The organism is Pseudomonas sp. 3HC3 (assembly GCF_044904505.1).
GTDB lineage: Bacteria > Pseudomonadota > Gammaproteobacteria > Pseudomonadales > Pseudomonadaceae > Aquipseudomonas > Aquipseudomonas putida_Y.
Genome location: NZ_JADDRH010000009.1, coordinates 1 through 57042, shown reverse-complemented (window position 1 = coordinate 57042; position 57042 = coordinate 1). Strand labels below are relative to the sequence as shown.

The 57042-nt window shown below is 63.0% G+C and carries 48 protein-coding genes and 1 pseudogene (1 of these 49 only partly in view); 17 read left to right on the top strand and 32 right to left on the bottom strand.

The features are described from left to right. The 5 genes in view from INQ47_RS14525 to INQ47_RS14505 are tightly spaced (at most 52 nt apart) and all read right to left on the bottom strand, a layout consistent with a single transcriptional unit that may run on beyond the window. A protein-coding gene (locus INQ47_RS14525; protein ID WP_404702009.1) for a 2,3-butanediol dehydrogenase crosses the window boundary here: on the bottom strand, positions 1-462 show its beginning. 603 nt of this gene lie to the left of the window's left edge; the window shows 462 of its 1065 coding nt (coding positions 1-462); its start codon is at positions 460-462; its stop codon lies off the left edge, out of view. Between the two features lie 52 nt (positions 463-514). Beyond that, complete coding sequence (locus INQ47_RS14520; RefSeq protein WP_404701971.1) at positions 515-1621, bottom strand: acetoin dehydrogenase dihydrolipoyllysine-residue acetyltransferase subunit; 1107 nt, start codon at positions 1619-1621, stop codon at positions 515-517. Further along, a complete protein-coding gene (locus tag INQ47_RS14515; protein ID WP_021783957.1) occupies positions 1618-2640 on the bottom strand; it encodes an alpha-ketoacid dehydrogenase subunit beta in 1023 nt (340 codons plus the stop codon). Before INQ47_RS14515 ends, INQ47_RS14520 begins: the two co-directional genes overlap by 4 nt. A 33-nt stretch (positions 2641-2673) precedes the next feature. Beyond that, on the bottom strand, positions 2674-3651 hold the full coding sequence (locus tag INQ47_RS14510; protein WP_404701970.1) for a thiamine pyrophosphate-dependent dehydrogenase E1 component subunit alpha: 978 nt from the start codon (positions 3649-3651) through the stop codon (positions 2674-2676). A 22-nt stretch (positions 3652-3673) separates the two neighbouring features. Next, positions 3674-4729: an ATP-NAD kinase family protein gene (locus INQ47_RS14505; RefSeq protein ID WP_404701969.1), complete on the bottom strand. Its 1056-nt coding sequence runs from the start codon at positions 4727-4729 to the stop codon at positions 3674-3676. Between the two features lie 283 nt (positions 4730-5012). Here INQ47_RS14505 and INQ47_RS14500 point away from each other — a divergent pair, with 283 nt between their 5' ends. Continuing rightward, positions 5013-6866 carry a sigma-54-dependent Fis family transcriptional regulator gene (locus tag INQ47_RS14500; RefSeq protein ID WP_209968190.1) on the top strand — a complete coding sequence of 618 codons (1854 nt, stop codon included), beginning with the start codon at positions 5013-5015 and terminating at the stop codon, positions 6864-6866. Positions 6867-7084: 218 nt separating this feature from the next. Here INQ47_RS14500 and accC read toward each other — a convergent pair whose 3' ends face one another. From accC to INQ47_RS14470, 6 genes are all read right to left on the bottom strand, one after another. Then, complete coding sequence (gene accC, locus INQ47_RS14495; RefSeq protein ID WP_003255333.1) at positions 7085-8440, bottom strand: acetyl-CoA carboxylase biotin carboxylase subunit; 1356 nt, start codon at positions 8438-8440, stop codon at positions 7085-7087. Between the two features lie 17 nt (positions 8441-8457). After that, positions 8458-8919, bottom strand: a complete 462-nt coding sequence (gene accB / locus INQ47_RS14490; protein WP_176684382.1) for an acetyl-CoA carboxylase biotin carboxyl carrier protein — start codon at positions 8917-8919, stop codon at positions 8458-8460. A 98-nt stretch (positions 8920-9017) separates the two neighbouring features. Further along, positions 9018-9473 (bottom strand): type II 3-dehydroquinate dehydratase, encoded by a 456-nt coding sequence (gene aroQ / locus INQ47_RS14485; protein ID WP_003255330.1) that lies wholly within the window; start codon positions 9471-9473, stop codon positions 9018-9020. 179 nt (positions 9474-9652) lie between these two features. After that, complete coding sequence (locus INQ47_RS14480) at positions 9653-11425, bottom strand: protein-disulfide reductase DsbD (protein WP_404701968.1); 1773 nt, start codon at positions 11423-11425, stop codon at positions 9653-9655. 189 nt (positions 11426-11614) lie between these two features. Beyond that, complete coding sequence (locus INQ47_RS14475) at positions 11615-13168, bottom strand: methyl-accepting chemotaxis protein (protein WP_404702008.1); 1554 nt, start codon at positions 13166-13168, stop codon at positions 11615-11617. A 552-nt stretch (positions 13169-13720) separates the two neighbouring features. Beyond that, entirely contained in the window at positions 13721-15076 is a 1356-nt protein-coding gene (locus INQ47_RS14470) for a diguanylate cyclase (protein ID WP_367251155.1), read from the bottom strand. Between the two features lie 248 nt (positions 15077-15324). On the opposite strand from INQ47_RS14470, the gene INQ47_RS14465 reads away from it, so the two are divergent. The 6 genes from INQ47_RS14465 to INQ47_RS14440 all read left to right on the top strand — a co-directional run bounded on the left by INQ47_RS14465 (position 15325) and on the right by INQ47_RS14440 (position 21085). Next, positions 15325-16392 (top strand): DUF2333 family protein, encoded by a 1068-nt coding sequence (locus tag INQ47_RS14465; protein WP_252461238.1) that lies wholly within the window; start codon positions 15325-15327, stop codon positions 16390-16392. A 2-nt stretch (positions 16393-16394) separates the two neighbouring features. Continuing rightward, positions 16395-16928, top strand: coding sequence for an NUDIX hydrolase (locus INQ47_RS14460; protein ID WP_176684387.1), 534 nt, complete (start codon positions 16395-16397; stop codon positions 16926-16928). 239 nt (positions 16929-17167) lie between these two features. Next, entirely contained in the window at positions 17168-17539 is a 372-nt protein-coding gene (locus INQ47_RS14455; protein WP_252461237.1) for a translation initiation factor Sui1, read from the top strand. 151 nt (positions 17540-17690) lie between these two features. Then, entirely contained in the window at positions 17691-19604 is a 1914-nt protein-coding gene (speA, locus tag INQ47_RS14450; protein ID WP_252461236.1) for an arginine decarboxylase, read from the top strand. 168 nt (positions 19605-19772) lie between these two features. After that, the gene (locus INQ47_RS14445; RefSeq protein WP_404701967.1) at positions 19773-19895 is read left to right on the top strand and encodes a hypothetical protein; all 123 of its coding nucleotides are present in this window, start codon (positions 19773-19775) and stop codon (positions 19893-19895) included. Then, on the top strand, positions 19892-21085 hold the full coding sequence (locus tag INQ47_RS14440) for a hypothetical protein (protein WP_392521254.1): 1194 nt from the start codon (positions 19892-19894) through the stop codon (positions 21083-21085). The genes INQ47_RS14445 and INQ47_RS14440 overlap by 4 nt, the downstream gene beginning before the upstream one ends. A 24-nt stretch (positions 21086-21109) precedes the next feature. On the opposite strand, the gene INQ47_RS14435 is transcribed toward INQ47_RS14440, so the two are convergent. After that, positions 21110-22447, bottom strand: coding sequence for an MATE family efflux transporter (locus tag INQ47_RS14435; RefSeq protein WP_404701966.1), 1338 nt, complete (start codon positions 22445-22447; stop codon positions 21110-21112). Between the two features lie 281 nt (positions 22448-22728). Between INQ47_RS14435 and INQ47_RS14430 the strand changes: the two genes are divergently transcribed. Then, positions 22729-27630 carry an alpha-2-macroglobulin family protein gene (locus tag INQ47_RS14430; RefSeq protein ID WP_404701965.1) on the top strand — a complete coding sequence of 1634 codons (4902 nt, stop codon included), beginning with the start codon at positions 22729-22731 and terminating at the stop codon, positions 27628-27630. 63 nt (positions 27631-27693) lie between these two features. On the opposite strand, the gene INQ47_RS14425 is transcribed toward INQ47_RS14430, so the two are convergent. Then, positions 27694-27987 carry a hypothetical protein gene (locus tag INQ47_RS14425; RefSeq protein WP_004577004.1) on the bottom strand — a complete coding sequence of 98 codons (294 nt, stop codon included), beginning with the start codon at positions 27985-27987 and terminating at the stop codon, positions 27694-27696. 77 nt (positions 27988-28064) lie between these two features. Here INQ47_RS14425 and pbpC point away from each other — a divergent pair, with 77 nt between their 5' ends. Beyond that, positions 28065-30419, top strand: coding sequence for a peptidoglycan glycosyltransferase PbpC (pbpC, locus tag INQ47_RS14420; protein WP_404701964.1), 2355 nt, complete (start codon positions 28065-28067; stop codon positions 30417-30419). A 92-nt stretch (positions 30420-30511) separates the two neighbouring features. Beyond that, positions 30512-32176, top strand: coding sequence for a ShlB/FhaC/HecB family hemolysin secretion/activation protein (locus INQ47_RS14415; protein WP_404701963.1), 1665 nt, complete (start codon positions 30512-30514; stop codon positions 32174-32176). 74 nt (positions 32177-32250) lie between these two features. Here the strand turns inward: INQ47_RS14415 and INQ47_RS14410 are convergent, their stop codons facing one another. The 8 genes from INQ47_RS14410 to INQ47_RS14375 form a co-directional block, all read right to left on the bottom strand. Further along, the gene (locus INQ47_RS14410) at positions 32251-33027 is read right to left on the bottom strand and encodes a response regulator transcription factor (RefSeq protein ID WP_252461230.1); all 777 of its coding nucleotides are present in this window, start codon (positions 33025-33027) and stop codon (positions 32251-32253) included. Positions 33028-33146: 119 nt separating this feature from the next. Beyond that, positions 33147-33617 carry a prepilin peptidase gene (locus tag INQ47_RS14405; protein ID WP_252461229.1) on the bottom strand — a complete coding sequence of 157 codons (471 nt, stop codon included), beginning with the start codon at positions 33615-33617 and terminating at the stop codon, positions 33147-33149. Between the two features lie 247 nt (positions 33618-33864). Beyond that, a complete protein-coding gene (locus INQ47_RS14400; protein WP_252461228.1) occupies positions 33865-34434 on the bottom strand; it encodes a DUF4136 domain-containing protein in 570 nt (189 codons plus the stop codon). A gap of 19 nt (positions 34435-34453) precedes the next feature. After that, on the bottom strand, positions 34454-35089 hold the full coding sequence (locus INQ47_RS14395) for a DUF4136 domain-containing protein (RefSeq protein WP_404701962.1): 636 nt from the start codon (positions 35087-35089) through the stop codon (positions 34454-34456). 22 nt (positions 35090-35111) lie between these two features. Then, positions 35112-35861, bottom strand: coding sequence for a methyltransferase domain-containing protein (locus INQ47_RS14390; protein WP_021783975.1), 750 nt, complete (start codon positions 35859-35861; stop codon positions 35112-35114). After that, the gene (locus INQ47_RS14385; RefSeq protein WP_252461226.1) at positions 35858-36163 is read right to left on the bottom strand and encodes a MazG-like family protein; all 306 of its coding nucleotides are present in this window, start codon (positions 36161-36163) and stop codon (positions 35858-35860) included. Before INQ47_RS14385 ends, INQ47_RS14390 begins: the two co-directional genes overlap by 4 nt. 77 nt (positions 36164-36240) lie before the next feature. Then, on the bottom strand, positions 36241-37092 hold the full coding sequence (locus tag INQ47_RS14380; protein WP_404701961.1) for a MaoC family dehydratase: 852 nt from the start codon (positions 37090-37092) through the stop codon (positions 36241-36243). A gap of 2 nt (positions 37093-37094) precedes the next feature. Next, positions 37095-38447 (bottom strand): 3-oxoacyl-ACP reductase, encoded by a 1353-nt coding sequence (locus INQ47_RS14375; protein ID WP_404701960.1) that lies wholly within the window; start codon positions 38445-38447, stop codon positions 37095-37097. Between the two features lie 117 nt (positions 38448-38564). Between INQ47_RS14375 and INQ47_RS14370 the strand changes: the two genes are divergently transcribed. Further along, complete coding sequence (locus INQ47_RS14370) at positions 38565-39842, top strand: acetyl-CoA C-acetyltransferase (protein ID WP_404701959.1); 1278 nt, start codon at positions 38565-38567, stop codon at positions 39840-39842. 89 nt (positions 39843-39931) lie between these two features. Continuing rightward, on the top strand, positions 39932-40711 hold the full coding sequence (locus INQ47_RS14365) for a helix-turn-helix transcriptional regulator (RefSeq protein WP_021783980.1): 780 nt from the start codon (positions 39932-39934) through the stop codon (positions 40709-40711). Between the two features lie 95 nt (positions 40712-40806). Here the strand turns inward: INQ47_RS14365 and INQ47_RS14360 are convergent, their stop codons facing one another. From INQ47_RS14360 to INQ47_RS14340, 5 genes and pseudogenes are all read right to left on the bottom strand, one after another. Beyond that, entirely contained in the window at positions 40807-41535 is a 729-nt protein-coding gene (locus INQ47_RS14360) for a methyl-accepting chemotaxis protein (RefSeq protein ID WP_404702007.1), read from the bottom strand. Positions 41536-41664: 129 nt separating this feature from the next. Then, positions 41665-42552: pseudogene (locus tag INQ47_RS14355) on the bottom strand (sensor histidine kinase); the annotation flags it as partial. A gap of 365 nt (positions 42553-42917) precedes the next feature. Then, positions 42918-43328, bottom strand: a complete 411-nt coding sequence (gene cueR / locus INQ47_RS14350; RefSeq protein ID WP_404701958.1) for a Cu(I)-responsive transcriptional regulator — start codon at positions 43326-43328, stop codon at positions 42918-42920. After that, positions 43325-45724, bottom strand: a complete 2400-nt coding sequence (locus INQ47_RS14345) for a heavy metal translocating P-type ATPase (RefSeq protein WP_404701957.1) — start codon at positions 45722-45724, stop codon at positions 43325-43327. Before INQ47_RS14345 ends, cueR begins: the two co-directional genes overlap by 4 nt. Before the next feature lie 52 nt (positions 45725-45776). Then, the gene (locus INQ47_RS14340) at positions 45777-46163 is read right to left on the bottom strand and encodes a hypothetical protein (protein WP_252461220.1); all 387 of its coding nucleotides are present in this window, start codon (positions 46161-46163) and stop codon (positions 45777-45779) included. Between the two features lie 145 nt (positions 46164-46308). Between INQ47_RS14340 and INQ47_RS14335 the strand changes: the two genes are divergently transcribed. Further along, a complete protein-coding gene (locus tag INQ47_RS14335; RefSeq protein ID WP_014589568.1) occupies positions 46309-46506 on the top strand; it encodes a heavy-metal-associated domain-containing protein in 198 nt (65 codons plus the stop codon). 107 nt (positions 46507-46613) lie between these two features. Next, positions 46614-47795, top strand: coding sequence for a multidrug effflux MFS transporter (locus INQ47_RS14330; RefSeq protein ID WP_003255285.1), 1182 nt, complete (start codon positions 46614-46616; stop codon positions 47793-47795). Here the strand turns inward: INQ47_RS14330 and INQ47_RS14325 are convergent. Further along, entirely contained in the window at positions 47746-47943 is a 198-nt protein-coding gene (locus INQ47_RS14325; protein ID WP_103463468.1) for a hypothetical protein, read from the bottom strand. The genes INQ47_RS14330 and INQ47_RS14325 overlap by 50 nt on opposite strands. 491 nt (positions 47944-48434) lie before the next feature. On the opposite strand from INQ47_RS14325, the gene INQ47_RS14320 reads away from it, so the two are divergent. Further along, positions 48435-49148 (top strand): helix-turn-helix transcriptional regulator, encoded by a 714-nt coding sequence (locus tag INQ47_RS14320; protein WP_021783985.1) that lies wholly within the window; start codon positions 48435-48437, stop codon positions 49146-49148. A gap of 20 nt (positions 49149-49168) precedes the next feature. On the opposite strand, the gene INQ47_RS14315 is transcribed toward INQ47_RS14320, so the two are convergent. The 5 genes from INQ47_RS14315 to INQ47_RS14295 form a co-directional block, all read right to left on the bottom strand. Next, positions 49169-50116 (bottom strand): adenosine deaminase, encoded by a 948-nt coding sequence (locus tag INQ47_RS14315; RefSeq protein WP_010951862.1) that lies wholly within the window; start codon positions 50114-50116, stop codon positions 49169-49171. An 86-nt stretch (positions 50117-50202) separates the two neighbouring features. Then, complete coding sequence (locus tag INQ47_RS14310) at positions 50203-50889, bottom strand: SDR family oxidoreductase (RefSeq protein WP_252461219.1); 687 nt, start codon at positions 50887-50889, stop codon at positions 50203-50205. Positions 50890-51257: 368 nt separating this feature from the next. Then, positions 51258-51842 carry a YigZ family protein gene (locus INQ47_RS14305; protein ID WP_103443431.1) on the bottom strand — a complete coding sequence of 195 codons (585 nt, stop codon included), beginning with the start codon at positions 51840-51842 and terminating at the stop codon, positions 51258-51260. Between the two features lie 9 nt (positions 51843-51851). After that, the gene (locus INQ47_RS14300; protein WP_003255279.1) at positions 51852-52514 is read right to left on the bottom strand and encodes a TetR/AcrR family transcriptional regulator; all 663 of its coding nucleotides are present in this window, start codon (positions 52512-52514) and stop codon (positions 51852-51854) included. A gap of 90 nt (positions 52515-52604) precedes the next feature. Next, positions 52605-53522: a LysR family transcriptional regulator gene (locus INQ47_RS14295; protein WP_021783989.1), complete on the bottom strand. Its 918-nt coding sequence runs from the start codon at positions 53520-53522 to the stop codon at positions 52605-52607. A gap of 118 nt (positions 53523-53640) precedes the next feature. Here INQ47_RS14295 and INQ47_RS14290 point away from each other — a divergent pair, with 118 nt between their 5' ends. Then, positions 53641-54987, top strand: coding sequence for an aspartate aminotransferase family protein (locus INQ47_RS14290; protein ID WP_021783990.1), 1347 nt, complete (start codon positions 53641-53643; stop codon positions 54985-54987). A 73-nt stretch (positions 54988-55060) separates the two neighbouring features. Further along, positions 55061-56554: a CoA-acylating methylmalonate-semialdehyde dehydrogenase gene (locus INQ47_RS14285; RefSeq protein WP_404701956.1), complete on the top strand. Its 1494-nt coding sequence runs from the start codon at positions 55061-55063 to the stop codon at positions 56552-56554. Positions 56555-57042: the final 488 nt, after the last annotated feature.

Here is a 57042-nt window from a genome sequence, read left to right as displayed (position 1 = left end):
CAGTGCCCCGGCTTCGGCAGGGAAGCCCTGCGGCAGCCGGTAGAGCAGGTTGGCGGGCACGTTGACCAGCTCGGCGAAGGCACCGTTGTTCATCAGGCCGGTAAAGGCCAGGCGTTCGCAGATGTTGTACAGGCCATGGGTGCAGTAATAGCAGGTGCCGCAATGCTGGCAGGCGTCTGCCGCCACCGGGTCGCCTACGGCATAGCCTTCCACGCCTTCGCCAAGCTTGGCGATGTGGCCGCAGAATTCGTGGCCGAGGATGCACTGGCCCTGAATGCCGGTCAGCGGGTGCGGGGCCTCTACCGGGATAAACACCGGGCCGGCAACATACTCGTGCAGGTCGGAGCCGCAGATGCCGCACCAGTCCACCTTGATCTGCACCCAGCCCGGCGCAGGGTCGGCCGGCAAAGGTACCTGTTCGACACGGATATCGTTGCGGCCATGCCAGACGGCCGCGCGCATGTGGGTGTGGCTCAGGTCATTCATTGTTGTTCTCCAGGCTCACGAAAAGGGCTTAGTGCTTGCGCAGGAACGCGAGCAGTTGCTGGTTGACCTGTTCGGCCGCCTCCATCTGCACCATGTGGCCGGCCTCTGGCAGCACCAGTACTTCGGCTTCCAGGCCCTCGGCATGGCTGGCCGGGATGATCGCATCCTTGCCACCCCACACCACCAGTGCCGGGTGATTGCCCAGTACCCCGCGCAAGTCGTGGCGCTGCCGGTTGCCGTCGGCGAGTGCGCCTGCCAGCTGCTGCAGGGCCTGGTCCACACCTTCCAGGCGCTTGAACTTGAGCATGTCCTCCAGCATTTGCCGGGTGACCAGCGCCGGGTCGGCAAACAACTGCACCATCTGCGGTTTGAGTGCGTTGCGGTTGGCCGCGGTGACGAAACCTTGCAAGTACTGCCCATTGATCGCTTCGCCCAGCCCGGCGCTGGCCACCAGGCTCAGGCTGGCCACACGCTGCGGGGCCAGGCGCGCCACCTTGAGGCTGACGGCGCCGCCCATGGAATGGCCGGCCAGGTGGGCCTTGGCGATGTCCAGGTGGTCGAGCAAGGCGAGCACGGTTTCGCTCAGCTCATCCAGGTCGCCCCGTTGCAGGCCCTTGGCCGACTCGCCGTGGCCCGGCAAGTCGAGGGCAATGACCCGGCGTTCTGCAGCCAGTGCCGGGTGGTTGAACAGCCAGTTATTCAGGTCACCGCCAAAACCGTGTACCAGCACCAGCGGTGTGCCGCCTTCACCCAGCTCGAACCAGCGCAGCAGGCGCCCGCCTACTTCCGCCTTCTGTGGGGCCGGCCCCTGGCTCTGGTCGGCCGCACCTTCGGCGACGAACTCGGCCTGGAAGCGCTGTACCACAGCATCGATCTCGGCCTCTTCTGCTTCGCCTTCGACGACCACCGCCAGCAGCGCGCCAACGGGCAGGGTTTCATCCGGTTTGGCCACCTGGCGGCGCAGCACGCCGTTGAACGGCGCTTCGACGCTGCTGCTGATCTTGTCGGTCTCGACGTCCAGCACCTCGTCGCCCTTGCAGATTTCGTCACCTTCCTGCTTGAGCCAGGTGTCCACCCGGCCCTCGGTCATCGACAGGCCCCACTTGGGCATGGTCAGGGTATGGATCTGGCTCATGCGGCACTCCTTGCGGCTTCGATCACCTTGCGCACGGCGGCTTCGATCTTCGCCGCGTCAGGGATGTACAGGTCTTCCAGGGCATCGGAGAACGGCACCGGGGTATGCGGCGCGGTGACCATTTCGATCGGGCCCTTGAGTGCGGCAAAAGCCTTCTGCGCCACCAGCGCGCTGATGTCGGTGGCCATCGAGCAGCGTGGGTTGGCTTCATCGATCACCACCAGGCGGCCGGTCTTCTCCACACTTTCCAGAATGCTGTCTTCGTCCAGTGGGCTGGTAGTGCGTAAATCCAGCACCTCGCAGTCGATGCCCTGGCGAGCCAGGTTGTTGGCGGCCTCCAGCGCCACATGCACCATGCGCCCGTAGGTAACGAGGGTCACATCGTCGCCATCGCGCACGAAGTTGGCTTCGCCGAACGGTACGGTGTACACCTCTTCCGGCACCTCGCCCTGCATGCTGTACAGCAGCTTGTGTTCGCAGAAGATCACCGGGTCGTTGTCGCGGATCGCCTGGATCAACAGGCCCTTGGCATCGTAAGGCGAGGATGGGCACACCACCTTCAGGCCGGGGATGTGCGTCCATAGCGAGGTGAGCATCTGCGAGTGCTGGGCCGCCGCGCGCAGGCCGGCGCCATACATGGTGCGCATCACCAGCGGGGTCACTGCCTTGCCGCCGAACATGTAGCGGAACTTGGCGGCCTGGTTGAGGATCTGGTCCAGGCAGCAGCCGGCGAAGTCGACGAACATCAGTTCGCACACCGGGCGCAGGCCCTGGGTAGCGGCGCCGACGGCCGCGCCGACGTAGCCGATTTCCGATAGCGGCGCGTCAAGCACGCGGCCGGGGAATTGGTGGTACAGGCCTTTGGTCACGCCCAACACGCCACCCCAGGCGTCATCCTCGCCGGGCGCACCGGCACCGCCAGCGACGTCTTCGCCAATGATGAACACCGTGTTGTCGCGGCGCATTTCCTGGGCCAGGGCTTCGTTGATGGCCTGCTGGTAGCTGATCTTTCTTGCCATGGTGGTTCTCCTGTTGTTCTTGTAATCCGCGGCTCAGGGGTAGGCGACGTAGACGTCGGTGAGCAGGTCGGCGGGCTGTGGCTTGGGATCGGACTTGGCGCGGCGAACGGCGTCTTCGATCAGGTCCTCGACGCGGGCGTCGATGGCGTCCAGTTGCTCGGCCGTGAGCAGGCCGGCGCGGGTGGTCTTGTTGCGAAATTGCATGAGGCAGTCGCGGGATTCGCGCAGGTTCTTCACTTCATCAGGGGCGCGGTAGGTTTGCGCATCGCCTTCGAAATGGCCGTAGTAACGGCTGAGCTTGACCTCGATCAGCGACGGCCCTTGCCCGGTACGGGCGCGCTCGATGGCGGCGCCGGCGGCCTCGTATACGGCAAAGAAGTCGAAGCCGTCGATGGTGACGCCTGGCATGCCGAAGCCGGCAGCGCGGTCGGCAATATGGTCGCAGGCGACGGACCAGTTGGAGGCAGTGGCCTCGGCGTAGCCGTTGTTCTCGGCCACGAAGATGCAGGGCAGGTTCATGATCGACGCCATGTTCATGGCTTCGAACACGGCGCCCTCGTTGGATGCCCCATCGCCGAAGAAGGCTACCGACACGTCATCGCGGCCCTTGAGTTTGGCCGCCAGCGCCGCCCCGGCCACCAGTGGTGCGCCGGCGCCGACGATACCGTTGGCACCGAGCATGCCTTTTTCCAGGTCGGCAATGTGCATCGAGCCGCCCTTGCCGCCGCACACGCCGGTCTTCTTGCCGTAGATCTCGGCCATCATGCCGTACACGTCCACGCCTTTGGCGATGCAGTGGCCATGGCCGCGGTGGGTCGAGGCGATGCAGTCGCTGTCGCGCAGGTGGGCCATGACCCCGGCGGCAGAGGCTTCTTCGCCTGCATACAGGTGGACGAAGCCGGGAATTTCGCCGGTGGCGAACTCCACATGCAGGCGTTCTTCGAAGGCGCGGATGGTCCGCATGACTTCATAGGCATGCAGCAGTTGTTCAGTACTGAGTTGATTGGACATCTTGTTGTTCTCCGGGGTTGTCTCAACACGGGTTTGCAGGGTGCAGGCGGTGGCCGCGCGGGACGGCCAGCAAGTGGTGGCGGGCGGCATGCGCCAGTACGGCCTCGACGTCCACGCTGAGTGGGCCTTGGTGGTCGAGGGTGATGGTGGGCGTGTCATGCTCGGCAAATTCGATTTCGCGTTCGCCGTCCAGGGCCAGGGTGCCGCTGGCCAGGCTCAGGCGATGGGCGACGCCGGGCGTCAGCGGACCGCAGGCGGAGATGCCGCAGGCTTGTAGCAGGCCGGGCGCCAACGGTGCCAACAACGCCTGTTCGGCACCGGGGGCCAGGCGTACCCAGGCGCCGTGCGGATCTTGCCGTGACACCGGGCACCACAGGCCGCACAGGGCCGACAGGCCGATGGCGTGGGGTTCGGCGAAGCAGGCGAAGACTTCGCAGAGGTCCTCGCTGCGGCTGAGCGCACGGGCACCGATGAAGCGCTGTGGCGACACGGCCACCTCGACCAAGGCCCATTCGGCCAACTGTTGTTCGGGCACTTTCACCAGTAAGCGCTTGTTACGGCGCAAGCCGATGCTGGCCGCTACCCGGCCACTGGCAAGCAGGCCACCGGCCAGGCCCGCGCTGGTGGCTTCACGAAGTTCGGGGAAGGCGTTGTTGGTGCCGGTGGACAGGGTCAGCAGCGGCACGTCACCGGCCTCGGCGGCGACCGCCTTGTGGGTGCCATCACCGCCCAGCACGGCGATCATCGTCACGCCGCGCTCGACCATGCGCCGGGTTGCCAGGCGGGTATCGGCCACGGTCTGGGTCAGTGGCAGGTCGAGTATCTCGATGGCCGGCCAGTGCTGGTCACGGGCCCCCGGGCCCTGGCTGGCCTTGAGCACTGCGGCAGCGATGCCGGTCATGTCGCTGGGCAGCAACACCCGGCCAATGCCAGTGGCACCGAAAGCGGCCAGCAGGCGCTGGATGGCCGAGGCCTTGTCGGTGCTCGAATAGAGCCCGGCATTGGCGGTCAGGCGGCGCAGGTCGCGGCCAGAGGCAGGGTTGGCAATGATCCCGACATTCGGGGCGGGTAGCGGCATGGCGCACCTCGTATTTTTGTTTGCAAGGGCAGGAGCAAGCGGGGTGCCAGCTTTCTTCGCGATGGCTGAAGTGGCCGGGCTAGAGGGCTCTGGTCGTGATCGGGCAGGTCTTACGGGGGGCGGCGGCGAGACGCCGGGTGCCAGCTCCGGGCCTCTGTTGCCGAGACGCTGAGACGCTGCGTCTCAAGCCAGCCGGTAATCACACAGTGCTTGTCGGGGCATGCCCAGAGGCGCTTAATGGCCGGACAACGATAAAAACAGCAACGAGAACCGGAGGGCCTGAATGCTTGCCGCGAACTCCCGAGCCCATGTGGACTGCGTCAGCAGGGTGTTGAAGAATGCCGACCGCCTGCCGCAGGCGCCGGTACCACCGCTGATTCTCGATTCATGGCGCCGCTCCATGGATGTGTACCGCCTCGACCCCGCTTCCCAGCAGGGGCCGCGTATCCTTTCCCAAAGCCTGCTCAACGAATGCCGCGAACGCGCCGAGCTGTTCCTGCGCATCGCCAGCGATGCCGTGGCGCGCTTGCACGAACGGGTGCGCGGCGCTGACTACTGCGTGCTGCTTACCGATGCCCAGGGGCGCACCATCGATTACCGGGTCGAGTCGGCCATCCGCAACGACTGTCGCAAGGCCGGGCTGTATCTGGGGACCTGCTGGTCGGAGGGCGAGGAGGGCACATGCGGCGTGGCGGCGGTACTGACCAGCAAGGCCCCGGTCACGGTGCACAAGCGCGATCACTTTCGCGCCGCCTTCATTGGCCTGACCTGCACAGCGGCGCCGGTGTTCGACCCGTTGGGCGAGCTGCTGGGCGTGGTTGATGTGTCGGCCTTGCAGTCGCCGGACGATCGGCGCAGCCAGCACCTGATCCGCCAACTGGTCGAGCAGACGGCCCGCGAGATTGAAAATGCCTTCTTCATGCACAGCGCCCAGGGCCACTGGGTGATGCGCGCCCACGGCACGCCGGGCTATGTGGAGAGCCAGCCCGATTACCTGCTGGCCTGGGATGCCGATGGCCGCTTGCAGGCAATCAACAGCCTGGCGCGGCAACGGCTGGTGGAACGCCTGGGGCGCTTGCCCGAGCACATTGGCGAACTGTTCGACATCGACCAGCTGCGCCGGGTGAGCGCGTCGTCCGCCCAACGCCTGCCCGGTCTGGGCGGTTTGTATGGCCGGGTCAGCGCACCGCAGCAACGCCAGCGTGCGCAGCCTGTGCGCCAGGCACAGGACACCCGTATCGAGCAGCACCTGCGGCTGGCCACGCGGGTCAAGGACTGCAACCTGGCGGTGCTGGTACTGGGTGAGACCGGGGCCGGCAAGGAGGTATTCGCCCGCCAACTGCACCAGCAAAGCCAGCGCTGTGATGGCCCGTTCGTTACCCTGAACTGCGCGGCCATTCCGGAAACCCTGATCGAGAGCGAGTTGTTCGGCTATGTGGCCGGGGCCTTCACCGGGGCTTCCAGCAAAGGCATGCAAGGGCTGTTGCAGCAGGCCGATGGCGGCACGTTGTTTCTCGACGAGATCGGGGACATGCCGCTGAACCTGCAGACCCGCCTGCTGCGGGTGCTGGCGGAGGGGGAGGTGGCGCCGCTGGGTGCGGCACGGCGGGAGCGGGTGGATATTCAGGTGATCTGTGCGACCCATCGCGATCTGGCGTCGATGGTGGAGGACGGGCGATTTCGTGAAGACTTGTACTTCCGCCTGGCCAATGCCCGCTTTGAGCTACCCCCCTTGCGTGAACGTGATGACCGGCTGGGGCTGATTCACCAGTTGCTGGCCGAGGAGGCTGCGGCCTGCGGGGTGGAGGTGGTGTTGGCGGATGACGCGTTGCAGGCGCTGCTGGTTTATCGCTGGCCGGGCAATTTGCGCCAGCTGCGGCAGGTGTTGCGGTATGCCTGTGCGGTGAGTGAGGGCGGGCAGGTGCGGCTGCAGGATCTGCCGCAGGAGGTGCGTGGTGAAGCGGTTGGCTCGGCTGAAAGCGGGGTGTCGTGCCCGGCCCGGCAGCTGTTGCTGGACGCGCTGATCCGCCATCGCTGGAAGCCGGCGGATGCGGCGCGCGCTTTGGGTATTTCGCGGGCGACGCTTTATCGGCGAGTGCATGAGCATCGTATCGACATGCCGCGGATGAAGAGCTAGTGTGGTGTTTTGCAAATACGGCCAATAACTCGCGAGCGATTTTTGCGTTCAGGCAAGGCGTCGCGACGAGTCGTAGCCCAGCTACGGCGAGGAGCGACAACGCCGCATGAGTGCAAAAAGCGCCGCGAGTTATGGTCGTTATTTGTGAAACACCACACTAGGCAGGCAATAAAAAACCCCGGCACAGGGCCGGGGTTCTGGTACATCACACTACACGATCACTCCTGGTTGGCCAGTTTGTGCTCGAGGTAGTGAATGTTGACGCCGCCTTTGCAGAAGCCTTCATCACGCACCAGGTCGCGGTGCAGCGGGATGTTGGTCTTGATGCCGTCGACGACGATCTCGTCCAGGGCATTGCGCATGCGCGCCATGGCTTCGTCGCGGTCCTTGCCGTAGGTGATCAGCTTGCCGATCAGCGAGTCGTAGTTCGGCGGAACCGAATAACCGCTGTACAGGTGCGAATCGACGCGTACGCCGTTGCCGCCTGGGGCGTGGAAGTGCTTCACCTTGCCTGGGCTCGGGATGAACTTCTTCGGGTCTTCGGCGTTGATCCGGCACTCCAGCGAGTGGCCACGGATCACCACGTCTTCCTGGCGGAACGACAGTTTGTTGCCAGCGGCGATGCTCAGCATCTCCTTGACGATGTCGATGCCAGTGACCATCTCCGATACCGGGTGCTCAACCTGCACGCGGGTGTTCATCTCGATGAAGTAGAAGCGGCCGTTTTCGTACAGGAACTCGAAAGTACCCGCACCACGGTAGCCGATCTCGATGCACGCATCGACGCAGCGCTTGAACACTTCCTGGCGGGCTTTCTCATCGATGCCCGGGGCTGGTGCTTCTTCCAGTACTTTCTGGTGACGGCGCTGCAGCGAGCAGTCGCGGTCGCCCAGGTGAATGGCGTTGCCCTGGCCGTCGGACAGTACCTGTACTTCCACGTGGCGTGGGTTGGTCAGGAACTTCTCCAGGTAAACCATCGGGTTACCAAAGGCTGCACCGGCTTCGGTACGGGTGAGCTTGGCCGAGGAAATCAGGTCCTCTTCCTTGTGCACCACGCGCATGCCGCGACCACCACCGCCACCGGCGGCCTTGATGATCACCGGGTAGCCGACGTCACGGGCAATCGCCAGGGCAACTTCTTCGTCTTCTGGCAGTGGGCCATCGGAGCCCGGTACGGTCGGTACGCCCGACTTGATCATCGCGTCCTTGGCCGAAACCTTGTCGCCCATCAGGCGAATGGTGTCGGCTTTCGGGCCGATGAAGGCGAAACCGGATTTTTCCACCTGTTCGGCGAAGTCGGCGTTTTCTGCCAGGAAGCCGTAACCCGGGTGAATCGCAGTGGCGCCAGTCACTTCGGCGGCAGCGATGATCGCCGGGATATGCAGGTAGGAATCCTTGGACGATGCAGGGCCGATGCAGACCGACTCGTCTGCCAGGCCCAGATGCATCAGTTCACGGTCGGCAGTGGAGTGCACGGCGACGGTCTTGATACCCAGCTCTTTGCAGGCACGCAGGATCCGCAGGGCAATTTCCCCGCGGTTGGCGATCAGGACTTTTTCGAGCTTCCCAGACATCGTTGGCTCTCCGCGATTCAAACGACGGTGAACAGCGGCTGGTCGAACTCAACCGGCTGGCCGTCTTCTACCAGGATGGCGTCGATGACACCGCCAATATCGGCTTCGATGTGGTTCATCATCTTCATGGCTTCGACGATGCACAGGGTGTCGCCTTTCTTCACGGACTGGCCAACTTCAGCGAAGTTAGGCGAGGTCGGCGAAGGCTTGCGGTAGAAGGTACCTACCATTGGCGAACGGATCACAGTGCCTTTCAGGGCCGGGGCAGCAGCAGCGGCTTCGGCGGCTGGGGCAGCAGCGGCAACCGGGGCAGCGGCAGGGGCGGCAGCCATAGGCGCCGGTGCGTAGAACTGCTGGGCTGCTGGAGTCTTGCTGTGACGGCTGATACGGACCGACTCTTCGCCTTCCTTGATCTCCAGTTCGTCGATGCCAGACTCTTCCAGCAGCTCGATCAGTTTCTTGACTTTACGGATATCCATTAATCATCAACTCCCAAAGGTTCGGTCAGGGGGCGAAATACAAAAAACGTATCTGAAACGTTTCTCTCGAACCCCGGCCACTTAGGCCAGGGTTTTCATCATTTGGGCTGTGCGTTGGCAGCCAGTTGTTCCAGTGCGGACTCCAGGGCCAGGCGATAACCGCTGGCGCCCAGACCGCAGATCACCCCTACGGCAACATCGGAAAAGTAGGAGTGGTGACGGAACGGTTCGCGTTTGTGCACGTTGGACAGGTGCACTTCGATGAATGGGATGCTCACCGCAAGCAATGCGTCACGTAATGCGACGCTTGTGTGGGTGAAAGCAGCCGGATTGATCAGGATGAAGTCCACACCCTCGTTGCGTGCGGCGTGAATGCGGTCGATCAGTTCGTATTCGGCATTGCTCTGCAGGTACTGCAGATGGTGGCCTGCGGCGCGGGCACGTTGCTCCAGGTCCTGGTTGATCTGAGCCAGGGTCACGGCGCCATAGTGGCCTGGCTCGCGAGTACCGAGCAGGTTGAGGTTGGGGCCGTGGAGCACCAGTAGCGTTGCCATCTGCGGATTCCTTGGATTTGTAGGGCAATTCGACACAGCGCGGCGAGTGTGCCGTAAAGCAACGGCAAGTGTCCAGTTCCCGGCAATAGCCAGCACGATGTCCGAGGTTCGCGCGAAGTATGTGACCGGATAATTAAATCCGGTCATTCATTTCAGGATTTTTCCCGGCTCGCGGGAAGTTATAGACCGACTTTGCCGCGTACGCGCGTCAGAATCTGCGCAAATTCACCGGCATTTATCTCGCCAATCACCCGATCAGCGGTAATTTCGCTGCCGTTCGCAGCAAAAAACAGCAGGGCGGGTGGGCCGAACAGCTGGTAGCGGTCGAGCAGCTTGCGTTGCTCGGCATTACTTTCGGTGATGTCGAAACGCAGCAGTTTGAAGCCGGACAGCTGTGTTTGCACCTGCGGTGCATTGAGCACCTCATGCTCGATCACCTTGCAACTGATGCACCAGTCGGCGTACCAGTCCAGCAGCACTGGCTGGCCGGCGGCCTTGGCTTGCGCCAGGGCTGCGTCCATGGCATCAGGTGTGGTGATGGTCTGCCAGGCATCGGCTTTTGCTGCCGGCAGACCGCCGCTGGCGGCCAGTGACGCAACCGGCAGTGGGCGCAGTGGGTCGCCCTGGCCAGTGAGGGCGCCGTACCAGCAAGCCAGCGCGTACACCAGCAAGGCCAGACCGAGCAGTTGCGCCAGGCGCTGGGGCGTCGTCTTGACGACGAATTCCAGGGCGCCGAGGAACAGAGCCACACCCGCAGCAAGGAAACCGACCAGCAGCAAGGTCACAGGGCCTGGCAGTACACGGCTGAGCAAGCCGATGGCCAGCCCCAGCAACAGTACGCCGATGGCGTTTTTCACCGTGTTCATCCATGGGCCGCTTTTGGGCAACCAGGCCGCGCCCCCGGTGGCCACCAGCAGCAACGGCGCCCCCATGCCCAAACCCAGGGCGAACAGCTTGAGCGCACCACCCAGGGCATCGCCACTGGCACTGATATAGAGCAAGGCACCGGCCAAGGGCGCCGATACACACGGAGAAACCAGCAAGCTGGAGAGCACACCGAGCACTGCTGCGCCCAGCAGCGAGCCGCCCCGGGTGTGGTTGGCGACGTTGTTCAGGCGGTTACTCAGGGCCTGGGGCAGCTTCAGCTCGAAGAGGCCGAACATGGCCAGGGCGAACACCACGAAGAACAGCGCGAAGGGAACCAGCACCCAGGCCGACTGCAGGCGCGCCTGCAGGTTCAGGCTTGCACCGAACAGGCCCATCAGTGCACCGAGTACCGCGAAGCTGGCCGCCATTGGCAGCACGTAGGCCAGCGACAGCGCCAGGCCGCGCACGCCGCCAACCTGGCCGCGCAGCACCACACCGGAGAGGATCGGCAACATCGGCAGGACACAGGGGGTGAAGGTCAGGCCGACCCCGGCGAGGAAGAACAGCAGTAGCGACTTCCAGTTCCAGCCGTGTTCGCGGGTGGCCGGTGCGTTTGCAACGCCTTCGCCATCGATACTCAGGCGTGCGGTTTCCGGTGGGTAGCACAAGCCCTTGTCGGCGCAACCCTGGTAGCCCACCAGCAGGGTGAAGGCGCGTGGGTCTTTGCGTGGCAACTCGATATCGAGCACGCCGTGGTAAACCTCGACGTCGCCGAAAAATTCATCGTGCTTGGGCTCACCCTTGGGGATGTTCGGCGTGCCCAGGGTGATATCGGCCGGTTCCGTGTGGAACTGGAAGCGGTGCCGGTAGAGGTAGTAGCCATCGGTGGCGACGAAGCGCAGCTTGATGGTTTGCGCATCGGCCTGGACAAGGTTGAGCTTGAAGGCCTCGTGTACCGGCAGGAAGTCGGCGTTGTTGGCCAGCGAAGCGGCGCCGAGGGTGGCGCTGGGGCGGTTGTCGAGCAGGCCTGCGGCGAAGGCAGGGCTGGCCAGCAGCAGGAACAGCATGAAAAACAGGCGGCGCATGGCGGACTCGCGAGGTGGAACTTGCTCGGCATGATAACGGATGCGCAGGAATAATTGGCCCGAAACAAACGTAGGAGCGGTTTTACCCGCGAAGCACCGCGCGGGCGGCGCTCGATCTCCCAGGCGCAGCACATGTCCCGTCGAACACCACCCAACTGCTACACCTGTCCTGGCCACCACCCCGCTGACTCAGACCCTGAACGCTCGCACCGCCCGGTTCAGCTCACCGCCCAGGCTCAGCAACTGTTCGCCTTGCTCACGCCCCTCGCCAATGCGCTGCAGGTTGTCTTCACCCAATTCGTGAATCCGCTCGCTATGGTCACGAATCTCGCTCACTGCGCCACTCTGCTGCGCCGTGACATCGGCAATCCGCACCGCCGTATCGGAAATGGTACGAATGGCACAGACAATCTCATCCAGTGCCCCATCCGCCGCCTGGGCTTGACCGGCCGTGGCCTCGGCGTGTTCCAGTTGCGCGCGCATCCCCGCCACCGAACTTCTGGCCGCCTGCTGCAAGCGGTCGATCAATGCCTGAATCTCGCCGGTAGCGCCCGTGGTGCGCTGGGCCAGTGAGCGCACCTCATCGGCAACCACGGCAAAGCCACGGCCCATCTCGCCGGCACGGGCCGCTTCGATCGCGGCGTTCAGTGCCAGCAGGTTGGTCTGCTCGGCAATCGAGCGGATCACCGTCAGCACCCCGCCAATGGTTGCCGACTCTTCCGCCAGTTGCTCGATCATTCGGGCGTTGCCTTGCACTTCATCGACCAGTTCCCGCAAGCCCGACAGGCTCTGGCCAATTACCGCCTGGCCTTGTTCCACGGCACGCCCGGCATCGCGACTGGCCTCGGCGGCTGCGCTGGCATCGCCGGCCACTTGTTGAATGGTCGCTTCCAGTTCGCCCAAGGCATCGCGGATCTGCCCGGTATCGCCGGCCTGGCGCTCGGCGCCGCCGTGCAGCGCGGCGCTCATGCCGGCCAGGGCGTGGCTGCTGCCGGCCACCTGCTCGGCGTTATGGCGAATGGTGCCTACCAGCTCCACCAGGTACTGACGCAGGCGGTTGAGCGACGCCTGGATGTCGTGCAGTTCGCGGTTGGTCTTGCCTAGGGCGATGGCCTGGGCGAAGTCGCCCTCGGCCCAGCGTGACAGGGCCGGGGCCAGGCCGGTCAGGGTGCGTGCCAGGCGCCGTTGCAGTGCGTCGATCAGAAGGGCGATCAGCAGGATCAGGCCGATCATCAGGCCTTGGATGATGCGCACCTCGGCAGCAATTTTTGCATGCTGGCCGCGTACTTCGGGCTCCAGCGCGGCGATGGCCTGTTGTACTGCTTCCAGGCGCTGGCCGGTGCTGGTGGCCAGCTCGGCGCGGCGCTCGATCTGTTCGCGGGTGCGTTGCAGTTCGGCCGGGTAGCGATTGAGCAGGCTTTGCAATTCACGCTTAAGGCCCACGGCAATGTCTTCCTGTTGGGCGCTGGCCTGGGATTCCAGGCCCATCATCGCAGCGAAGTCGTCTGCACCGGATTCGGCCGTGCGGGTTACGCCGAGCAGTGGCAGGCCGTCGATTGTCTGGGCCTGGGCGCGGATCAGTTGTAGCTCGCGCTCCACCTCATCGGCCAGCTCCGGGCGGCCGCTGCTGACCAGCTTGTCGCGAGCCAACGACAGCCGGCTCAGGTGCACGGTGGCGTCGAGCAAGGGCAGCAAGTAGCGATTGGCCTCGGCGTTGCCACTGTCGCGGGCGTAGCTGGCCATTTGCTCGAAGTTCGCCCCTAGCTCCCGTTCGGCTTGCAGCAACAGGGCTTGCGGGTCGCCGGCCAGCTTGCCGGCGGCCAGCAGTTCGTTGGCGGTGAAGGCCTGCAGGCTATCCAGGCTGGGGCGCAACTTCTCGGCCAGCTCAACGGGCCAGTCCGCCAGTGCGGCCTGCAACTGCTGGTTCGCCTCCATGGCGGCGGCCTGGCGCAGGGCGTCGCCGCTGCCCAGGTAGGCCTGGATATTGCGCGCCGCCTGGTTCTGAAACTGCTGGGACAGGCCCAGATAGCGCTCCATCATCTGGTAGGGGCGCTCGAGGGCGCGCTGCGACCACCACAGGGTGGCGCCCAAGGCGATACACACGGTCACCAGCAACAGGGTGTTGAAATTGGTCAGCCACTTCAGGCGCATAGCCACGAACTTCCTGCGCAGGGGAGAGGTAGGCGCCTGAAGTTATTGCGATTTTGTGACGGGGTGATGACGCCAGGGGGCTTGGAGTCAGAAAAAAGTGGCACAGTGCCTCTATTGGTATGGCCGGCACGGTGAGTGCGAATCTCAGGGCTCTACACGAACGACGCAATTACGCCCCGCATGCTTGGCCCGGTACAGCGCCTCGTCCGCTGCGCTGGCCATGGTCAGTGCATCCAGCCCCTCATCCAGTTGCACCACGCCGGCGCTGAAGGTGCACTGCAAGTCTCGTGGCTGCGCCGGGTAGAGAATTTCGGCAAAGCGCCGGCGAATTTCGTCCAGCACTTTGTGTGCGGCGTCCAGCGCGGTGTTGGGCATGACGATGGCGAATTCCTCGCCACCGTAGCGGCCAATGAAATCGGTCTTGCGCAAGCGCTGCTTGAGGAATAGAGCAAGGCTCTTGATCACTCGGTCGCCCATGGGGTGGCCATGGCGGTCGTTGATCTTCTTGAAGTGGTCGATGTCGAGCATGGCAAAGCTCAACGGCTGCTGTTCACGGCGGGCGCGGAAGCTGCAGTCTTCCAGCAGCTGCAGGATATGAGTGTGGTTGTACAGCCCGGTCAGGCTGTCGCGAACCATGCGCGCCTTCAAATGGCGGGCGCGGGCGGCGCGGTTGCGCACGGTAGTGATCAGGTGGCGTGAGCGAAACGGCTTGGTCAAAAAGTCATCACCGCCTTCGCTCATGGCATCCAGTTGCTTGTCCAGGTCGTCCTCGGCAGACAGGTAGATGATCGGCACACTCACATAACGGTCGCTGTGGCGGATTACCTTGGCCAGCTCCGGGCCGGTGCAAGCCGGCATGTACAGGTCAAGGATGATCAGGTCGGGCTGGAAGTCGGCAAGCTCTGCCATCGTGCGGATCGGGTCGGTCAGGCTGCGGGTGAGCATGCCGGCGCCGGCCAGTACACGCTCGGTGTACAGGGCCTGGGTGCGCGAGTCGTCGATGATCAGCACGCGCAACGGGTCGTGCGGGGCGGTGTTGGTCAGCAGTTCGACCTTTTCCAGCAAGCTGGAAGCTTCCAGGCTGCCGGTGAGAAAGTCCTGACCACCGGCGCGTACTGCGGCAAGGCGGGTTGGGGTGTCGGCTTCGTGATGGCTGAAGAACAGCAACGGAATGGAGCGTGCCAGGCCCTGCTGCACCTGGGCGGCCAGCAGCAAGCCCAGGCCGGCGCCGGTGAAGTCGACGTCCATGATGATGGCCGAAGGCGGGTACTCGCTGATCGAGGCGAGAAACGCCGCGGTGCTCGGCAACGCTTGCACCACCAGGCCAAAGAATTCCAGTTGCTGGGCCAGGCGCTGGGCACGCTCGTGGTCCTGCAGCAGGATGTACACCGGTTTGCGCACGGGCAGCAGCAGCTGGTCGAGCGGGTCATCCTTGCGCAGGCCGTTACGCGTCAGCGGTTGGACGGGGCACTGCGGGCTTGGCTCGACTGCTTGGCTCATGTCCTGGCTACTTATAGGTTGGGATGTGCAGGGGCAATGATGGCTCTATGCTAGCAGCTCTTTTCAAGTGCGTGAGTGCCCTGCGTCAACAAAGCGGGCAGAACGAATATTCAGTTGCTGACTGAATGGTCGCTTATGCGTACGGTGGTGTCTGCTTTATAGTGCTGGCATTCGGGCTTACCGTGGCACCCTAGCGCAGGCCTGTGGTCAAAGCCCCTGAACCGTCGTGACTGATTAAGGACAAAGCCATGCTGGACTGGAAAAACCGAGAGGCCAAAGCCGAGCCCCGTGAGCGTGTCGACGGGCGCAGCGCAGCCGCCCGTAGCTACCTTGGCGGCCTTTGGAGCCGTGCCCTGGGGACCCTGATCGGGTTGTACCTGCTGGTGTGTATCGGCCTGGGCTGGTACTGGAGCCAGGAGCCTGCTCTGTTCCCTGTGCAGCAAAACGCCCAGGCCGCAGCCGAACGTGCTGGCCAGCAGATGGTGGTGGGCTATACCACCGTCGAAACCCTCAAGACCGTGGCCAACACTTTGCTGAACAAGCCGGGCGGCTATATTTCCAACGACCGCTTCCCGCCAGGGCTGTGGATGGACAACATGCCAAGTTGGGAATATGGCGTGCTGGTCCAGGTCCGCGACCTGTCCCGTGCTCTGCGCAAAGACTTCGCCCGTTCGCAGTCGCAGTCCACCGAAGACGCCGACCTGGCCAAGGCCGAGCCACGCTTCAACTTCGACAACAAGAGCTGGATCCTGCCGTCGAGCGAGTCGGAGTTCGAAGAAGGCATCAAGTCGCTGACCCGTTACCAGACCCGTCTGGCTGCTGGCGACAAGGGCGCGATCTTCTATACCCGCGCCGACAACCTGAACAACTGGCTGGGTGACGTGGCAACCCGTCTGGGCTCGCTGTCGCAGCGTCTCTCGGCCAGCGTTGGCCGGGTCAAGCTCAACTCCACGCTGAAGACCGAGTCGGTCGTTGCCGGCCAGGCGCCGCAGGTGGACGAGGAGCTGGTGGAAACCCCATGGCTGCAGATCGACAACGTGTTCTACGAAGCCCGCGGCCAAGCCTGGGCGTTGTCGCATCTGCTGCGTGCCATTGAGGTGGACTTCGCCGACGTGCTGGCGAAGAAGAATGCCACGGTCAGCGTGCGTCAGATCATCCGTGAGCTGGAAGCCTCGCAAGAGCCGCTGTGGAGCCCGATGGTGCTCAACGGCAGTGGCTTCGGTATGTGGGCCAACCACTCGTTGGTCATGGCCAATTACATTTCCCGGGCCAACGCCGCGGTTATCGACCTGCGTCAGCTGCTGTCGCAGGGTTGATGATGGCTATCAGCCCCGCCGAGGCCGCCCATCGGGCGGCTTCCGACCGCGAGCTGGTCACCTGGGTGGACGAGACCGACCAGGTACTGGGCGCCTTGCCCCGTGCCGAGCTGCGCGAGCGTGGCCTGATCGGGCGCTGCACGTTCATTCTGCTGTTCAACAGTGCCGGTGAATTGTGTGTACATCGGCGTACGCTGAGCAAGGCGCTGTACCCAGGGTATTGGGATGTGGCGGCGGGCGGCATGGTCACGGCTGGGGAGGCGTATGCCGAATCGGCAGCGCGCGAGCTGGCCGAAGAGCTGGGCATCGAAGGCGCCGAGTTGCGCTTCCACGAGCGGTTCTACTTTGACCAGCCGGATAACCGCTTGTGGTGTGCGGTGTATTCGGCTGTGTCGGATGCGCCGTTGCGGTTGCAGCCGGAAGAGGTGATCGAGGCGCGCTTCATCGGTCTGGAACAGGCTGAGCAGGAAAGCCTGAGCAAGCCTTATTGCCCGGACTCGTTGGCGGCGTTGCAGCGCTACAAGGCCACTTTGTAGGCTCGGGTTTGCCCGCGAAATACCGGCCCAGACACCCGTTTCGCAGGGCAAGGGCTTTGCCCTTGTTCGCGGGTAAACCCGCTCCTACACAACCGGCGTATTTATCGTTACACTGCGCGCCCTTTTCGGGCTGCCGCAATTCTTGCAGCAGTAGCGCCGCCCCTGCCAGAGTGGGGCTTCGCGGTCGGCCTCAACCCCAAGGCACGACCAGTTTTTGTCCTCAGCACCGAGGAACAAAAGTGGCCAAGAAAGCTTCTTCCTTTTCCGCCCTTGGCGGTCTCGTGTACTCCACCGACGCCGGTCGGCACTGCTCCGACTGTGGCCAGCCGGTGGATGCCTGCACTTGCAAGCAGCAAATCATCCCCGAAGGCGACGGTATTGCCCGCGTGCGCCGCGAAAGCAAAGGCCGTGGCGGCAAGACCGTGACCACCGTCACCGGCGTGCCGCTGCCGCCCGACCAGCTCAAAGAACTGGCGACCACGCTCAAGCGCCGCTGCGGCACCGGCGGCGCCTTGAAGGATGGGGTTATCGAGATCCAGGGCGACCATGTCGAGCTGTTGATCGGCGAGCTGACCAAACAGGGTTTCAAGGCGAAAAAGTCCGGCGGCTGAGGCCATCGCGCGATTTTTTGCCCAGCGCTTTCTAAACTCGTTCTCGTGGTCAGGGTCTATGCCTGAGCACGGATGAATCGTCATTTTCAGCTTTTACACTCGCTCCGCTGCCTGCGGGGCAGTGTCTTCGACTTATCTATAGGGGACTTGAATGTCCGTACGACGCACACGCAAAGACGATGGTAGCCAATGGACCGTGGCCGACAGCCGCAGTGTTTATGGCATCCGCCATTGGGGCGCTGGTTATTTCGCCATCAATGAAGCCGGGCGCGTCGAAGTGCGCCCCAACGGCCCCGACAGCGCACCGATCGACCTCTACGAGCAGGTGGACGAACTGCGCCAGAGCGGCCTTTCGCTGCCCTTGCTGGTGCGCTTCCCCGACATTCTGCAGGACCGCGTACGCCAGCTGACGGGTGCGTTCGACGCCAACATCGCGCGCCTGGAGTACCAGAGCCAGTACACCGCACTGTATCCGATCAAGGTCAACCAACAGGAAGCGGTGGTGGAAAACATCATCGCTACGCAAAACGTTTCCATCGGCCTGGAAGCCGGCTCCAAACCCGAGTTGCTGGCAGTGCTGGCGCTGGCGCCGAAGGGCGGCACCATCGTCTGCAACGGCTACAAGGACCGTGAGTTCATTCGCCTGGCGCTGATGGGCCAGAAGCTCGGCCACAACGTGTTCATCGTCATCGAGAAAGAGTCGGAAGTGGCTCTGGTGATCGAAGAGGCCGCCGAGCTCAAGGTGAAACCGCAGGTTGGCCTGCGTGTTCGCCTGTCGTCGCTGGCCTCGAGCAAGTGGGCCGACACCGGTGGCGAAAAGTCCAAGTTCGGTTTGTCCGCCGCCCAGCTGCTCTCGGTGGTGCAGCGCTTCCGCGATGCGGGCCTGGATCAGGGCATCCGCCTGCTGCACTTCCACATGGGTTCGCAGATCGCCAACCTGGCCGACTACCAGCACGGCTTCAAGGAAGCCATCCGCTACTACGGCGAACTGCGTGCGCTGGGCCTGCCGGTCGATCACATCGACGTAGGTGGCGGCCTGGGTGTGGACTACGACGGCACCCACTCGCGCAATGCCAGCTCGATCAACTACGACATGGACGACTACGCCGGCGTGGTGGTGGGCATGCTCAAGGAGTTCTGCGACGCGCAGGGCCTGCCGCACCCGCACATCTTCTCCGAGAGTGGCCGTTCGCTGACCGCGCACCACGCCATGCTGGTGATCCAGGTCACTGACGTCGAGAAGCATAACGACGACGTACCCACCATCGAGAACAAGGAAGCCCTGCCCGAGACCGTGCAGTGGCTGGCCGACCTGCTTGGCCCGACCGACATCGAGATGGTCACCGAGACCTACTGGCGCGCCACCCACTACATGGGTGATGTGGCCGCGCAGTACGCTGACGGCAAGATCAGCCTGGGCGAGAAAGCCTTGGCCGAGCAGTGCTATTTTGCCGTGTGCCGTCGCCTGCATAACTCGCTGAAAGCCCGCCAGCGCTCGCACCGCCAGGTGCTGGACGAGCTGAACGACAAGCTGGCCGACAAATACATCTGCAACTTCTCGGTGTTCCAGAGCCTGCCGGACACCTGGGCCATCGGCCAGGTACTGCCGATCATCCCGTTGCACCGCCTGGACGAAGAGCCGATGCGGCGTGCGGTATTGCAGGACCTGACTTGCGACTCCGACGGCAAGATCAACCAGTACGTTGACGAGCAAAGTATCGAAACCAGCATGCCGGTGCATGCGGTGAAGGAGGGCGAGGATTACCTGCTGGGCGTGTTCCTGGTGGGTGCCTATCAGGAAATCCTGGGTGACATGCACAACCTGTTCGGTGACACCGACTCGGTGAACATCTACCAGAATGCCGACGGCAGCGTGTACCACGCCGGTATCGAAACCCACGACACCATCGAAGACATGCTGCGCTACGTGCACCTGTCGCCGGAGGAGTTGATGACGCATTACCGCGACAAGGTTGCCAGCGCCAAGATCACTGCGCGTGAGCGGACCCAGTATCTGGATGCCTTGCGCCTGGGCTTGACCCGGTCTTCGTACCTGTCGTCGTAGTTGTTGTCGGGCCCGCTCCCGCAAAAGTGGACTGCCCCAGGAAGTTGGACACCAATCCAATTTCCTGGGGGCAGGTAAGCAAGTATTCAGATCGATTCAAACTCACTTGGCAGAGGCTGGCCGATGGGACTTGAAGGTGTCCGTGAAGCCGCGCGGAGGAAATCGACAATGCTTGCAATCGAACTGGAGTATGCCGTCAGCCCTGCATATGATTATCTGTTGGCCCTTCATCGCGATCAGTTCTGGCACCATCAATTGTTCATGATGGGTATTCTGGAGCACCGCGTGTGATCAGTAACGCCGGCCTTCTGCTCGCCTCAATCCTGGCCGCCTGTATTTTCTTCCATCCGAGAGTGCTCGGTTCTCGGCTTTGGCGCGCCACGGTGACGCCACTGGCCTCTATTATTGGATCTGGCTTCCTGGTCGCCGGACCGATCTTGGCGGGAACGTTCAGTGGTGCAGCGTGGCTTGCCATGTTGGCTCTTTGCCTCGTCGGTTACCTATACGGCGCAGTGATGCGTCACAACATTCGTTATGTGGAGCCCAATTTGGGGGCGCTGCCACCTACGGCCGCGCTTATTGAACGTGCCTGCGACTTAGTGCTGTCGCTCGCCTATTTCGTGTCTGTTGCCTACTACCTCAACCTGTTCGCAGCTTTCGGCCTGCGGATTGTGGGTGTAGAAGACCGGTTTTCCGTGCGCATTGTCGCCTCCGTCGCGATTGCCACCGTTGGCCTGATTGGACTATCGGGTGGCCTGCGTGCACTTGAGCGTATCGAGGTCAATGCGGTCGGTCTCAAACTTTCCGTCATTTTCGGAATTATCGTGGCGCTTATTTTGTTTGCATCAACCTATCATCCTGTTTCGGCTCAGGTTGAGTCGCAGGCCGGGTTTGGCAAGTTCCAGATTTTATTAGGTCTCATCGTACTGGTGCAGGGCTTCGAGACATCCCGGTATTTAGGCGCCGAATACAATCTGGAGACACGTATCCGAACGATGCGCTATGCGCAGTTGATATCAACGTTTGTCTATGTCGGGTTCGTTTTTCTTGTGACGCATTTGTTTTGTGACCGCCCGCAGGCCATAGGGGGCGAGACGGCGATTATAGACATGCTTCGCCCGGTTGGCGCCGCAGTCGCACCACTGCTGATTGCGGCAGCCCTTGCTTCCCAGTCGTCGGCGGCGATCGCCGACATGAATGGCGCAAGCGGCTTGCTTGCTGAGGCAACGCATAGCCGCATATCCGTAAATGCGGGAAGCCTGGTGACGGCGCTCGTTGCGATCGGCATAACCTGGGGCGCTAGCATTTACGAGATCATCACCTACGCATCAAAGGCGTTCGTCGCCTATTACGCTTTGCAGTCGCTACAAGCGATCCTGTCATCGCTGCGCCGCAATCAATTCGCCAAAGCCGCGATGTTTGCTGCTGGGCTTTTGATTGCCGTCTGCGTCATGCTGCTCGGAAAACCGGTCGCAAGCTAGGAGGGCAAAGTACTACCCCCAGCGTCACTGAACCCAGAGCCCTTTTTCCTGCAACCGCCACCCCACCCACCCCAACGTCAACGCCCGCAATCCCATGAACCCGAGAAACGCCAACCATAATCCATGGTTGCCAAACCCGCTCATGGCCACCGCCACGGGCAATGCCACCAGCACCGACGCCAGCATCGCATTACGCATTTCCCGCGCCCGGGTCGCGCCGATGAACAACCCATCCAGCAAGTAACTCCACACCGCGATCAACGGCAGTAACGCCAGGTAGGGCAAATACGGATAAGCCGCCGCCCGCACACTTTCGATGTCGGTCTGCAAGTCGATGAACAGGTGCCCACCCAGCAGGAACAGCCCGGCAAAGCCCAGGCTGGTGATCAGCGACCAGCCGCAGGCCACCACCAGCGAGCGACGTAGGGTGTCGCGGTCACGGGCGCCAATGGCATGGCCGCACAAGGCCTCTACAGCGTGGGCCAGGCCATCGAGTGCATAAGCAGTCAGCAGCAGGCCGTTGAGCAGCAGGGCGTTGGCTGCCACCGTGGCCTCACCCAAGCGCGCGCCCTGCACGGTGATCAGCAGGAACACCAGTTGCAGCGCCAGGCTGCGCAGGAAGATGTCGCGGTTCACCGCCAGCAGTGGCCTCCAGGCCTGCCAGCGCTTGAGCGCTGCCCACACGATCTGCCCCGGGTAGGCCCGCAGGGCCGGACGGGTCAAGGCCAGGCCGAGCAGGGCGGCACTCCATTCGGCAATCACCGACGCCCGCGCCGAGCCCAGTACGCCCCAGTCCAGGCCCAGCACGAACCACAGGTTCAAGGCGATGTTCAGCAGGTTGGTGGTCAGCAGGATTGCCAGTGGAGCCCTGGCGTTCTGGGTGCCGAGGAACCAGCCGACCAGCGCGTAACTGGCCAGCGCCGCAGGCAGGCCAAGCAGGCGGGTATGGAAGAAGTCTTCGGTGGATTGCTGCAGGGCTGCGCTGGGTTGCATCGCATGAAGTGCCAGCTGGCTGAAGGGCAAGGCTAGCAGGCCGATCAACAGGGCGAAGCCGACCGCCAGCAGCAGCCCTTGCACCAGTACCTGGCGTAACGCTGCACCGTCGCCACGGCCGGCAGCCTGAGCAGCGAAGCCGGTGGAGCCCATGCGCAGGAAGCCCATCAGGCCGACCATGAAGGTGAACAAGGTGGCGCCCACGGCCACGGCGCCCAGCTGGTGGGCGTGCGGAAGATGGCCGATGACCGTGCTGTCGACCAGCGCCACCAGCGGTACCGAGATGTTGGACAGGATCATCGGCGCGGCCAGCACCCAGACCTTGCGGTGGGTGGGGCGGTGGCGCCAGTCGGCAGCGAGTTGGGGCATGTGCATTCCATGAGATTTTGGGGCCGCTGTGTGCCCCTTCGCGAGCTTGCTCGCCCCCACAGGAAAGTGTTGCTCTTGCGGCCGACGCCAAACCTGTGGGAGCGGGCAAGCCCGCGAAGGGGCGCAACGCGGCCCCCTTTTAACGAATGGCCACAGTGTACCGACCAGGCAACCATTTAGCGCGACCATGGTCTGACCTGGCGCGCAACGCCGGGTGCTGTACCTGACGTTGCGCTATAGTTGCTGCCCTCACGTACACGCTGCCCAAGAGTTCCTATCTCATGTTCAACAAAGGATTGTTGCTGGCCTGCGCGCTGGCGTTGCTCAGTGCCTGTGACTCTTCCACGCCAGGCAAACCGGCGCCGGTCGAGAAAACCGTGGCGCCCGCGCCCGCCGAAGCTTCCGCCCCCAAGCGTGAGGACCCGGCCTTGCTCGCCAAGCGCTATGAGGGCCGCGAACTCACGGTGTTGGACGTATCGGAAGTGCAGCTCGATGGCGCGGCAACGCTGTCAGTCAGCTTTTCCGTACCGCTGGATGCCAAGCAGGACTTCACCAACAAAGTTCACCTGGTAGATACCGTCAAAGGCAAGCTCGACGGAGCCTGGGAACTCTCCGACAACCAGATGGAGCTGCGCTTGCGCCACCTGGAGCCGCAGCGCAAGCTGGTGCTGACCGTCGACAAGGGGCTGCTGGCAGTCAATGGCAAGCAGCTGGACAGCGAGTCGATCACCCGCCTGGAAACCCGCGACATGCAGCCGACCATCGGCTTTGCCAGCCGCGGCTCGCTGCTGCCTACGCGTCTGGCCGAAGGCCTGCCGGTGATTGCCCTGAACGTCGACAAGGTGGATGTCGAGTTCTTTCGCGTCAAGCCAGACATGCTCTCGACCTTCCTGGCCAACTGGGGGCGCAACAGCAGCCTGTACTACTACCAGTCCAAGGAAACCCTGGACATGGCCGAGCTGGTCTACAGCGGCCGCTTCGATCTCAACCCGGCACGCAACACGCGTGAGACCGTGTTGTTGCCGATTGCCGGCATCAAGCCGTTGCAGGCGCCAGGCGTGTACCTGGCTGTGATGCGCGCCTCGGGTACCTACGATTATTCTCAGCCGGCAACCCTGTTCACCCTTAGCGACATCGGCGTGTCGGCCCACCGCTACCGCGACCGGATCGACGTGTTTGCGCAAGCCCTGGAAGGCGGTAAAGCGCTGAGCGGCGTCAACCTGGAAATCCATGATGAAAAGGGCAAGCTGCTGGCCCAGGCCACTACCGATGGCAAGGGGCATGCCCAGCTGCCGATCACGCCCAAGGCCGATACCCTGATCGCCACCCAGGGCGTGCATACCACGTTGCTGCGCCTGAACACCGCAGCCCTGGACCTGGCCGAATTCGACATCACCGGGCCTCAGGCCAACCCGCTGCAGTTCTTCATCTTCGGCCCGCGTGACCTGTACCGCCCGGGTGAGACGGTGCTGCTCAACGGCCTGCTGCGCGACCAGGACGGCAAGCCGGTCAAAGCCCAACCGGTGAGCGTGGAAGTGCGTCGCCCGGATGAACAGGTGAGCCGCAAGTTCGTCTGGGAAGCCGACAGCAATGGCTTGTACCAGTACCAGTTGCAATTGGCCACCGAGGCCCCGACGGGCCGTTGGCAACTGCTGCTCGACCTGGGGGGCGGGCGCAAGCAGGTCTATGAATTTCTTGTCGAAGACTTCCTGCCCGAGCGCCTCGCGCTGGAACTCAAGGGCAGCAGCAAACCGCTTTCGCCGGATGAAGATGCGCGCATCCAGGTCAATGGCCGTTACCTCTATGGCGCCCCGGCCGCCGGCAACCGCCTGAGCGGTCAGGCCTATGTACGCCCGTTGCGCGAGGCGGTACCGGCGTTGCCTGGTTACCAGTTCGGTTCGGTCACCGAAACCGATCTGAACCAGGACCTGGAACTGGACGAAGTCACCCTTGACCAGGCCGGCAAGGCGGTGGTCGATATCGAAAGCCGTTGGGCCGAAGCCCGCTCTCCGCTGCAACTTACCGTGCAGGCCAGCCTGCAGGAGTCGGGTGGCCGGCCGATCACCAGGCGCCTGGAGCAGCCTATCTGGCCGGCTGAGCGCCTGCCGGGCCTGCGAGGCCTGTTCGAAGGTGAGGAAACTGATAGCAACGGGCCGGTGGAATTTGAATTTCTGGTGGCCGACCGCGACGGTCACAAACTGGCGGCCGATGCGCTCAAGGTGCGCCTTGTTCGTGAACGCCGCGATTACTACTGGAATTACTCGCAAAGCGACGGCTGGAGTTATGCCTACAACGAGAAATTCCTGACCCAGAACGAAGAGACGATCAGCGTCAAGGCAGGTTCCACTGCCAAGCTCAGCTTCCAGGTTGAATGGGGCCCTTACCGCGTCGAGGTGGAAGACCCGCAGACCGGTCTGGTATCCAGTGAGCGCTTCTGGGCCGGCTATCGTGCCCAGGACAACGCTGAGGGCGGCGCGGTGCGACCGGACCAGGTCAAGCTGGCGCTGGACAAACCCTCCTACGCCGATGGCGCTACCGCCAAGGTCACCGTCACCCCGCCCGCTGCGGGCAGCGGCTACCTGATGATCGAGTCCAGCGATGGCCCGCTGTGGTGGCAGGAAATCGATGTGCCCGCCGAAGGCAAGACCTTTGACGTGCAACTGGACAAGGCCTGGGCCCGTCACGATCTGTACATCAGCGCGTTGGTTATCCGCCCTGGTGAGCGCAAGGCCAATGCCACGCCCAAGCGCGCCGTGGGCGTGCTGCACCTGCCGCTGGACCGCGCCGAGCGCAAGCTTGCGCTGAGCCTGCAGGCACCGGAGAAAATGCGCCCGAAACAGCCGTTGACGGTGAAGATCAAGGCCGCCAACGCCGATGGCAGCGTGCCCAGGCAGGTGCATGTGCTGTTGTCGGCGGTGGACGTGGGCATCCTCAACATCACCGATTTCAAAACCCCCGACCCGTTCGCCAGCCTGTTCGGGCGCAAGGCCTATGGTGCCGATCAACTGGACATCTACGGCCAACTGATCGAGGCCGGGCAGGGCCGCCTGGCCAGCCTGGCATTCGGTGGTGACGCAGCGATGGCCAAGGGGGGCAAGCGACCCAACACTACGGTAACCATCGTTGCCCAGCAGAGCCTGCCGGTGACGCTGGACGACAAGGGTGAGGGCCAAGCCACAGTCGATATCCCCGACTTCAACGGCGAACTGCGGTTGATGGCCCAGGCCTGGACCGAAGAGCACTTCGGCATGGCTGAAGGCAAGACCGTGGTCGCCGCACCGTTGATTGCCGAGCTTTCGGCCCCGCGCTTCCTGGCCGGTGGCGACCGTACCAGCCTGGCACTGGACCTGGCCAACCTGTCTGGCCGCGCCCAGCAACTGAACGTCGAAATCACCACAGAAGGGCAACTGAGCTTGGCGGCCAACGCCGTGCAGAGCGTTAACCTGGCCGAAGGGCAGCGCTCGACGCTGATGATTCCGGTGCAGGCCCAGGGTGGTCTGGGGCAGGGCAAGGTGCATGTCCGGGTGACTGGCCTGAAACTGCCGAACGAGCCGATCACAGCGTTCGAGCGTGAGTGGACGCTGGGCGTGCGCCCGGCCTACCCGGCAATGCTCAAGCACTACCGTGTGGCTCTGAAGGACCAGCCGTGGACCCTGCCCGAAGCAGACCTGGCCGCCTTCGAACCCGCTGGCCTTGAAGCCAGCCTGGCCTTGTCGAGCCGACCGCCGCTAAACCTTGCCGAGCAGATTCGCGCGCTGCAAGCCTACCCCTACGGCTGCCTCGAACAGACCACCAGTGGCCTGTACCCCTCGCTGTACGCCGATGCCGACAGCCTCAAGCGCCTGGGCATCAAGGGCGAGCCGGCGGATGTGCGCAAGCGCAAGATCGAAATGGGCATCGAGCACTTGCTGGGGATGCAGCGCTACAACGGCAGCTTTGGCCTGTGGAGTTCGGACAGCGAAGAAGAGTACTGGCTCACCGCCTATGTTACCGACTTCCTGCTGCGTGCCCGTGACCAAGGTTACGGCGTGCCTGCCGAGGCACTGAAGAAGGCCAGTGAGCGCCTGCTGCGTTACCTGCAGGAACGCAACCTGATCGAAGTCGACTACAGCGAAAATGCCGACCACACGCGCTTTGCCGTGCAGGCCTATGCGGCGCTGGTGCTGTCGCGCAGCCAGCAGGCGCCGTTGGGTGCCCTGCGCGGCCTGTTCGAACGTCGCGCCGATGCACGTTCCGGTCTGCCGCTGGTACAACTGGCGGTGGCGCTGGACAAAATGGGCGACAAACCGCGTGCCGAGCAAGCCTTGCAGGCGGGCCTAGGCATCAGCCGGGGCAAAGGCTGGCTGGCCGATTACGGCAGCGCCCTGCGTGACCAGGCGCTGATCCTGGCGCTGCTACAGGAAAGCAACCTGGCCAGCAGCCAGGTCGATCAGCGCCTGTTCGCCTTGTCGGATGAACTGGCGGCCAACCGTTGGCTGTCGACCCAAGAGCGCAATGCACTGTTCCTCGCTGGCCGTGGCCTGCTGGGCAAGCCGGAAGGCCAGTGGCAGGCACGCCTGGACAGCGCGGGTGAAGTGCGCGAGTTGAACAATGCCGAGGCCGGCATGAAGCTGGAAGGTCCGTTACTGGCCTCGCCACTGAGCGTGCAGAACGAGGGCAGTGAGACGTTGTACCAGCAGCTGACTCTGTCGGGCTACCCACGACAGGCGCCTGCTGCTGGCGGCAACGGCCTGCAGATTCGCAGAGAGTACCTGGGCATGAATGGCCAGCCGCTGGACGTGCACAACCTGCGCAGTGGCGACCTTGTGCTCGTGCACCTGGCGCTGAAAGCCGAGGACCGCGTGCCGGACGCGCTGGTGGTGGACCTGCTGCCGGCAGGCCTGGAGCTGGAAAACCAGAACCTGGCTCAAAGCGCGGCCAGCCTGGACAACGCCAGCACTGCAGTGAAGGCGTGGCGCGAGTCGATGCAGAACGCCAGCGTGGTGCATCAGGAGTACCGTGATGACCGTTATGTTGCCGCGCTCAAGCTTGACGGCTATGGCACCACCCACCTGCTGTACCTGGCGCGAGCGGTGACACCGGGCACTTACCGCGTGCCGCCGCCGCAGGTCGAGTCTATGTATCGGCCGAACTTGCAGGCCGTGGGGGATGGGCAAGGGGAGATGACCGTGAAAGCCCGCTGACGCAGCACGCTTATCTGCAGGAGCAGCCGTGTGCTGCTCCTGCAAGGGTATGCCATTGTGCGTTCAGTGAATCACCCAGCTCATCACCCACAACCCCAGCACCAGCCAGATGATCCCGAGGATGATCGAGGCGCGCATGAATGCGCGGATTGCCGAGTACAGCAGCATCAGGCCGATGATCAGGGCCAGGATACTCAGCAGCGAGGTGTCCATGCCCAAGGTGCGCGACAGACCATCGATGAAGTTGCCACCGGCATTGGCCAGCAGGTTGAACAGCCCGCTCAATGCGTCGACGATGAAGCGGATCAACGACCCCAGTGCCTGGCCCAGCCATTCGAAAAAACCTTCTACATGCATAGTTGCTTCCTGATGAAAAACTCGGCGAGGTTGTCGTCCCAAAGCCTTTGGCCATTACCTGGCCAGGTCGGTTCCCGATGCCAAGCTTAACGCGACCATGCAGCCGTGCGGGCAGGTTGTTGCGTGCTGCTTTGATCGGTTTGCTGGTGCTGGGCGGCCTGTTCTGGCTGGCTGATCGTATCTGGCCGTTGCCGATGCCGGGTGACGACCTGGCCCGGGTAGTGCTGGCCGAAGACGGCACGCCGTTGTGGCGCTTTGCTGATGCTGATGGCGTGTGGCGCTACCCCGTAAGCCCCGAAGAGGTTTCGCCGCTTTACCTGCAGGCCTTGCTGACTTACGAGGACCGTTGGTTCTACAACCACCCAGGGGTCAACCCGCTGGCCTTGGCCCGCGCGGCCTGGCTGAACCTGCGCGGCGGGCGTGTCGTGTCGGGCGGCAGCACATTGTCGATGCAGGTTGCACGCCTGCTCGACCCGCACGACCGTACCCTGGTTGGTAAACTGCGCCAGCTATGGCGCACGTTGCAGCTGGAATGGCACTTGTCCAAGCGCGACATCCTGCAGATCTACCTGAACCGCGCACCTTTCGGCGGCACGCTTCAGGGCGTGGCGGCAGCCAGCTGGGCGTACCTGGGCAAGTCCCCCTTGCACCTGACACCTGCTGAAGCGGCACTGCTGGCCGTGCTGCCCCAGGCACCCAGCCGGCTGCGCCCGGACCGCCACCCCGAGCGTGCCCAACGTGCCCGGGACAAGGTGCTGCAGCGCCTGGCTGAATACCAGGTATGGCCGGCCCAGCAAATCCGCGAGGCGGCCGAGGAGCCGCTGGTGCTGGCGCCGCGGCAGGAGCCGGCCCTGGCGCCATTGCTGGCCCGGCGCCTGAACCGCGCGGACAGCCCGCCGCTGATCCGCACCACGCTTGACGCTGCGCTTCAGCGGCGCCTCGAAGACTTGCTGCTGGGCTGGCGCGCACGGCTGCCGGAGCGTACCTCGGCCGCCATTCTGGTGGTTGAAGCGCAGACCATGGCGGTGCGCGCGTACCTGGGCTCGGTAGATTTGTCTGATGAGCGCCGCTTTGGCCATGTCGACATGGTGCGCTCGCTACGTTCGCCCGGCTCCACCCTCAAGCCTTTTCTCTACGGCATGGCGCTGGACGATGGCCTGATCCATTCCGAATCGCTGTTGCAGGATGTTCCGCGACGCTACGGCGACTACCGCCCCGGCAACTTCTCCATGGGTTTCAGCGGGCCGGTGTCGGCCAGCTCGGCGCTGGCCCTGTCGCTCAACCTGCCCGCCGTGCAATTGCTGGAAGCCTACGGCCCGAAACGCTTTGCCGCGCAACTGCGCATGGCGGGCATGCCGCTGATACTGCCGCCCCTTGCCGAGCCCAACCTGTCGTTGATCCTGGGCGGTGCCGGCAGCCGGCTGGAAGACTTGGTTGGTGGCTACGCGGCGCTGGCGCGGGGGGGTAACAGTGCGCAGGTGCGCTTACAGCCACAGGCCCCCTTGGTGGAGCACCGGTTGCTGTCGCCAGGGGCGGCGTGGATCATCCGGCGTATCCTCAGTGGCCAGGCGCGCCCGGACCGTGACCCGCACGCCGAACTGGTGCAGCGCCCGAAATTGGCCTGGAAAACCGGCACCAGCTACGGCTTTCGCGATGCCTGGTCGATTGGCGTGGGGCCGCGCTACCTGATCGGCGTATGGATTGGCCGCCCCGACGGTACGCCGGTACCCGGGCAGTTCGGCCTGGCGTCGGCAGCGCCGCTGATGTTGCAGGTGCACGATCTGTTGAGCAATCGCGACAGCCAACGCGGCATCAGCGTACCGGTAGAGCGGGTACCTGCGAATATCGGCGTTGCGGCGATCTGTTGGCCGCTGGGCCAACCGATGAGCAAGCAGGACACCAACTGTCGGCGTCAGCGCTTTGCATGGACCCTGGACGGCACCACGCCGCCAACCTTGCAGGCAGCCGACCAGCCGCTGGGCCTGGGCTTGCGCGAAACAGTGTGGGTCAACGAGCAGGGCCTGCGGGTCGATGGTAGCTGCCCGGGCGCCAGGGCTCGTGACATCGCCCTGTGGCCGGCGCCGCTGGAGCCGTGGCTACCCCGTGTCGAGCGGCGCACGGCACGTTTGCCGGCCATCGACCCGACCTGCCCGCCGCAGGCGCCGGCCAGTGCACCACCGCTGTCGATTGTCGGCGTGCGCCCAGGCGACAATCTGCGCCGCCCGGCCACCAGCACTGAGCCGTTGCAATTGCAGGTATCTGCCTTGGGGGGTGGCGGACGGCGCTGGTGGTTCCTCAACGGCCGACCGTTGGGCGAAACCCAAGGGCAGGACAGCCTGTTGCTGCGTTTGCCACAGGTCGGACAGGCCGAACTCAGCGCGCTGGACGAAAGCGGTCAGACGGCGCGGGTGGCGTTCCAGGTCAGCGAGTAGGTGTTCGACGGCAGCCGGGCCAGCACCTACGCTTGCAAGTGACGGGTGTGACCAGCTGGTGCCCCGCAACCCATGGGAACATGGAGTGCCCTATGCGTCCTCTGGTCGTGCCCCTGATGTTGCTGCTTTGGGCACTTGCTGCCCACGCCGAGCCGTTGCCGGCGTTTCTCGACAGCCATGAATACGACCGGCGTCTGCCCAGCGCCAACCTGCCGATGACGGACTACTACCCTGTGCGCCCCAGCATACGGCTGGCAGGGACGGCTATCGACAACCCTGGCTGGGCCCCGGCCAACACCCGGCTGGTACTGCATAAAGTGCGCTTCGAGGGCGGCACGGTGTTCCCCTTGGGCGACCTGCGCGAACACTATCAGCCGCTGATCGGGCGCGACACCACGCTGGGTGAATTGCAGCAATACACCCAGCGCCTGACCCAACGCTACCGGCAGGAGGGCTACTTGCTGTCATATGCCTACCTGCCGCCTCAGGATGTGGCTGATGGCAGGGTCAACGTGGTGCTGGTCGAAGGTTACGTACGTGATTACCGCGTGGATGGCGATATTGGACCGGCCAATGAGTATTTGCAGCAGTTGCTGGCGCGCATTGAGGCCGAGCGCCCACTGACCCGCGAAACGCTGGAGCGCTATCTGGGCCTGGCTACGCGCATGCCAGGGGTCGTGGTAGAGGCCGAACTGGCAATGGCGCGGGCTGCCGATGGTGTCGCCCAACTGACCGTGCATGCACGGCGCAAGCCGCTCAGCGCCGCTGTGACCGTGGCCGACTCCAGCCGTGATGCTGCACAGGCCCTGATCACCGTAGCCAGCAATGCCCAGACCCGCCATGGCGAACGCGTAACGGCCAGCTGGCTGCTGCCCCCTGGCAATGACCGGGTCTACTACCAGCGTCTAGATTACAGCCAGTACCTGGACGCCGCCGGAAGCCAACTGCTGCTGTCGGCGTCGCGCTACCGCAGCGAGCCCGGCACGCGCATACGTTTGGACGATGGCCGCGATATCACCCGCAAGCACGACAGTGAGCGCTATGCGATCGGCCTGCGTCAGCCGGTGGTTGTAGGGCCCAATGAGTGGCTGGCGGTGCAGGGCCACGTGTATTCAGTCAGTGAGCATGGTGAAGACCGGATGGCCGAACAGCCACCGTCCCGCAAGTACGACACCTATGTGCGGGCGCTGTCATTCGAAGGTGACTGGCGCAAGGTGGAGCAGGGGCGTTTGCGTATCGTCAGTGCCGGGGTCCATCAGGGGCTGGACTACCTGGGAGCACGCAGCGATGCTGACTACGATCTCGATTTCCTGCGCTTGCGGCTTTCCGGTCTGCAGAGCGACAGGCTGTTGGATAACTGGCAGGGGGTGGTATCCGGTGCGTTGTACTGGAGTGACGATCGCTTGCCCGACAGTGAGCGTGCGGGGTTTGGCGGGCAGAATTTCGGGCGTGGCTACCCGCGCGATCAGGCGGACGGTGACAAGGGCTGGGGTGTGGCTTACGAGCTTAACTACAGCATGCGAAGTAGCTGGCTTGCGCGGGTTCAGCCCTATGCGGTGGTGGATACCGCACAGGCCTGGCATAACCGGGGACCGGTGGAGGACGCCCATCTGGCTTCGGTGGCGCTGGGTGTGCGGTTAGGGGGTGGGCATATGTTCAATGTGGCGCTGGAAGTGGCCAAGCCGTTGGCGGATGTGGCACTGGATAGCCTGGACCGTGGGCCTCGGCTGTCGTTGAACCTGGCGATCCAGTTGTAGCAGGCAACTATGGGCTTGCAGGAGCAGCCTTTCGCAGCGCTAGGCCGCTCCAGAATGGTGTGCCGAGCCTTCACTCAATGGGTCGTGAACCGCTGGTGCACGGGCGACGAGCTAGGGGTCAGCGCCAGAGCCAATTGGGTGCGGTTGTGCATATGCGTCAAACGCAATACCTGAGATACATACAGCTTCACGGTGTTTTCGGTAATGCCCAGTTCGCAGGCGATCTGGTAATTGGTCTTGCCCTTGCTAACCAGGCGCGCCACTTCCAGTTGGCGTGGTGACAGTTTCTCGAACGCTGCTGGTAGCTCGCTTTCGCTTTCTTCTGCATCACTGGCACGCCGGTGGGTGCCTTGGCCACGGGCTTTTTCCAGGTCCTGATACAGTTCGTCCACCGACTCGGCCAGTTCCTGCAAGCGCTGGTTCAATCCACCCAGATCACTGAGGTTGCGCCGCCGCTCCAGCAAGGCCTCTTCCTGCCGGCGGACGCCTGCCAGCAGTTCATCGAGGTCCATCGGCTTCTGGTAGTAATCGGCAAAACCTTCGCGTATCGCCCGGATCAAGTCCTGTTTCTCGGCACGCCCTGTCAACATGATGGCTTCGAACGTGCGCTGGCTGCCGTTGATTTCCTTCAAGGCGCGCACCAGCTCGATGCCATCCCGATCTGGCATGTGCAGGTCACAGATGAGCAAGCCGATGGTCGGGTCTGCCACATAGTGCTCGATGGCTTCGTCGGTTGAGAGGGCTGTAACGCAGGCATAGCCCTTGGTTTGGAGGAATTCACTCAGTTGCTCGACAATGACCGGTTGGTCATCAACTACCAACACCTTTACTTCACTCACTGATCTGGACACGATCAACTCCCTGTTCTTATACGGCCCTGCTCCCGTGCCAGACGCTCTGGCAGTTTAAAAGTAGTCGCACCAGGCGAAAATGTACAAGGCGTGTACAAGTAACCGGATCACTGGAAGGCTTATTGGATCCATACGGCCGTCAGAAGAAAACCTGATAACACATAGGGGACGAATGCCTGCTTATCACCCATTTCCTCGGTCAGTTCCTGCAAACGTTTTTTCACTTTGGGGTTGAGCAGAGTCCACAGACGCCGGCGGGTCAGTAGCCAGACCAGCACACTGACACCCGCGCCAATGAAGGTGCCGAGCACATACTGCGGGCTGGTGGCCAGGGCCAGGGCCCCCATCAGCTTGACGTCGTCGGCGCCGAAGCGGCCGAGCATGTAGCCTGGCAAGGTCAGCAGCATGACGATGGCCAGCGCCCAGCCGGCCTCGCTGGCATCGGCGCCTATCCAGCTGTGACCGGTGCTGAACAGCCAGGCCAAGGCGCAGCTAGCCACCCCCAGGGTCAGCACGTTGGAGATCTGGCGTTGACGCACATCCTGTTCGGAGCACAAGGCAAGCCACAGCAGGAGAACAATGCTTTGCATTGGCAGGTCGCCTTTCCCAAATGTTGAACACTTCTACCCGGTCAGTCAGGTTTCCTTAAATGAAGATAGACGGGAACGTGCGGGGGAGTGCAGTTGGCAATAGAAAAAGGCGCTGTCGAAATGGATTTTGTCGCAGCTGACACAGGCCTGGCAGGGGTTGCAGTCGTACTTGGAATCGCGATCCCTGTGGGCGCGGGTTCAGCCGCTCCCACAGTGCCATGGTGCATGCAAAAGCCGCGTTCTAGCGCTATTTTTTGCTCCCCGGTGGGTAGTTTCCCAGCACCTTGGCCACGGTATTCTGGATAGCGCTGTTACGTTCTTCCGGGCTTGGCGGGTAGTTGTTCATGATCTGCTCGGCACTGCCGCGCCATACCAGCTTGCCGTCACGCCCATCGAAAAGGTCGACCTGAATGGTGGCGACCTTGTAGTCGACACTGCGGGTTTCGTTGTACATCGGGCCACCCCAGTAGCCGCCCCAGTAGCCACCCCAGCCACCGCCGTAGTTGGTGGTGATCTGTTGTTGGCGCTGTTCCACGATCAGGTACGTGCGTACTGTCAGGTCCGGCCGCGCTCCGCCTTGTACCGGACGCAGGCCACGCTGGTCGAGTTGCTCTGCCACCGCCTGGCGAATGCGTTGCTCGGTAAGGTCGCTTTTGATCCGTGGGTCATCCGGGCGGTACTGCAGGCCTGGCTCCTGCCATGCCCAGCTACGGTAGGCGGCAAAATCGCGGCTGGCATCGAAATCCTGCTGGACGTTGTTGCTCGAGCAGGCAGCGAGCAACAACGCGAATGACAGTAGAACGAGACGGCGCAACATGATGGTTCTCCGTTAGCTATTAACTGGGAGGATAGCCGCTGAGCGCCTTGTGCACAGAATCGCGCAAGGCACTTTCGCGCTCGCGGGGCGAGTCCTTGTTGCTGCTGCTTTCGGCGCTTGAGCTCCAGACCGGCTGACCGCTGCGGGCGTCGTACAGGTCGATGCGCACCACCAGGACTTCGACCTCGTAGGTACGCACGATGGGCACGCTGGCATAGCCCCCATAGCCATGGCGATAGCCGCCATAGCCCACGCCACCATAAGGGTACGGCCCGTAGTAGGGGTCGTAGCTGTCGTAGTCACGCACTTGGCGCAAGCGTTTTTCCAGGCGCATACCGGCGCTCACCAGCAAGTCGCCAGGGCCTGCGCGAGAGGGGCGTAGGCCATGCTGGTCGAGCGCACCGCTGACGGCATCGGCCAGTTGCGCCGGGTCGGCACCCACAGCGCCGCTGGGCAACTGGCCGTTACGCCAGCTCCAGCTGCGGTAGTGCCCATAATCACGAGCGGGCGCAGGGTATGCACTGGCGTCGAAGGTGTTGGCCGCCTGGGCAGGGGCCGGTGGTAACGGGCGGCTGCTGGCCACATACGGGTTGCTGCCCTGGCAGGCAGCCAGGGCTATGGGCAGCAGGGCCAGGCACAACAGACGGTACGGCATGTGTTCCTCACGGCGCGGCGGATTAGCGGGGGCGGCAAACCCAGTGCAGGTAGCGGCCAAGCCCGGCGAAGCTGGGGTGGCGACGGTGGGCCAGTTCCATTTCCAGCAGGTCGAGCAGCTCGGCCTTGCCCTGGAATTCCTTGGGCATATAGTCGTGAAACACCCGCACGCCGCTTTCGCTTTCAACCTGCCACATAGGCTCAAGTTGCGCCTTGAGTTCGCGTGGATCAAGCGGTTTCTGTGGGGTCAGGCTCTGTTTTTCACCTTCCAGCCGGTTGCTGCGCAACTTGCGGAAATGGCCCTTGAGCAGGTTGCGATAGACCAGGGCGTCGCGGTTGTAGAAGGCCAGCGATAACCAACCGCCGGGGGCCGTGAGCTGGTGCAGCACCGGCAGGATGCTCTCGGGTTCGGCCAGCCATTCGAGCACGGCGTGGCAGAGCACCAGGTCGTAGCGCTCGGTCAGTTGGCCGAGCAGGTCTTGCCAGGGCGCCTGGATGAAAGTCGCGGTCTGGCCGGCTTCGGCAAAGCGCGCTCTGGCGCCGTCGAGCATGGGCGCCGCGGGTTCGGCCAGGGTCAGCTGGTGGCCGCGCTCGGCCAGCCACAAGGCCATGTGGCCCAACCCGGCGCCGATGTCGAGGATGCGTAGCGGGCGGTCGGGTAGCGCTTCGGCCAGGTCGGCCTGCAACACCGCCAGGCGTATCGCACCCTTGGCGCCGCCATAGATCTTTTCGGCAAAGCGGGTGGCCAGCTCATCGAAATGACGATCGTTCATCGGGCGAAGCGCCTCTCGCTGTCGGCCAGCTTGGCACGCACCACCTGGTCCATGTCCAGACCCAGTTCGCTGCACAGCAGCAACAGGTAGAGCACCACGTCACCGACTTCCTGGCCGGCGTGGGCCAGTTTGTCGGCAGGCAGTTGGCGCGATTCGTCCTCGCTCAGCCACTGGAAGATTTCTACCAGCTCGGCCATTTCGACGCTGGCGGCCATGGCCAGGTTCTTCGGGCTGTGGAAGCCGCGCCAGTCGTTGGTATCGCGGATCTGATGCAGGCGTTGGGTGATTTCTTGCACGTTCATCGGGGGTCTCCTATGGCTGCATAGCTTCTGCCCAGGCCCGATGCAAAGCAAGCGTATACCGCCAGGACAGGCCCGGCCTACAGGCACTCCCAACGGCCGACCATATGCAGCACGCCCCCGTGCCCATCCAGGCGCAGTTGGCCCGAAGGGCCCGCTTCACTGGCACTGAGCACCACCTCCGAAGGCAACCTTACCGGCTTGCGGAAGTCCACCTCAAAGGCATAGCCACTGTGCGGCAGGTGCCCGCGCAGCGCGGCCAAGGCCATGGCCTTGGTCCACATGCCATGGGCAATGGCCCTTGGGAAGCCGAACAACCGCGCACTGACCGCGCTGAGGTGGATAGGGTTGTAATCCCCGCACACCTTGGCATAACGCCGGCCGATATCACTGTCGGCATACCAGCGGGTTGCCTCGGGCAATGGATCAGGCTCAGTGTCGGCGGGCTCACTTGCCTCGCCTTCCAGCGCCAAGCCACGCACCAACATGCGGCTGGTCTCTCGCCAGAGCAGGCCGATGCCATCTTCAGCCTCGGTGACCAGGTCGAAGGTGCCGCCTTTGGCATGGCGCTGCAGGTTGTGCGCGTACACCGCAAAGTGCAGCCCTTCGACAGCACCAAGGGGGCGCAGCACTTCGATGCGGTTGTGCAGGTGTACCAGGCCAAGCAGCGGGAAGGGGAAATCATCGGCAGTCATCAGCTGCAATTGCAGGGCAAATGCCATCACATGGGGATAAGTCCCTGGCAGGCGGCCATCATCGGGAAAGTGGCAAAGCCTTCGATACGCCCCCAGGTTGCCTGGCTGAACCCGAATGAAACAGCGCAGGCCATCTTCCGGCAGCCGGTCGCCGCTGATGGTGCGTTTGCTGGCTGCGCGCAGGTACAGGCTGGCGCGGGCGGCCGGGTTGTGCAGATCGTGCCATTGTCGGCTCATGCTCAAGCTCCCATCAGTGCCTGACCGCACACCCGCAGCACCTGGCCGTTGACCGACCCGGAGCCTGGCTGGCTGAGCCACGCAACGGCTTCGGCGACGTCCTGCGCGCGCCCACCCTGGCCCAACGAACTCAAGCGCCGCCCTGCCTCGCGCAGGCCCATGGGCATGGCTGCAGTCATGTGGGTTTCGATGAAACCGGGGGCGATGGCGTTGATGCTGCCACCGCGCTCGGCGAGTCGTGGTGCCCAGGCCTGGGCCAGGCCGATCAGCCCGGCCTTGCTCGCGGCATAGTTGGCCTGCCCGCGGTTGCCGGCAATGCCGCTGACCGAGGCCAGCAGGGTGATGCGCGCGTCTTCCCCCAGTGCGCCATTGTCATACAGCGCCTGGGTGAGCACCTGCGGTGCCTTGAGGTTAACGGCCAGCACGGCGTCCCAGTATTCCGGAGTCATGTTGGCCAGTGTCTTGTCGCGAGTGATACCGGCGTTGTGCACCACGATATCGATGCCGTCGGGCAGGGCTGCGAGCAGTTGCGTTGCCGCATCGCTAGCGCATATATCCAGTGGCAGTGCCTTGCCGCCGAGGCGTGCAGCGAGGGCGTCGAGGTCCTGGCTGGCCTGCGGTACATCCAGCAGCAGTACATCGGCGCCGTCCCGTGCCAAGGTTTCCGCAATGGCGGCGCCGATACCGCGCGCAGCCCCCGTGACCAGCGCACGGCGACCGCCCAGTGGGCGGGTCCAGTCTTCCACCTGGCTGGTGCAGGCTTGCAGGCGCAGAACCTGGCCAGAGATGAAGGCACTCTTTGGCGATAGGAAGAAGCGCAAGGCGCCTTCCAGCTGATCTTCGGCACCGGGGGCGACATACAACAGCTGGGCAGTAGCGCCATTGCGCAGTTCCTTGGCCAGTGAGCGGCTGAAGCCCTCAAGGGCACGCTGTGCAACGCTGGCCAGTGGGTTGTCGAGGCCTTCCGGTGCAAGGCCTAATACCAATACATGGGCGCATGGGGCCAGACTGCGTAGCAGCGGCTGGAAAAATTCACGCAACTGCTTCAGTGCATCGCTGTCGGACAAGTGACTGGCATCGAATACCACGGCCTTGATTTTCGGCCCCAGGCCGGCCACCCAGGCTTCAGCCTGCAGGTTGTCGGCATTGAAGCTGTATACCTCGTCAGTGAGGCGCGGGGCGATGGCTTCGACCTGCTTCGCCAGTGGCCCGCCACCCAGTACCAGGGCACCTTCTACCGGGCGCAGGCGGCCAGCCTGCCAGCGCTCCAGTGGCGCCGGGCGTGGCAGGCCAAGGGCATCCACGAGGCGGCGGCCGAGATTGGAGTTGGCAAAACCGAGGTAGCGATCGCTCATGAGGGGTCTCCCGAAAGGCAAGCTTGAAAGTGTGGACCAACTTTGCGGCAGGGTCGTTCGAATGCGGTAAAAACACCTAGGCTGTACCGATTAAATTGTTTCAGGAGGAACCAGCGCATGCGTTCAACTCGCCGGGTCGCGATCCTGGGCGGCAACCGGATCCCTTTCGCCCGCTCCAATGGCGCCTACGCCACGGCCAGCAACCAGGCGATGCTAACGGCCGCGCTTGAAGGCTTGATCGAACGCTATTGCCTGCACGGGCTGCGGTTGGGCGAGGTGGTGGCCGGTGCCGTGCTCAAGCACTCGCGCGACATGAACCTGACCCGCGAGTGCGTGTTGGGTTCGCGCCTGTCTGCGCAGACCCCGGCCTACGACATCCAGCAGGCCTGCGGTACCGGGCTGGAGGCTGCGCTGCTGGTGGCCAACAAGATTGCCCTGGGGCAGATCGACTGCGGTATTGCTGGCGGTGTCGATAGCACCTCCGATGCGCCCATCGCCGTCAACGAAGGCTTGCGCCATATATTGCTGCAGGCCAACCGTGGCAAAAGCCTTGGCGAACGGTTAAAGCCCTTCCTCAAGCTGCGGCCTCATCACCTGAAACCCGAACTACCACGCAATAGCGAGCCGCGCACCGGGTTGTCGATGGGCGAGCATTGCGAACGCATGGCCCATACTTGGCGCGTTGGCCGCGCCGAGCAGGACGAATTGGCGCTGCTTAGCCACCAGAAGCTGGCCGCTGCCTATGCCGAGGGTTGGCAGGACGACCTGTTGACGCCGTTTCTTTCGCTGACACGGGACAACAACCTGCGCCCCGATCTGAGCCTTGAGCAGTTGGCCAGACTCAAACCAGCCTTTGACCGCAGCGGGCAGGGCTCATTGACGGCGGGTAATTCCACGCCGTTGACCGATGGTGCATCGCTGGTGCTGCTGGGCAGCGAGGCGTGGGCGCAGCAGCAGGGGTTGCAGGTGCTTGCCTATCTGGTCGATGGCGAAACGGCTGCGGTGGATTTTGTCACGGGGCGCGAAGGGTTGTTGATGGCGCCTGTGTATGCCGTGCCGCGCTTGCTGGCACGCAATGGCCTGACGCTGCAGGACTTTGACTATTACGAAATCCACGAAGCCTTTGCTGCCCAGGTGCTGTGCACGCTCAAGGCCTGGGAGGATGCCGACTACTGCCGTGAGCGGTTGGGCCTGGAGGCGCCGCTTGGCGCGATCGACCGTAGCAAACTCAATGTCAAGGGCAGTTCGCTGGCGGCCGGGCACCCGTTTGCGGCAACCGGTGGGCGGATATTGGCCAGCCTGGCCAAGCTGCTGGCGACGGCGGGTAAGGGGCGCGGGCTGATTTCGATCTGTGCGGCAGGCGGGCAGGGGGTGACCGTTATCGTCGAGCGCTGAAGCACCTCCAGGGTAACTGCAGAGGCGGCGAGTGCCTCAATCATGATCCAGCTGTTAGGCTTGTCTGGTCAGAACTAAAAGAAGAAACCATGCCGATCATCGGACACCCCCGCGCTATCCCCGCGCTGGAACACCTGCCCAGACCGCTCTACGCCCGTGCCGAAAGCCTCGGCGCCGGCTCCTGGACCACTCGCCACCAGCACGACTGGGTACAGTTTTCCTATGCCATCAGCGGCGTACTTGGCGTGTACACACGCGACGGCAGTTACTTTGCCCCTCCGCAGTGGGGGGTATGGATCCCTGCCGATGCCGAGCATGAAGTGGTCACCTCGATGCAAGCCGAGATGCGCAGCCTGTATGTGCGCCGCGATGCCTGCCCATGGGCGCCGGAACAATGCCGGGTGCTGGAAGTGACGCCGCTGGCGCGCGAGCTGATCAAGCAGTTTTGCCTGTTCCCGGCTGATTACCCAGAAGACGACAGCGCTGAGGCGCGTCTGGTGGCGGTGCTGCTCGACCAGTTGCGCACCTTGCCGGAAGTCGGTTTTTCGCTGCCGTTGCCCCGCCACCCTGGTTTGCTGGCGCTGTGCAATGGCTTGATCGCTGCACCAGACCAGTCGCAGACCTTGCAGCAATGGGCGCGGGAGCTGGGGTGTTCGGAGAAGACGCTGATGCGGCTGTTTCAACGGGAAACCGGGTTGAGCTTTCGTAATTGGCGCCAGCGCATGCGGCTGTTGTCTTCGCTGGCGTTGCTGGAGGCGGGGGAGAATGTGACCGAGGCGGCGCTGGGGTGTGGGTATGACTCCACCTCGGCCTACATTGCGGCGTTCAAGCAGCTGTTTGGCGCGACACCGGGGGAGTTGAAGCTTTAGTTTACGGTTACCTGTGCCGGCCTCTTCGCGGGTAAACCCGCTCCTACAGAGGGCGCGTTACCACCCGCGAAAGGGCTGGCACAGGTCATACATCATCAGGTGCGGAACCTGCGCACCAGCGTATCCAGCTCATTGGACAGCCCGGCCAGGCTCTCGGAGTCCTGGCGCGCGGCCTGGGCCAGCTCGGCCACCAACTGCGCATCCCCGTGAATCTGGCTGATGTGCCGGTTGATATCCTCGGCCACCTGATGCTGCTCTTCGGCCGCCGTGGCGATCTGGGTGTTCATGTCGCGGATCACGTCCACCGAGTCACGGATCTGCCCGAAGCTGTCGCGGGCCAGGCCAATACGGCTCACCGACTGCTGCGAAACTTCCAGGCTGGCGTGCATCTGCTCGGCCACTTCGGCGGTACGGCTGGCCAGGTTGCCCAGCAAACCGTCGATTTCGGCGGTGGAGTCGGCAGTACGCTTGGCCAGCGCCCGCACTTCGTCGGCCACCACGGCAAAGCCACGGCCCTGCTCACCGGCACGGGCCGCTTCGATGGCGGCGTTGAGGGCCAGCAGGTTGGTTTGTTCGGCAATCGAACGGATGGTGCCGAGGATCGACTGAATGGCGTTGCTGTCACGCTCCAGCTGTTGGATCGACTGCGCCGATTGCTCGATTTCGTGGCTCAGGCGATCAACGCTGTGTACCGCCGCATCGATCTGCTGCTGGCCTTCGCGGGCCTGCTGCTGGCCGCTGTCGGCCGACTGCGCCGCCTGGCTGCAGGAGCGTGCCACTTCATTGGCGGTGGCGACCATTTCGTGGAAAGCAGTGGAAACCATGTCCACGGCTTCGCGCTGGCGGCCGGCCGCCTCGGCCATGTCGCTGGAGACGCGGGTCGAGCTGCTGGACGTGCTGAGGATCTTGCTGGCAGCAGCGCCGATATGCTGGATCAGGCTGCGAATGGCACCGAGGAACTGGTTGAACCAGCTGGCCAGTTGCGCGGTTTCGTCGCGGCCGCGGATTTCCAGGTTGCGGGTCAGGTCACCCTCACCTTGGGCAATGTCTTCCAGGCCATTGGTGACACTGTTGATCGGGCGCACGATCAGCTTGGCAAAGGCCGCACCGACCACCGCGAACAGCGCGGCCAACACCACAGCGACGATGCCGATCAGCCAGGTGAGCCGGGTGGTGGTCTGCATCACTTCGCTTTGCTCGATCAGGCCGATGAAGGTCCAGCCCAGTTGCTGGTCGGGGTAGACGTTGGCCATGTAGTGCACGCCATTGAGTTCGACCTCGACCAGGCCTTTGCCGGCTTTGGCCAGCTTGGCGTAACCGTCGCCAAAGCTTCCCAGCTGCTTGAAGTTGTGGGCGGCGTCGCGTGGGTCGACCATCACGTTGCCGTTGCTTTCCACCAGCATCAGGTAGCCGCTTTCGCCCAGTTTGATCTGCTTGACGATCTCGGTCAGGCCCTTGAGCGACACGTCGATGTTGACCACGCCGCCGGGGTTGCCCAGCTGGTTGGCCACGGTGCGCACGGTGCTGACCAGCACCGCATCGTCGGCGGCCCAGTAGTAGGCGCCGGTGCGCAACGTCTTGCCAGGGTTAGCCATGGCAAGTTGGTACCAGGGGCGCGTGCGTGGGTCATAATTGACAAACTTCTGGCCGGCCGGCCAGCCAGTGTAGCCGCCGTCATTCACCCCGTAGGACAGGTAGGCGTAGGCGGGATGTGAGTTGGCCAGGCGGGTCATGAAGTCGAGTATTTTGCTGGCCTGCTCGCCCAGTTCGTAGGACGGGGTTGCGCTCATGTACTTGTTCAGCTCGCTACCCGTGGCGGCGACCATCGGCTGGGATGCCATGTACTCGACGTTCTGGTTGATCCCCTGGAAGAAGATGTTCATCGCGTTGCTGACCTGGCGGATTTCCCGGCTGCTGCTGTCGAGGAATCCATCGCGGGCTTCGCCGCGCAGGTTGATGACCACCAAGGTGGCCACGAGAACGATGGGCAAGCCGGCGATGACCGCGAATGCCCAGGTCAGTTTCTGTTTGATGTTCATCGACGCTCCCGGAACTTTTATTTTTGACACACGAGGCAGGTAGCAACTACATCGGCAGCATCCGGGTTTAATGAAGCCAAAACGCCTGTATTTATTGGATAAAGTCGTGGTTGGTGACTATTCGGTCGTGTTTGGACATTTATGGCATACCAAAAGCTCTTGGTGGCTCAGTGACAGCAGTTGCCTGGAGCGCCATTGGCCAGGTCTTTGAGGATCGGGCAGTCCGGGCGGTCGTCGCCCTGGCAGTGCGAAACCAGTTCGCCGAGGGTGTCGCGCAGGCTCACCAGTTCCTCGATGCGCCGGTTCAGTTCATCGATGTGCTGCATGGCCAGCGCCTTCACATCGGCGCTCGCACGTTGGCGGTCCTGCCACAAGGTCAGCAACCTGCCGACCTCTTCTAGGGAAAAGCCCAGGTCGCGGGAGCGTTTGATGAAAGCCAGGTTGTGCAAGTCCTCTGCCTGGTACAGGCGGTAGCCGCTGTCGCTGCGTGTGGCCGGTTTGAGCAGGCCGATGGATTCGTAGTAACGGATCATCTTGGTGCTGAGCCCGCTGCGGCGGGCGGCCTGACCGATATTCATGGCGCCTCCTGGGTACTGCTGGTGGGTTTCCACGTTTTGAGCCACAGTGCGTTGCTGACGACGCTGACGCTGGACAGGGCCATGGCGGCACCCGCCAGTACCGGGTTGAGGTAACCCAGCGCGGCCAGCGGGATGCCGATCAGGTTGTAGATGAATGCCCAGAACAGGTTCTGGCGGATTTTCGCGTAGGTCTTGCGGCTGATTTCCAGCGCAGCGGGCACCAGGCGCGGGTCGCCACGCATCAGGGTGATGCCCGCGGCTTGCATGGCCACGTCGGTACCACCACCCATGGCAATGCCGATGTCGGCCGCGGCCAACGCCGGTGCATCGTTGATGCCATCGCCAACCATGGCGACCACACCATTCTGCCTGAGCGCGGTCACGGTTGCGGCCTTGTCGGCCGGTAGCACTTCGGCATGCACATCGTCGATGCCCAGGGCCTCGGCAACCACTCTGGCGCTGCCACGGTTGTCACCGGTCAGCAGGTGGCTGCTGATGTGTTGGGCGTGCAGGGTGGCGATGGCCTGCGCGGCGCCGGGCTTGAGGCTGTCACCAAAGGCGAACAGGCCCACCACTCTTGCTTGCGTACCGCGTTCGATCAACCACGACAGTGTGCGTCCTTCGGCTTCCCAGGCCTGGGCCTTGTCGGCCAACTCGCCGGGCTGCAGAGCGCTTTCGTCAAGCAGTCGGCGGTTGCCCAGCGCCAGTTCACGGCCTTCAACGCGACCGGCAATGCCGCGCCCGGTCAGCGACTGGCTGTCGGCAACGGTTGGCACGTCCAGCCCTTGCTCTGCACAGGCGACCAGCACCGCCTTGGCCAGCGGGTGTTCACTCCCACGTTGCAGGGCGCCGGCCAGGCGGTGCAGGTCGGCACTGTTGCCGTCCAGCGCCTGGCTGTGAACCACCCGCGGGCTGCCGGAGGTGAGGGTGCCGGTTTTGTCGAAGACTACGCGGTTGACCGCATGGGCACGTTCCAGGGCTTCGGCATCCTTGATCAGGATGCCGTGGCGGGCGGCGACCCCAGTGCCGGCCATGATCGCCGCGGGCGTGGCCAGGCCGAGGGCGCAGGGGCAGGCGATGACCAGCACAGCGACGGCGTTGATCAGCGCGGTTTCCAGTGGTGTCCCAGCCAGCCACCAGCCGATCAGGGTGATCAGGGCCAGTACCAGCACGGCCGGGACGAATACCTGGCTGACACGGTCGACCAGCTTCTGGATCGGCGCTTTGGCGGCTTGTGCGTCTTCCACCAGGCGGATGATGCGCGCCAGCACGGTCTCGGTGCCCAGCGCCTGGGTACGCACCAGCAGCCGGCCTTCGCCATTGATGGCGCCACCGGTAACGCTGTCGCCGGGTTGCTTGGGCACTGGCAGGCTCTCGCCGCTGATCAGGGCCTCATCGGCGTGGCTGCTGCCGTCTTCGACCACGCCGTCGACCGGGAAGCGCTCGCCGGGCTTGACCAGTACCAGGTCGCCCAAGCGCAACTGGGCGATCGCCACGTCCTCCTCCAGGCCGTCGACCACGCGCACGGCGCGTTCCGGGCGCAGGGCTTCGAGGGCGCGGATGGCACTGGCGGTCTGGCGTTTGGCGCGGCTTTCCAGGTACTTGCCCAGCAATACCAGGGCAATCACCACGGCCGAGGCTTCGAAGTACAGGTGCGGGGCCATGCCGGCGGGAGCCTGTGCCCATTGGTACAGGCTCAGGCCATAGCCAGCGCTGGTGCCCAGGGCCACCAGCAGGTCCATGTTGCCGGCACCGGCGCGCACGGCCTTCCAGGCTGCAATGTAGAAGCGGGCACCGAGAATGAACTGCACGGGTGTGGCCAGCAGGAACTGCGCCCAGGCGGGTAGCATCCAGTGCAAGCCGAACGGTTGCACCAGCATGGGCAATACCAACGGCAGGGCCAACAGCAAGGCTGCACCAACTGCCAGGCGCTCGTTGCGCAGGCGTCGCTGGACAGCGCTTTGGTCGTCCTTGGTCAATTGTGGCAGGCTGGCGCTGTAGCCTGCCTTTTGCACAGCGTCGATCAGCAGGTTGTCATCCAGGGCCGCAAGCACTTCGAGGTGTGCGCGTTCGCTGGCCAAGTTGACGCTGACCTGCTCGACCCCCGCCAATTTGCCTAGGGCGCGCTCTACGCGGCCGACACAACTGGCGCAGGTCATACCGCCTATCTGCAGTTCGAGGGTGCGGGTAGGCACCCCATAACCGGCCTCGCGCACGGCTTCGACCAAGGCCGGCAGGCTGTCAGGCGGAGCGAGAACCCGAGCTTTTTCAGTGGTGAGGTTTACGCTGACCTGTTCAGCGCCGGTGACCTTGCGCAGGGCGCGCTCGACCCGGCCAGCACAGCTGGCGCAGGTCATGCCGGAGATCGGCAGGTCGTATGTGGTGGATGCGGGCATGGCTCTCCTCCTTGGACAGGCCTCCAGCATCAACCTTGCCACGCAGGCAAGGTCAATAGCCCAGGTCGGCTCGTTTCAACTCCAGCCCATATTGCCCCATGGCGATGCGGTATTTGTTGATCTGGCCCGCCAGCAGATTCAACCGCGTGCTGCGCTGGTCCTCTATACCTGCGGCGCAACCCGGCATTTGCCCAGGCAGCAGGCGCAGGCGTACATCCACCGGGCCAGGCGGCAGGTTGAACGAGGTGGACTGCTCCTGGAAAACGCGCCCGGAAAGCTGGTCGTTGAGGTACACGCCGATTTCGCAATTGGTGGCCACTTCCAGGCGCTCCCGGGAAATGATCAGTACGCTGTAGGCTGAGTTGCCCTCGGCGAAGGCCGGTGGCACCACAGCCAGCGCGCCCAATAGCCCGACGACGCCCAATGCTGCCCTGAACATGAAAAATCTCCTGCTTGCCTGATCGTCAAAGGCGCAGCTTGGCCGACGCGGACGCGGATTTCCACCCCGGGTGTTGCAGGCAAGGCTTGACCTTGCCCTGATGGCAAGCTTGAGACTTGTGGAAAACCTGAAGGAGGCAACCCCCATGCAAGTGTTCAATGTACAAGGCATGACCTGCGGCCATTGCGTGAAAGCCGTGACCCGCGCGGTGCAGGAGCAGGATGCCGCAGCCAGGGTGGAAGTTGACCTGGCGGGCAAACAGGTGCGTGTGCAGAGCGAGTTGGCGCAGGAGCAGATTCTCACTGCGATTCGGGATGAGGGGTATCAGGCCGAACTCGCCTGAAGACCTGATTGCTCCCGCCGGGGGTAACAGTGTTGCAAATGTTTTCACATCGTTAGGGTCCACAGCAGGTAGAATCAGTCACTTGCTTAGCCTGCTATGGATTCCTGATGAACCTGCGAATGGTGCTCATCCTGGGCGCACTCAGTGCGTTCGGGCCCTTGGCGATCGACTTCTACCTGCCAGCCTTCCCGGCCATGGCGCAAGCGTTCGCCACCGATGAAAAACACGTCCAGGCCACGTTGGCCGCCTACTTCCTGGGCCTGTCTATCGGGCAGTTGGCCTATGGGCCGGTTGCCGACCGTTTTGGCCGACGCAAACCGCTGATGTTCGGCGTTACGCTGTTCACCTTGGCATCACTGGCCTGTGCTTACGCCCCCAACCTCGATACCTTGGTGGTGGCGCGTTTCATCCAGGCACTGGGTGGTTGTGCCGGCATGGTGCTTTCGCGGGCCATCGTCAGCGACAAGTGCGACCCGGTAGCTTCAGCCAAAGTGTTTTCGCAACTGATGCTGGTCATGGGCCTGGCGCCGATCCTGGCACCGATGCTGGGTGGGGTGCTGGTGAATCTGGCCGGCTGGCAGTCGATCTTCCTCGCTCTGAGTTTGTTCAGTGCCGGCTGCCTGCTGGCGGTAAGCCTGGGCCTGCCGGAAAGCCTGCCTGAGCATATACCGCGCCAGCCGCTGTCTGGCGCCTTGCGCCAGTACCTGCGGCTGCTGGCTGACCGGGTTTTCCTCGGCCATGCTCTTACCGGCGGTATCGCCATTGCCGGCATGTTTGCCTATATCGCCGGTTCGCCTTTCGTGTTCATCAAACTGTATGGCGTGCCCGCAGAGCACTACGGCTGGTTGTTCGGCACCAACGCCGCAGGTTTTATTCTGGTGGCGCAGGTCAACGCCCGTTTACTGGCCAAACGCGGGCCGGCCTTCCTGCTGGGGCGCGCGGTGTGGCTGTATCTGGTTGCGGGCCTGGTGCTGCTGGGCGTGGCGGCCTTGCGCCCTGCGCAGTTGTGGCCGCTACTGGTGCCGCTGTTCATCTGTATCGCCAGCCTTGGTTGCATTATTCCCAATGCTTCGGCCTGCGCCATGAGTGGACAGGGCGCGCGTGCCGGCAGCGCCTCGGCACTGATGGGCTGTGTGCAGTTCAGCGTAGCTGCGGGCGCGGCGGCACTGGTCGGGCTGCTGCATGATGGCAGTGCGGTGCCAATGGCAATCGTGATCAGCCTGTGCGGGGCGCTGGTAGTCAGTGTCGCGCTGTTGACCCGGCGTTTGCAGGCCAAGGCTCCCGCATAAGCGGATGAGGTGCCTGCAGACGGGTTTCCAGCGTGGCGACGAAGGCACGCGCCTCAGCCTCGCTGCGGAAACTAACCACATGCTGATCAAGCTGGACCTGCCAAGGGCAGGCGGGGTTTCGGCTCGACGCGCTTACGATAATTTTCACCGCGGCATACCTCCAGGAAGGACAGCCGCTCAAGTGTAGCGCTGGCCCGCCAGCCTGCCATGACACGGCTTCAGCGTCCTGACTGACGGTAAGTGTGTGCATTTTCCTGGCGGTGTTTCCTGCTTTGGGCGCAATGCCTGTAACCCCCCCAGAACCTTCGCTTTGTTTTGCGCTATTTGTGGAAGGTTGCTGTGGGCCACATCTGAAATGGCTGCAAGTTTGTTTTCATCAAGATGTTTCAGCGTGCCTGTGTGGGCGTACCGGTGCCTTGGCTGACTTGGTGCCGAGGAGTTTTTCGAAGCCGCTTTGCTGCTTGCCATGGGTAGATATACCCAGTGGTTTTTCATCTTGGGTACGGCGGCACGTGGTCGTCTGACCGGCGTTTTTCTGCGGCTTATACTGGCGAACCAGGCCAGTGCCAGCGAGAGGCGCTTCCCTGGCAGGGTTGGCCATCGCATCCCCACCGTGAAATTGCAGGGAGTTACAAGGACATGAACGCAGCCAGCAGTATCAGCCAGATCGCCAGCCTGATGGCCGACCCCAAGCGCAGTGCCATGTTGTGGGCATTGATCGATGGCACACCAAGATTGGCCAATGAACTCGCGATAATGACTGGCCTGACTTCATCGTCCGCCTGCGCACACCTTTCGTTGCTGTCGTCGGCCGGCTTGCTCAAGCATGAAGCCAGGGGCCGCAAACGCTACTTCTGCCTGGCAACCCCGCAGGTCGGAGCGGCGGTAGAAGCCTTGGCCAGCGTGCAGCTGGAAAGCGCCAGGGGAGAGCGTGCCGAAGCGCCAGTATCGTCACTGCCCATGTCGATGCGCCGGGCGCGCCGTTGTGGCGATCATCTGGGTGGGGAGTTGGCCAGTGAGCTATATCATCGCATGGTGGTGGCCGGCTGGCTGGAAGGCAGCGGTCGGCAGTTGATGGTAAGTGACGAGGGGCGGGCGCAGTTGGCCTTGGTTGGGGTGTACATCGATGCCTTGGCGCCACACCAGCAACGAGGTTGCGTGATCTGCCGCTGCACCGAGTGGAATGACCAGGGCCCGCACCTGGGGGGCGTACTTGGCCAGGCCTTGTTCAGGTTGTTCCTGCAATCTGGCTGGATGCGCGAGTTAGAGGACACGCGGGCATTGCATATTTCGGCGCTGGGTATCCAGCAGATCAATCGCATCGCCCGCGTGGCGACGTTGCAGGTCGGTTGAGCGCAACGTCGTCATGCTGCTCAGACCAGCCGTGCGTCCAGGCTGTTTTGCGCCAGGCGACGTGCCTGGTCTTCGGTCATGCCCAAGTGGGTATGCAGGGCGTGGAAGTTCTCCGTGACATAGCCACCGAAGTAGGCCGGGTCGTCCGAGTTGACCGTGACCTTCACACCACGCTCGAGCATGTCGAGGATGTTGTGTTGGCTCATGTGGTCGAACACGCAGAGCTTGGTGTTGGACAGCGGGCACACCGTGAGCGGGATCTGCTCGTCGATGATGCGCTGCATCAGGCGCTCGTCCTCAATGGCACGCACGCCATGGTCGATACGCTTGATCTTCAGCAGGTCGAGGGCTTCCCAGATGTACTCGGGTGGGCCTTCTTCGCCAGCGTGGGCAACGGCGACGAAACCTTCGCTGCGGGCGCGGTCGAACACACGCTGGAACTTGCTTGGTGGGTGGCCCATCTCCGAGCTGTCCAGCCCAACGGCAATGAAGGCATCGCGGAACGGCAAGGCCTGATCGAGGGTCTTTTGCGCTTCATCCTCGCTGAGGTGGCGCAGGAAGCTGAGGATCAGGCCGCTGCTGATGCCCAGTTGTTCGCGACCATCCTTGAGCGCCTGGCTGATGCCGTTGAGCACCACTTCGAAAGCAATGCCGCGGTCGGTATGGGTCTGTGGGTCGAAGAAGGGTTCTGTGTGGATCACGTTCTGGGCTTTGCAGCGTTGCAGGTAGGCCCAGGTCAGGTCATAGAAGTCCTGCTCGGTGCGCAGCACGTCGGCGCCCTGGTAGTACAGGTCGAGGAACTCCTGCAGGTTGTTGAAGGCATAGGCACCGCGCAAGGTTTCCACATCGGCCCAGGGCAAGGCGATCTTGTTGCGCTCGGCCAGGGCGAACAGCAACTCGGGCTCCAGTGAGCCTTCCAGGTGCAGGTGCAGTTCGGCCTTGGGCAGGGCGTTCAACCAGTCATACATAGTGGTTCATCTCAATCAGGTACGGTTGCGGCCATTCTACAGGGGCCGGCCGGGCAATGCGCCCAGCCGGGCTGCGACCTGGTGAATCACCAGACCAAGGGTTCACCCTTGTAGTTGATGAAACGCAGGCCGCCGTTGCCGCTTTGGGCCTTGATCTGTTCGATCATGCCGCGGGTGCTGGTGAGCACATCGATATCGGCGTTTTCGCCACCCATGTCGGTTTTCACCCAGCCCGGGTGCATGGCCAGCACGCACAGGTCCGGGCGCTGCTGCTCAACGAAGAAGCTGTTGATCATCGAGTTCAGTGCCGCCTTGCTGGCCTTGTACAGGCAGATTTCGCCACCGTCGGGGATGGTGACGCTTCCCAGGATCGAGCTCATGAAGGCCAGCACACCACTGCCTTCACGTATTTGACCCACCAGGCGGCGAGCCACGCGTATCGGCGCCACGGCGTTGGTCATGAACAGATCGCCAATGTCGCTGTTGCTTACGGCTTCCAGGTCTTGCGGCAAGGGGCCCATGACCCCGGCGTTGACGAATATCAGGTCGAACACCTGGCCTTGCAGGCGTTGCCTCAGGCTGTCGAGCTGAACGGTGTCGTTCATTTCCAGCTGCTCGATACGCACGCCGGGCACGTTCGCCAGGGCGCCGGGCTGCTGCGGGTTACGGACGGTGGCAGTGATGTGCCAACCGTCTTCGTGCAGGCGTTGTACCAAGCCCAGGCCAAGCCCGCGCGAGGCGCCGATGATGAGGGCAGTTCTTGAATTGGCCATAGGAACATTCCTTTATCGGTGTAGGAGAAAGGAATTGAGCATACGTCACGGTGGATACGCGTGCCTGGTTTGCTTGTGGTCAAAAAATGATCAGTTATGTCCGGGCCTTGCGGGGCCGGGCGCTTCGCCTGTTGGCGCACGGGTTATCCACAAGCTGGTCCACAGTTATTGTGTGCAAGGTGAGCAAGCGGGGTGCGGCTTGGATGGGAGGCCCGCTGGGGATAAGTCGCGCGCATTCAGCAGTTTACGGCTGTCATCAAATCGTGATCAAAATATGATCAAAGCCCTGAAGGCCTTGAAATCACTAGCCTGCAAGAGAATGCCCCAAGCTTATCCACAGGCAGGCCCACAGTTGTTGTGGGCAATGTTCAGCGTGCTTCGAGCAAAATACGCCCGCGGCTCAAATCCGCCAGTTGCTGTTGCAATGGCGCCAGGTGGGCGTCACCGAGGGCAATCAGCAGGTCAACGCCATTGGCGGTGAACTGTTCGTCCAGGACCAGGCCGTCAACCTCGGCCAGGCGCAGCTTCACCAGCGCCAGCTCGCTGAAACTGCAGCTGCAGCTGAAATTGCTGCGCTGTACCAGCAGGCGCTTGGGCGCCTGTTGCAGGCACTTGTTGGCGCCGCCGCCATAGGCCCTGGCCAGGCCGCCGGTACCCAGCTGGATGCCGCCGTACCAGCGGATCACCAGCACCACCACCTGGTCGCAGTCCTGCGCTTCGATGGCCGCCAGGATCGGCCGCCCAGCGGTGCCGCCGGGTTCGCCATCGTCGCTGCTGCGGTACTGCGCGCCGAGTTTCCAGGCCCAGCAGTTGTGGGTTGCGGCCAGGTCGCTATGACGTTCGATGAAACTCATCGCTTCGGCGGCACTGCTGATCGGCCCGGCGAGAGTGATGAAGCGGCTTTTGCGGATTTCCTCGCGGTATTCGCAGAGGTCGAGCAGGGTAGAAGGCATAAAGGACGGTCAGGCAGCCGGCTTGATGCCGCAGCCTTTCAGAATGATGTGGATAAGGTTGTTGCTCGCATCTTCCATGTCCTGCTTGGTCAGGCGGCTGCGGCCAGTCACCTGGCAAATCTGGGTGGCGAAGTCGGCATAGTGCTGGGTGCTGCCCCAGAGCAGGAAGATCAGGTGCACCGGGTCGACCGGGTCCATTTTGCCTGCTTCGATCCAGGCCTGGAATACCGCAGCACGGCCGCGGAACCATTCGCGGTAATCGGCACTGAAGTATTCGGTCAGGCAGGTGCCACCGCTGATCACTTCCATAGCGAAAATGCGCGAAGCTTGCGGGTTGCGCCGGGAGAACTCCATCTTGGTGCGGATGTACTGGCTCAGGGCTTCACCGGGGTCGTCATCGACGCTCAAGGCGTTGAAGGTGCTGTCCCACAACTCGATGATATTGCTGAGCACGGCGATGTACAGGCCCAGCTTGTTGGTGAAGTAGTAATGCAGGTTGGCCTTGGGCAGCCCCGCCTTGAGCGCGATGGTGTTCATGCTGGTGCCCTTGAAACCATGGCGGGCGAATTCATCTTCGGCGGCCTGGATAATGGCCTGTTCGTTCTTCTGGCGGATACGGCCCGCGGGCTTGCCCGAGGCGGAGAGGCGATGCGCAGGGACTTCTAGGGTCATGGACGATTCCGTACGGGGCAGTGGCTGCGGCTGTGGCACAAGATTACCTGCCTGTGCCGAAGTGACAAGCGTTTGCGGCAAAGACTGGCATCAACGTGTCGCAGCCAGGCTTTCGAGGAAGCTCTCCAGCACCAGGTTGGGTCGCCGGCCTTTGCGGGTAACCCAGCTCAGGCTCAGGTCATAAAAACGCTCCTTGGGCTTGAGTGCACGCAAACGGCCTTGCTGTACCCAGAACATGGCGTAGTGGTCGGGCAGATAGCCGATGTAACGCCCGGTGAGGATCAGAAACGCCATGCCCTCGCGGTCAGAAGCACTGGCTGTGCAATTCAGCGCTTGGTAATGCGCCTGGATTTCGGCGGGCAGACGGAAGGTGGGGGTGATGGCCTCCTGGCTATTGAGGCGGTCGTCGTCTATCTGCTGGTCATCGGCATAGAACAGTGGGTGGCCAACTGCGCAGTACAGCAGCGAGCGTTCGCTGTACAACGGTTGGTACTCAAGCCCCGAAAGCGGGCTGGTCTGTGGCACGACGCCAACGTGCAGGCTGCCGTCGAGCACGCCGTGCTCGACCTGGCTGGGGGCGATCATACGGATCTGGATGCGCACATCAGGGCCGCGGTCCTTGAGTTCCGCCAGGGCATGGGTAATACGCATGTGCGGCAAGGTCACCAGGTTGTCCGTCAGGCCAATGTTCAGCTCGCCGCGCAAATGCTGGTGCAGGCCGTTGACCTCGGTGCGGAAGCTTTCCAGCGCGCTGAGCAGTTGCAGGGCTGAATGGTAGACCTCGCGGCCTTCCTCCGTCAGCGAGAAACCGGCGCGCCCGCGCTGACACAGGCGCAGGCCGAGGCGTTGCTCGAGGTCGTTCATCTGCTGGCTGATGGCCGAGCGCCCAATGCCCAGTACGTTTTCGGCAGCCGAGAAGCCACCGCACTCGACGACGCTGCGGTAAATCTTCAGCAGGCGGATGTCGAAATCGCTGACTTGAGCGAGTGGATCGGGTCGTCGGCTCATTAGTTTAGTCTCGGCCTGTCTGAAGGTTAGAAATGTAGGCTTTTTCAGACTCTATCGCCGTGCCAATTTAGCTGCAACAACATCCATCGTTGCCTAATCGTCTTCCGAGGAACCGCCGATGAACATGCCCGAAACCGCCCCCGCGGGTATCGCCAGCCAGCTCAAGCTGGACGCCCACTGGATGCCCTACACCGCCAACCGCAATTTCCAGCGCGACCCTCGCCTGATCGTGGCGGCCGAAGGCAACTACCTGGTCGATGACCACGGGCGCAAGATCTTCGACGCCCTGTCCGGCCTGTGGACCTGCGGCGCAGGGCACACTCGCAAGGAAATCGCTGACGCGGTGACCCGCCAACTGAGTACGCTGGACTACTCCCCAGCGTTCCAGTTCGGCCACCCGCTGTCGTTCCAGCTGGCGGAAAAGATCGCCGAGCTGGTGCCGGGCAATCTGAATCACGTCTTTTATACCAACTCCGGTTCCGAATGCGCCGATACCGCACTGAAGATGGTGCGTGCCTACTGGCGCCTGAAAGGCCAGGCCACCAAGACCAAGATCATCGGCCGTGCCCGTGGTTACCATGGCGTGAACATCGCGGGTACCAGCCTGGGTGGCGTCAACGGTAACCGCAAGATGTTTGGTCAGTTGCTGGACGTCGACCACCTGCCTCACACTGTATTGCCGGTGAACGCCTTCTCCAAAGGCTTGCCGGAAGAGGGCGGTATCGCTCTGGCTGACGAAATGCTCAAGCTGATCGAGCTGCACGATGCCTCCAACATCGCAGCAGTCATCGTCGAGCCGCTGGCCGGTTCGGCCGGTGTGCTGCCGCCGCCGAAGGGTTACCTGAAGCGTCTGCGTGAAATCTGCACCCAGCACAACATTCTGCTGATCTTCGACGAAGTGATTACTGGCTTCGGCCGCATGGGCGCGATGACCGGCTCGGAAGCCTTCGGCGTTACCCCGGACCTGATGTGCATCGCCAAGCAGGTGACCAACGGCGCCATCCCGATGGGCGCAGTGATTGCCAGCAGCGAGATCTACCAGACCTTCATGAACCAGCCGACCCCGGAATACGCCGTGGAATTCCCACACGGCTACACCTACTCGGCGCACCCGGTAGCCTGTGCCGCCGGTATCGCCGCGCTGGACCTGCTGCAGAAGGAAAACCTGGTGCAGTCTGCGGCTGAACTGGCGCCGCATTTCGAGAAGCTGCTGCACGGCGTGAAGGGCACCAAGAATATCGTCGATATCCGCAACTACGGCCTGGCCGGCGCCATCCAGATCGCCGCCCGTGACGGTGATGCCATCGTTCGCCCATACGAAGCGGCCATGAAGCTGTGGAAAGCGGGCTTCTATGTACGCTTTGGTGGCGACACCCTGCAGTTCGGCCCAACCTTCAATACCAAGCCACAGGAACTGGACCGCCTGTTCGATGCGGTAGGCGAAACCCTGAACCTGATCGACTGATCTTTCCGATTTTGATGCCAGGCGCATGCCCGCTGCGGGCGCCTGGCTCTCCTATGTTTATCTGGAGTTTTGCATGAGCATTGTTCAGCACCTGATTCACGGCGAACTGGTTACCAAAGGTGAGCGCACCGCCGATGTCTTCAACCCGTCCACTGGCCAGGCCGTTCGCAAGGTCGAATTGGCCAGCCGCGCAACCGTTCAGGAAGCGATCGACTCGGCCAAGGCTGCCTTCCCGGCCTGGCGCAACACCCCACCGGCCAAGCGCGCCCAGGTGATGTTCCGCTTCAAGCAGCTGCTGGAGCAGAACGAAGCCAAGATTTCGCAGATGATCAGCGAAGAGCATGGCAAGACCCTGGAAGACGCCGCCGGCGAATTGAAGCGTGGTATCGAGAACGTCGAGTTCGCGTGTGCAGCCCCAGAAGTGCTGAAGGGTGAGTACAGCCGCAACGTCGGTCCGAACATCGACGCCTGGTCCGACTTCCAGCCGCTGGGCGTGGTTGCCGGTATCACCCCATTCAACTTCCCGGCCATGGTTCCGCTGTGGATGTACCCGCTGGCCATCGCCTGCGGCAACGCATTCATCCTCAAGCCTTCCGAGCGTGACCCGAGCTCGACCTTGTACATTGCCCAGTTGCTGCTGGAAGCCGGGCTGCCGAAGGGCATCCTCAACGTGGTGCACGGTGACAAGGAAGCGGTGGATGCGCTGATCGAAGCACCGGAAGTGAAAGCACTGAGCTTCGTGGGTTCTACCCCGATCGCCGAGTACATCTATGCCGAAGGCACCAAGCGTGGCAAGCGTGTACAAGCCCTGGGGGGCGCGAAGAACCACGCGGTGCTGATGCCGGATGCCGACCTGGACAACGCAGTCAGTGCCCTGATGGGCGCGGCTTACGGTTCGTGTGGCGAGCGTTGCATGGCCATTTCGGTAGCCGTGTGCGTGGGCGACCAAGTGGCCGATGCCCTGATTGCCAAGCTGGAGCCACAGATCAAGGCGCTGAAGATTGGTGCCGGCACCTCGTGCGGCCTGGACATGGGCCCGCTGGTGACCGCGGCAGCGCGTGACAAGGTCGTGGGTTACATCGATGACGGTGTTGCTGCTGGCGCCAAGCTGGTGGTGGATGGCCGTGGCTTCCGTGTGGCAGGTAATGAAGATGGTTACTTCGTGGGTGGCACCCTGTTCGACAAGGTGACCCCGGAGATGCGCATCTATAAAGAGGAGATCTTTGGTCCGGTGCTGTGCGTGGTCCGGGTGAATAGCCTGGAGCAGGCCATGCAACTGATCAACGATCACGAGTATGGCAACGGCACCTGCATCTTTACCCGTGACGGTGAAGCGGCCCATTTGTTCTGCGACGAGATCGAAGTGGGTATGGTGGGTGTCAACGTACCGCTGCCAGTGCCGGTGGCCTACCACAGCTTTGGTGGCTGGAAGCGTTCGCTGTTTGGTGACCTGCATGCCTATGGCCCGGATGGTGTGCGCTTCTATACCCGTCGCAAGGCAATTACCCAGCGTTGGCCGCAGCGGGCCAGCCATGAAGCGTCGCAGTTTGCATTCCCTAGCCTGTAAGGGAAGTAGATGAAGCGGGGAGGCCGTCAGGCCTCCCCGTTTTGTTTTTGGGGTTTGGTTGTTGCTGTTGTAGGGGGAGGGGCTGTTCTGAGAGGGTGTTGGCTGTGAGATGTGTCTGCCACAACCCTTGCAGTGCCTGTGAGATCGAGCGCCGCCCGCGCGGCGCTTCGCGGGTAAACCCGCTCCTACGTTTATTTCGGGCCAATTATGCCTGTGGGATTCGCGTGCGAACGTTTTGGTGCCTGTCTCGATATCGCGTCGTACAAACAAGGCGTTCGCGCGCGCCCGGCACAGGAGAGACTGGCCCGAAACAAACGTAGGAGCGGGTTTACCCGCGAAGCGCCGCGCGGGCGGCGCTCGATCTCACAGGCGCAGAAACTGTTGTGGCGAACACTTGGCAGCCTCGATACGGTCTTTTCCCCTTATATTTCACTTTCTTGAAATTAAAGGTTGACGCCCTCTCGAATCCCCTTATAATGCGCCCCACT

Excerpts from the sequence above, each read along its gene's own strand:
- INQ47_RS14520 (WP_404701971.1), bottom strand. The coding sequence starts at position 1,621 with ATGAGCCAGATCCATACCCTGACCATGCCCAAGTGGGGCCTGTCGATG.
- INQ47_RS14515 (WP_021783957.1), bottom strand. The coding sequence starts at position 2,640 with ATGGCAAGAAAGATCAGCTACCAGCAGGCCATCAACGAAGCCCTGGCC.
- INQ47_RS14510 (WP_404701970.1), bottom strand. The coding sequence starts at position 3,651 with ATGTCCAATCAACTCAGTACTGAACAACTGCTGCATGCCTATGAAGTC.
- INQ47_RS14505 (WP_404701969.1), bottom strand. The coding sequence starts at position 4,729 with ATGCCGCTACCCGCCCCGAATGTCGGGATCATTGCCAACCCTGCCTCT.
- INQ47_RS14500 (WP_209968190.1), top strand. The coding sequence starts at position 5,013 with ATGCTTGCCGCGAACTCCCGAGCCCATGTGGACTGCGTCAGCAGGGTG.
- accC (WP_003255333.1), bottom strand. The coding sequence starts at position 8,440 with ATGTCTGGGAAGCTCGAAAAAGTCCTGATCGCCAACCGCGGGGAAATT.
- accB (WP_176684382.1), bottom strand. The coding sequence starts at position 8,919 with ATGGATATCCGTAAAGTCAAGAAACTGATCGAGCTGCTGGAAGAGTCT.
- aroQ (WP_003255330.1), bottom strand. The coding sequence starts at position 9,473 with ATGGCAACGCTACTGGTGCTCCACGGCCCCAACCTCAACCTGCTCGGT.
- INQ47_RS14480 (WP_404701968.1), bottom strand. The coding sequence starts at position 11,425 with ATGCGCCGCCTGTTTTTCATGCTGTTCCTGCTGCTGGCCAGCCCTGCC.
- INQ47_RS14475 (WP_404702008.1), bottom strand. The coding sequence starts at position 13,168 with ATGGCCAGCTACGCCCGCGACAGTGGCAACGCCGAGGCCAATCGCTAC.
- INQ47_RS14470 (WP_367251155.1), bottom strand. The coding sequence starts at position 15,076 with ATGAGCCAAGCAGTCGAGCCAAGCCCGCAGTGCCCCGTCCAACCGCTG.
- INQ47_RS14465 (WP_252461238.1), top strand. The coding sequence starts at position 15,325 with ATGCTGGACTGGAAAAACCGAGAGGCCAAAGCCGAGCCCCGTGAGCGT.
- INQ47_RS14460 (WP_176684387.1), top strand. The coding sequence starts at position 16,395 with ATGGCTATCAGCCCCGCCGAGGCCGCCCATCGGGCGGCTTCCGACCGC.
- speA (WP_252461236.1), top strand. The coding sequence starts at position 17,691 with ATGTCCGTACGACGCACACGCAAAGACGATGGTAGCCAATGGACCGTG.
- INQ47_RS14445 (WP_404701967.1), top strand. The coding sequence starts at position 19,773 with ATGCTTGCAATCGAACTGGAGTATGCCGTCAGCCCTGCATATGATTAT.
- INQ47_RS14435 (WP_404701966.1), bottom strand. The coding sequence starts at position 22,447 with ATGCCCCAACTCGCTGCCGACTGGCGCCACCGCCCCACCCACCGCAAG.
- INQ47_RS14430 (WP_404701965.1), top strand. The coding sequence starts at position 22,729 with ATGTTCAACAAAGGATTGTTGCTGGCCTGCGCGCTGGCGTTGCTCAGT.
- INQ47_RS14425 (WP_004577004.1), bottom strand. The coding sequence starts at position 27,987 with ATGCATGTAGAAGGTTTTTTCGAATGGCTGGGCCAGGCACTGGGGTCG.
- pbpC (WP_404701964.1), top strand. The coding sequence starts at position 28,065 with ATGCCAAGCTTAACGCGACCATGCAGCCGTGCGGGCAGGTTGTTGCGT.
- INQ47_RS14415 (WP_404701963.1), top strand. The coding sequence starts at position 30,512 with ATGCGTCCTCTGGTCGTGCCCCTGATGTTGCTGCTTTGGGCACTTGCT.
- INQ47_RS14405 (WP_252461229.1), bottom strand. The coding sequence starts at position 33,617 with ATGCAAAGCATTGTTCTCCTGCTGTGGCTTGCCTTGTGCTCCGAACAG.
- INQ47_RS14400 (WP_252461228.1), bottom strand. The coding sequence starts at position 34,434 with ATGTTGCGCCGTCTCGTTCTACTGTCATTCGCGTTGTTGCTCGCTGCC.
- INQ47_RS14395 (WP_404701962.1), bottom strand. The coding sequence starts at position 35,089 with ATGCCGTACCGTCTGTTGTGCCTGGCCCTGCTGCCCATAGCCCTGGCT.
- INQ47_RS14390 (WP_021783975.1), bottom strand. The coding sequence starts at position 35,861 with ATGAACGATCGTCATTTCGATGAGCTGGCCACCCGCTTTGCCGAAAAG.
- INQ47_RS14385 (WP_252461226.1), bottom strand. The coding sequence starts at position 36,163 with ATGAACGTGCAAGAAATCACCCAACGCCTGCATCAGATCCGCGATACC.
- INQ47_RS14380 (WP_404701961.1), bottom strand. The coding sequence starts at position 37,092 with ATGAGCCGACAATGGCACGATCTGCACAACCCGGCCGCCCGCGCCAGC.
- INQ47_RS14375 (WP_404701960.1), bottom strand. The coding sequence starts at position 38,447 with ATGAGCGATCGCTACCTCGGTTTTGCCAACTCCAATCTCGGCCGCCGC.
- INQ47_RS14370 (WP_404701959.1), top strand. The coding sequence starts at position 38,565 with ATGCGTTCAACTCGCCGGGTCGCGATCCTGGGCGGCAACCGGATCCCT.
- INQ47_RS14365 (WP_021783980.1), top strand. The coding sequence starts at position 39,932 with ATGCCGATCATCGGACACCCCCGCGCTATCCCCGCGCTGGAACACCTG.
- INQ47_RS14360 (WP_404702007.1), bottom strand. The coding sequence starts at position 41,535 with ATGGTTTCCACTGCTTTCCACGAAATGGTCGCCACCGCCAATGAAGTG.
- cueR (WP_404701958.1), bottom strand. The coding sequence starts at position 43,328 with ATGAATATCGGTCAGGCCGCCCGCCGCAGCGGGCTCAGCACCAAGATG.
- INQ47_RS14345 (WP_404701957.1), bottom strand. The coding sequence starts at position 45,724 with ATGCCCGCATCCACCACATACGACCTGCCGATCTCCGGCATGACCTGC.
- INQ47_RS14340 (WP_252461220.1), bottom strand. The coding sequence starts at position 46,163 with ATGTTCAGGGCAGCATTGGGCGTCGTCGGGCTATTGGGCGCGCTGGCT.
- INQ47_RS14335 (WP_014589568.1), top strand. The coding sequence starts at position 46,309 with ATGCAAGTGTTCAATGTACAAGGCATGACCTGCGGCCATTGCGTGAAA.
- INQ47_RS14330 (WP_003255285.1), top strand. The coding sequence starts at position 46,614 with ATGAACCTGCGAATGGTGCTCATCCTGGGCGCACTCAGTGCGTTCGGG.
- INQ47_RS14320 (WP_021783985.1), top strand. The coding sequence starts at position 48,435 with ATGAACGCAGCCAGCAGTATCAGCCAGATCGCCAGCCTGATGGCCGAC.
- INQ47_RS14315 (WP_010951862.1), bottom strand. The coding sequence starts at position 50,116 with ATGTATGACTGGTTGAACGCCCTGCCCAAGGCCGAACTGCACCTGCAC.
- INQ47_RS14310 (WP_252461219.1), bottom strand. The coding sequence starts at position 50,889 with ATGGCCAATTCAAGAACTGCCCTCATCATCGGCGCCTCGCGCGGGCTT.
- INQ47_RS14305 (WP_103443431.1), bottom strand. The coding sequence starts at position 51,842 with ATGCCTTCTACCCTGCTCGACCTCTGCGAATACCGCGAGGAAATCCGC.
- INQ47_RS14300 (WP_003255279.1), bottom strand. The coding sequence starts at position 52,514 with ATGACCCTAGAAGTCCCTGCGCATCGCCTCTCCGCCTCGGGCAAGCCC.
- INQ47_RS14295 (WP_021783989.1), bottom strand. The coding sequence starts at position 53,522 with ATGAGCCGACGACCCGATCCACTCGCTCAAGTCAGCGATTTCGACATC.
- INQ47_RS14290 (WP_021783990.1), top strand. The coding sequence starts at position 53,641 with ATGAACATGCCCGAAACCGCCCCCGCGGGTATCGCCAGCCAGCTCAAG.
- INQ47_RS14285 (WP_404701956.1), top strand. The coding sequence starts at position 55,061 with ATGAGCATTGTTCAGCACCTGATTCACGGCGAACTGGTTACCAAAGGT.